The organism is Streptomyces sp. NPDC038280 (assembly GCF_055600045.1).
This window is the reverse complement of sequence record NZ_JBVJYZ010000002.1, coordinates 485,341-543,011: the sequence shown is the minus strand read 5'-3', so window position 1 is coordinate 543,011 and position 57,671 is coordinate 485,341. Positions and strand designations below refer to the sequence as shown.

Sequence of the window (57,671 nt, the reverse complement as noted above, 5' to 3'; positions counted from 1 at the left end):
GGCGCCGAGGCCGCCGTGGTGGTCGTCACCCATTCGGCCCCGGAGGCCGAGACGGTGTCCGAGGACGAGGCGGCTCCGGCGAAGAAGACGGCCCGCAAGGCCGCCACGAAGGCCACGGCGAAGAAGGCCGCCGCCAAGAAGACGGCGGCCAAGAAGACCGCGGCGAAGAAGACGACCGCCAAGAAGGCGGCCAAGACGACCGCCAAGAAGACGGTCGCGGCCGACCAGCCGTGACCGCCTTCGGTGACAGTGGTCACGGAAAGCTGAACAATCGGTGAGGATCGGTTGAATGATCCGTGTTCCGTCCCGGAGCCCCCGGGGCGGAACACGGATTCGTTTCTCAATCGATGCCGTGGCCCGTTAACGGCCCAGAAATCGACTACGAAATTCCTGATAATGTGACGCCGGTCGCTGCCGTGGGCGGGCCCCGCCCGGAGACTACGGTCGGTGACCGACCCGGATCCGGGACAGACCGGTCCCAGCATTCCTCGGTAGGGCGTCGGCATCGCGCCGGAGGGGTACGCGCGGCCTCGTAAGACGTCCGCAGCACCCCTGACCTCTGCCACATAGAGCTCTTGCGGTGTTCAAGGAGGACGTCCATGCCGAGCATCAACGAGCAGCCCATCCCCGCTGCCCGCCCGGTCATCGGTGAAGAAGAGATCGAAGCGGCCGTACGCGTACTGCGCACGGGCCGCGTCGTACAGGGCCCCGAGGTGGCCGCGTTCGAGGAGGGATTCTCGGAGCTGGTCGACGGCCGTCACTGCGTCGCCGTCAACTCCGGTACCTCCGCGCTGCATCTCCTTCTGATGGCTCTGAACATCGGCCCGGGCGACGAGGTGATCGTCCCGTCGTTCTCGTTCGCCGCCTCGGCCAACGCCGTGCGACTGGTCGGCGCCGACGCCGTCTTCGTCGACATCGAGGCCGACAGCTTCAACATCGACCCGGCCGCGGTCGAGGCCGCGATCACGCCGCGGACCGCCGCGATCATGCCGGTCCACATCTACGGCAACCCGGCCGCGATGGACAAGATCATGGCCATCGCCGACAAGCACAAGCTGGCGGTCGTCGAGGACGCCTGCCAGGCGCACGCGGCGGCGCTGAACGGAACCCCGGTCGGTGCCTTCGGCTCCGGCGGCACGTTCAGCTTCTACCCGACGAAGAACATGCACTCCCTCGAGGGCGGCATGATCTCCACGGCCGACGCCGAGATCGCTCGTACCCTGCGCCTGCTGCGCAACCAGGGCATGGAGCAGCGCTACGCCAACGAGATCGTCGGCGCCAACATGCGGATGACGGACGTCAACGCCGCCATCGGCCGTGTCCAGCTGGGCAAGCTCGGCGGCTGGACCGAGCAGCGCATCGCGAACGCCGCGTACCTCACGGCGAACATCACCGCTCCCAATGTGGTGACCCCGATCGTCGCCGAGGGCGCGCGTCACATCTACCACCAGTACACGATCCGTGTGCGGGGCGACCGTGACGCCGCGATGGCGAAGCTGACCGAGGCCGGCATCGGCAACGCGGTGTACTACCCGACGCCGATCCACCGTCTGAAGCCGTACTGGGAGCCGGACCAGAAGGCCGGTCGCGTCTGGGACCTGCCCGAGACCGAGCGCGCGGCCGCCGAGGTCGTCTCGCTCCCGGTCCACCCCTCCCTGACCGAGAACGACCTTGAGCGCATCGTCACCGCGGTGAACGCGCTGGGAGAGAACCTGTGACTGCCGCTGTACTGCGAGCCGGCCTGATCGGCCTCGGCTCCATGGGACGCCACCACGCCCGTGTCCTCGCCGGACTCGAGGGCGTACAGCTGGTCGGCGTCGTCGACCCGATGGGTGACAAGAACGGCTGGGCCCAGGGTGCCCCCGTGCTGTCGACCGTCGAGGAGCTCATCTCCCTCGGCATCGACTACGCCGTGGTGGCCTGCCCGACCGCGCTGCACGAGGAAGTCGGCCTGAAGCTGGCCGAGGCCGGCGTCGGCGCCCTCATCGAGAAGCCCGTCGCGGACACCGTCCCCGGCGCCCGCCGTCTCGTCGAGGCGTTCGAGAGCCGCGGCCTGGTGGCCGGCGTCGGCCACATCGAGCGCTGCAACCCGGCGCTGCGCTCGCTGCGCAGCCGTCTGGAGGCCGGCGAGCTGGGCGAGGTCTTCCAGGTCGTCACCCGCCGCCAGGGTCCCTTCCCGCACCGCATCGCCGATGTCGGCGTGGTCAAGGACCTCGCGACGCACGACATCGACCTCACCGCCTGGGTGACCGGCCAGGAGTACACCTCCATCGCCGCCCACACGGTGTCGAAGTCGGGCCGTCCCCACGAGGACATGGTCTCCGCGGTCGGCAAGCTGACCGACGGCACCATGGTCAACCACCTGGTGAACTGGCTGAGCCCGCTGAAGGAGCGATTCACCTCGGTCACCGGTGAGAAGGGCTGCTTCATCGCGGACACCCTCACCGCCGACCTCACCTTCTACTCGAACGCCGCGCAGGCGACCGAGTGGGAGGCGCTCCAGGCGTTCCGCGGGGTCTCCGAGGGCGACATGATCCGCTACGCCATCCCGAAGCGCGAGCCGCTCCTCGTGGAACACGAGCTCTTCCGGGACGCGGTGCTCGGCAAGTCGGACGACATCTGCACGCTGCGTCAGGGTCTCCGTACGGTGGAGGTGGCCGCAGCGGTGCTGGAGTCGGCCGCCCAGGGCAGTACTGTCCGTTTCGACCACATCAGCGGCGGGACTGCCTGACCCACCTCGGCGCGGACCCGCCGCTTGTCCCCGGTTCCCTTGTCCACAAGGGGGCCGGGGACGCCGAACTCCTGTCCCACCCGGAGGAAGTACGTAATGGAATCCCCTGCCCGCAGGCCGAGGCTCGCGGTGATCGTCGCCAACGGCATCACGGGCGACTCTCGCGTTCAGAAGACCGCTGTCGCTGCGGCGCGAGACGGCTGGGACGTCACCTTGGTGGGCAGGAGCGACACCAAGCGCGTTCAGCACTCGAAAATGGGCCCGATCGACGTGATCCGGGTTCCCGTGGGCACGGAATACCTCCGGGCGGTGAACGCCCGCAAGGCCCATCCGCTGCGCGCCGCCGCCACCCAGTTCCATCTGCAGGACCAGGCCGCGCTGAACCGCTACACCGCGGCGTACCGCGCCTGGGTCCGGGAGAAGTCCTCCGAGAGCATCTGGGCGGGCACCCCGCGCCGCGCGTCGCTCAAGGCGATCCTGCGGGCGCGCCGGGCCGTGCACCGCTTCCGCGTTCGTGCGTTCAAGTGGGAGCAGCGCCGTCGGCCCAAGGATCCGGCTCCGGTGCGCGACTGGCGCCGCGACTGGCCGCAGGTGACCGATCTCGACCTGGCCTTCGGCCCGGTGCTCGAGAAGATCAAGCCGGACGTCATCCACGCCAACGACGCGACGATGATCGTCACGGCCGCGCGCAGCGCCGCCCGCCTCGCCGCCGCGGGGCACCGCTGTGCCTGGCTGTACGACGCCCACGAGTACATCAAGGGCGTCGAATGGCCCAACGCCCGTCAGGCCTACGCGCTGCCCGCGATGGAGGCCGAGTTCATCGGCCGTGCCGACGCGGTGGTCACCGTCTCCACGCAGATGGCGGAGCTGCTCAAGGACGACCACAAGCTGCGCAAGCTTCCCCTGGTCGTGGGCAACTCACCGGTACGTGAGGTGATCGGTGGCGGGAAGGCCAAGTCCTCCGTCCGTGAGGCGTGCGGCCTCGGTCCCGACGTGCCCCTCATGGTCTACTCCGGCTGGATCGGCCGTGAGCGCGGTGTGGACGCCGTCATCGACGGCCTGCCCGAGCTTCCCGGCTTCCACCTGGCGCTGGTGGTGGGCCGGACGACGCCGCTGCTCGAGGAGCTCCTCGCGCACGCCGAGACCCTCGGGGTACGCGACCGCATCCACCTGGTGCCGTACGTGCCGCAGCACGAGGTCGCCGACTACCTTTCGTCCGCGGACCTGGGCCTCACGCCCTTCAAGCGCGTCCCCAATTGCGAGGTCTCGCTGCCGACGAAGGTCTCGGAGTACCTCCAGGCCCGGCTCCCGCTGGTCACCAGCGATGTGAAGGTCATCAAGGCGTACGTCGAGGAGCACGGCCTGGGTGAGGTCTTCACCTGGGACGACCCGAAGACGTTCGCCGGCGCCGCCGCCCGCGCGATGGAGAACCGCGAGCAGCTCGCCGAGCGCATCACGGAGGAGATCCTCACCGAGCTGTCCTGGGAGGAGCAGAGCGGCCGTCTCATGCAGCTGTACCGCGAGCTGTCGAAGAAGACGCCGCCCGGCCCGCGCCCCGACGTGTCGTGGACCGTCCAGGAGACCCCGGGAGCCGTCCGTACGGTGGAGATCACCACCCCGGACGGTCAGCCGGTCTGGAAGAAGCTCGGTGCCACCCGGGTCAAGCTGGGCCTCGGCCCGGCCAACTACGCGGGCCAGGCGGCCGCGTACGCGCAGGCGATCACGCGCCTCAACCCCGACGTGTCCGTCGAGGTCGTGATGAACAAGCGCCCGGACTCCTTCGACTACCCGGCCGACGTCTATGTCGACGCCACCCGGCTGCGCGAGCTGGAGGTGCAGTTCCAGCAGGTCGAGCGGGTCGTCGGCCGTTACACGCACCTCCTCGTCGACGCCTTCATGCCGGTGTTCGGCTACCTCAACGGCTCCTCGGTGGCCGGTGACCTCGCCGCGCTCAAGCAGGCCAAGGTGAAGGTCGGCCTGCTGGCCCACGGCAGTGACATCCGCCATCCCGGCAACCACATGCGGCGCCACGCGTTCTCGCTGTTCCACGACGCCCCAGAGGGCATCGCCGAGAAGCTCCAGGCCAAGGCCGAGCTGAACAAGCGGATCGCCGACGAGAGCGGCCTGCCGCTGTTCGTCACCACCCCCGACCTGCTCGACGACCTGCCGACGGCCACCTGGGCGCCGCTCGTCGTCGACGTGCTGTCCTGGGCCAGTGAGCACCCGGTCATGGAGCGCGAGCGCCCCGTGGTGCTGCACGCCCCGTCCAAGCGCTGGACCAAGGGCACGGACCGGATCATGCCCCTGCTCACCGAGCTCCACGACAAGGGCGTCATCGAGTTCAAGCTCGCCGAGGGCATCCCGTGGGCCGAGATGCGGGAGCTGGTCCAGAGCTGCGACGTGGTGCTCGACCAGTTCACCACCGGCAGCTACGGCACCTTCGCCGTCGAGGCGATGGCGGCCGGCCGGCCGGTCGTCGGTTACATCAGCGACGAGGTGAAGGCGGTCACGCAGGGCGCCCTGCCCATCGTCAACGCCACCCCGGAGAACCTCCGCGAGGTCCTGGAGTCCCTGCTCGCGGACCGCGAGGACGCGGCCCGGATCGGCCGTGACTCGGTGGAGTTCGCCCGTACCTACCACGACGGAACCTGGACCGCGCAGGTTCTGAGCGGTTTCCTCAAGTGACCGGTCCAGAAAGGCTGTTCATGGAAGCGCAGAGTGCCGACGCGCCCCGCCCCACCAAGGGCCGCGTCGTCATGCTGGTCGACAACAAGGTCGAGGGCGACTCCCGGGTGCAGAAGGCCGCCGAGTCCGCCGCGGCCGCCGGCTGGGACGTGGTCCTCCTCGGTCTCGTCCGCTCCGGCAACGGACGCAGCTGGAAGCTCGGCGACGCCGAGGTCCGGCTGCTGCCGCTGAAGACCCCGCTGGCCAAGCGGCACGCGGAGCGCCACCGCTCGCTGCTGCGCCGCCCGCTCGCCTACCCGCCCGGCCCCCTCGCCGCCTACCGGCGCCAGTGGGCGCGGGCCTGGCGCGCCGATGTCGCGACGCGTCGCGCCGCCCTTCGGGTGGTGCCCGACGCCGTCGGCTCGCCGCTGTTCCGCAAGACGGAGAAGGCCCGCCTCGCGGTGGCCGGTCCCGCGTCCAAGTTCATGCAGAAGTGGGTCGGTTTCCGCTCCCGCCAGACCAGCCAGGCCCAGAAGGCCGGCCGCGCCCTGCGCGGCCCGCTGGACCGCGCGTTCACCGCGACCTGGACGGCCACCAAGGGCAACCGCGCCTGGCGACGGCTCGAGCCGGTCCTGTGGGACTACGAGCTGACGTACGGCAAGGAGATCGACGCGCTCGAGCCCGACCTGATCCACGCCAACGACTTCCGGATGCTCGGTGTCGGAGCGCGCGCCGCCGTACGGGCCCGGGCCGCCGGCCGCCAGGTGAAGCTGGTCTGGGACGCCCACGAGTACCTGCCCGGGGTGCGCCCCTGGGAGGACAACGCCCACTGGATCCCCGGCAACACCGCGCACGAGAGCGAGTTCGCTCCGTACGCCGACGCCGTCGTCACCGTCTCCGAGGGCCTCGGCGACCTGCTGCGCGAGCGCCACGGCCTCAAGGAGCAGCCGACGGTGGTCCTCAACGCGCCGGACAGGCCCGTCGAGGCGGACCCGGCGCTGGAGGACAGCGAGCCGGTTCCGGACCTGCGCGCCCTGTGCGGCATCGGCCCGGACGTCCCGCTGGTCGTCTACAGCGGCTCGCCGGGGCCCCAGCGCGGCCTCGGCGACATGGTGGAGGCCCTGCCGAAGCTGGACGGCGTCCACATGGCCTTCGTCGTGCCCGCCCCCGCGGCCGGGTACATCCAGGGGCTGCTGCGCCGTGCCGAGGAGCTCGGAGTCGGTGACCGTCTGCACGCCGTGCCGTACGTCCCGCACTGGCAGGTGGTGCGCTTCCTGTCCGCCGCCAACGTCGGCTGCATCCCGATCCACCACTGGCCGAACCACGAGATCGCGCTGATCACGAAGTTCTTCGAGTACTCGCACGCCCGGCTGCCGCTGGTGGTCAGCGATGTGAAGACCATGTCCGAGGTGACCCGTTCCACGGGCCAGGGCGAGGTCTGCAAGGCCGAGGACATCGACGATCTCGTACGCGCGATCAAGGCGGTCCTCGCGGACCCCGAGCGCTACAAGGCCGCCTACGACAAGCCGGGTCTGCTCGACACCTGGACGTGGGAGGCGCAGGCCGAGGTGCTGGACGCGCTCTACACGCGCCTGGTCCCCGGCGGCTCCTCCAAGGCGGGATCGTGACGACCACCCCCGACGTCACCGTCGTCGTCGCCGTCTACAACACGATGCCCTATCTGACGGAGTGCCTGAACTCACTCATCGGGCAGAGCATCGGCCGGCGCCGGCTGGAGATCGTCGCGGTCGACGACGGCTCCACGGACGACAGCGGTGCCGAACTGGACCGCTTCGCCGAGCGTTACCCCGAGACGGTCAAGGTGATCCACCAGGCCAACTCGGGCGGTCCGGCGGCGCCGAGCAACCGCGCGCTGGACGTGGCCACGGGGCGCTACGTCTACTTCATAGGCTCGGACGACTACCTGGGCAAGGAAGCCCTGGAGCGCCTGGTCGGCTACGCCGACACCCACGACTCGGATGTCGTGGTCGGCAAGATGGTGGGCACCAACGGCCGTTACGTCCACCAGGCGCTGTACAAGAAGAACGACCCGGACGTCAGCCTGTACGACTCGGCGCTGCCCTTCACCCTCGCCAACACCAAGCTGTTCCGGCGCGAGCTGGTGGAGAAGTACCGTCTGCGCTTCCCCGAGGACCTGCCGGTCGGCAGCGACCAGCCGTTCACCATCGAGGCCTGCGTCCGCGCCCGGAAGATCTCCGTCCTGTCGGACTACACGTTCTACTACGCCGTCAAGCGGGGCGACGCGAGCAACATCACCTACCGCGCGAACCATCTCTCCCGGCTGCGCTGCACCGCGGAGATCATGAAGCACGCGGCGGGGCTCGTCGAGGCGGGACCGCAGCGCGACGCCCTCTTCAAGCGCCATTTCACCTGGGAGCTCGCCAAGCTCGTCCAGGACGACTTCCCGGCCCTGGACCGGGAGACCCGGAACGAGCTGTGCGCCGGTATCGCGGCGCTGGCGGACGAGTACTTCACCGAGCCGCTGCGCGACTCGATGGACGTCCAGCGGCGGGTGCGGATCGCCCTCGCCCAGCGCGGCGCCGTGGACGAACTGGTCGAGGCGATCGAGCTCGACACGCTGCACGGAGGCGCCGGCTTCCTGCTGGAACACGACCGCGCGTTCGTCCGCTACCCCGGCTTCCGGGACGGCCTCGGCCTGCCCGACCGTTACTTCGAGGTCATCGGTGAGAGCGTGGCGGCCAGACTCGCCGGCGTCACGCGGCTGGTGTCGGCCGAGTGGGAGCAGAACAACGGCGACCTGGCCCTGTCCCTCGCGGTGCGCCTCGGCGTGACGGGTGACACCTCCTCGGCGGCCGTGCGGCTGATCTCGGGCGCGATGCCCAAGAGCGCCGACAAGCCCGGTGGCCGAAGACTCCCCGCAGGGCATGAACTCCCTCCCGTCGTGGGCGAGTCGACCCAGGAGGCGGACCCCGAGGGCCGGAGTACCACCCTGCGCGCCACCGTGCCCCTGCCGCCCCGTAAAGCCACCCTCGGCGCGCGGGTCCATCTGGATCTGGCAGGCTCGACGTACGAGATTCCGATCCAGACCCGCGGTCTGCCGCTGCCGCTCGCCCGCCGCTGGCGGGAGACCATCCCCTACCGCGCCTCGGCGAATTCGAACCCCAAGGGCCGACTGGTGATCACCACAGCCCCGCTGTGGGAGCCGTCACCCTCGCTGCGCATGCGGCTGCGCCCCCTGCTGTCCCGGTTGAAGAGGAAAGTAATCCGATGAATATCTGTGTAGTCGCGCTCGGCAAGATCGGCCTGCCGCTCGCCGTGCAGTTCGCCGCCAAGGGCCACAAGGTCATCGGCGCCGACGTGAACGAGAAGGTCGTCGAGCTGGTCAACGCCGGCGTCGAGCCCTTCCCCGGCGAGTTCGACCTCGACCGTCTGCTCAAGGAGACGGTCGGCGCCGGGCTGCTCTCCGCGACCACCGACACCACCGCCGCCGTCGCCCAGTCCGACGCCGTCGTCGTCGTGGTCCCGCTCTTCGTCGACGCCGAGGGCACGCCGGACTTCGGCTGGATGGACTCCGCGACCAAGGCGATCGCCAAGGGCCTCAAGCCCGGCACGCTGGTCTCGTACGAGACCACCCTGCCGGTCGGCACGACCCGTACCCGCTGGGCGCCGATGCTGGAGGAGGGCTCCGGCCTGACCGCCGGCGAGGACTTCCACCTGGTCTTCTCCCCGGAGCGGGTGCTCACCGGCCGTGTCTTCGCCGACCTGCGCCGCTACCCCAAGCTCGTCGGCGGCATCGACGAGGCGTCCACGGCCCGCGGTGTCGAGTTCTACGAGCAGGTGCTGGACTTCGACGACCGCGCGGACCTGCCGCAGCCGAACGGCGTGTGGGACCTGGGCACCGCCGAGGCGTCCGAGCTCGCCAAGCTCGCCGAGACCACCTACCGCGACGTCAACATCGGCCTGGCGAACCAGTTCGCCCGCTTCGCCGACAAGAACGGCATCGACGTCAAGAAGGTCATCGAGGCCTGCAACTCGCAGCCGTACAGCCACATCCACCAGCCGGGTATCGCCGTCGGTGGCCACTGCATCCCGATCTACCCGCGGATGTACCTGTGGAACGACCCGGAGGCCACCGTCGTGCGCTCGGCCCGTGAGGCCAACGCCGCGATGCCCGAGTACGCCGTGGACCTGCTGGCCGCCGCGTACGGCGACCTCAAGGACGTCCACGTGCTCGTCCTGGGCGCCGCCTACCGCGGTGGCGTCAAGGAGACGGCCTTCTCCGGCGTCTTCGGCACGGTCGAGGCGCTGAAGGCGCGCGGCGCGGTGCCGTTCGTCTCCGACCCGATGTACACCGCCGAGGAGCTCGCCGCGCACGGCCTCACCCCGCACCAGGGCGAGACGGTCACCGCCGCGATCCTGCAGGCCGACCACGCCGAGTACCGGGAGCTGGCCGCCTCCGACCTGCCGGACGTCACCGTCCTGGTCGACGGCCGCCGCACGACGGACCCGGCCAACTGGGAGGGCGTGCGCCGCGTCGTCATCGGCGGCTGACGCTCCCCGGTCCCCGTACACCACAGGGTGACGAGAAGGGGCCCCGCCCGGCAGCAGCCGGGCGGGGCCCCTTCGTCGTCTTCCCTACACGCGCTTCTGCAGCATCCTGTTGATCAGGTTGTCGGTCGCCTTGCGCATCGCGTCGCGGGGCGCCCGCTGCTTGACCCTGGTGTTCATGTACAGGTCGTCGTCGACCAGCGCGAGCGGCCAGTGGAAGGTCCCGGCGGCGAACACCATCGCGCCGTTCGGGTACTCCGTCAGGGCGGTGTGCTGGATCGTCGGCCAGGTGACGCCCGGGCGGCGGTCGGTGTACGGGGACACCGCGAGCAGGGTGCGCCGGGCGCCCTGCGGGCTCGGGGACTTCGGGTCGTAGGCGTCCGCCTCGATACCGACCATCCCAGGGAGCTTGTCGCCCTCGCGCAGTCCGGTGCCCGCCCACAGCCAGTGGGTGGCCTCCTTGATGATCATCGGTGCCGGTCGGTCGATCTGCACGATGCCGTTGAACTGGATGCCGAGCAGGCCCTGTTCGGCGAACCGCCGGTCCTTGTGGATCTCCCGCCAGCGGGAGGTGGGCCCCGCCGCGTCGGGCGTGGGATCGGGCGCCGACTTGTAGCAGGCCATGAGCCGGTCGCTGACACCCGTGGAGGACGGCTCCATCCGGATGTGGAAGTAGACGTTGTTGGCGCCGAGGAACGCGAGGTGCTTGCCCGCGTCGACGGCCTTCCTGGCCGAGTCGAACATCGGCCGGGACCAGTACTCGTCGTGGCCGGGGAAGAAGACCGCGCCGTACTGGGACGGGTCGATGGTTCCGTCGTGCAGGTCGAGGCTGCTCGCGTAGGTGACGTCACGGCCGCTCGCCTCGAGCCAGCGGGCGAAGCTGGTGTCCATGTTGAACCAGCTCGGGGTGCCGGCGCCGCTGTAGGGACGGTCGAAGGAGACCTTGAACGCCCGCTGTTCGGCGCCGCCGAGCTTCCCGTCGGGCAGATAGCCGCGGTAAAGGTTCTTGCCGATGCGCTTGTCCTTCGGCCACATGTTGTAGGCCTGGTAGGTGGCGAAGGGAATGACGCACAGAATGTCGGAGGTGCGCCGGGGCTCGCGGACGACGAAGGGCGTGCTGCTGCGGTAGCCGTCGTCGGCGGTGAAGACGGCCTGGTAGAGGCCGGACATCCAGCTGTCGGGGATGCGCAGCTGCCACGAGACGGGCCACTTGCACTCGATGGCGCCGGTCCGCGGGTCGGACTCGGGGATGAGACGGCGCAGGCCCCGCAGCGTGTCGCTCGTCGTCATCAGGCGGGCGCCCGCGCCGCCGTAGTCGCCTATTCGGTAAACGGCGATCCGGTAGGTCGGGGCGCTGCGTACGGAGACATGGAAGGAGACGACCTCGCCCTGACCCACCGACGTGGTCGAGGCGTACCCCATGATGTCGCCGCCGCGGTCGCCCGAGGCCATGGGGATCTTGTCGTTGGGAATCCAGTCCTTGGACCCCGCCAGCCGGTTCTCCTCGGCGATGGTGCGCGGGGGCTCGACGTCGGCCGCGGGCTCGACGGGCTGGGGGGACGGCTCAGCGGCCTCCGCTTCCCGCTGACCCGGGATCAGGTTGCCGCGGAAAGCGTAGGCCGCCACCCCGGCTGTCCCGACTCCGAACAGCCCCAGCACTGTACGGCGCGGCGGTTTCGACATGAGCTACCTCCTGAATGAACTCCGGGAGATAGGACGGGCAAACGCGCGGAGTGGGTTTACTCCGGGTCCGAACTTTCTTCAGGAAACGGACACGGATTGGTCACAGGAAACGGAATAAGATCTAAGACTTGTCGGCCCGGTCGAGGGCCTCACGGTCCAGGGCCTTCCGCAGCCAGGTCTGGGCCGGCTTCTCCACCAGCTTGTGTGTGAGCCAGGCCAGCACGATCAACGCGGTCGTCGTGATGCCCAGCGTCGGCCAGGCGCCCATGTGCCCGTACAGCTCGCGGATCATCGCCCAGCCCAGCTCCTCGTGCAGGAGGTAGAGCGGATAGACCAGCGCGCCCGCCGTCGTCAGCCACTTCCAGTTGAGCCGGTCGAACTTGTGCAGGGCCACGCCCAGCACCAGGAGATAGAAGACGGTCACCAGGGCCAGCGCGATGTACGGGTCGCGGTCGTAGCCCTTGTCGCGAAGTCCGTCGGCGTGCTCGACCAGGTCGCTCTGCATCACCAGCCAGCTCGCGCCGAGCAGGCCCCAGAGCTTGAGGTCCGGGCCGAACCGGTACATCAGGTACATCGCGATACCCGCCACGAACAGCGCGGTGTTCAGCGGCTGCGCGAAGATGCCCAGCAGCGGCACGTCCTTGTCCTGCTGCACCAGCACGCTGGCCAGCAGCCACACCCAGCTGAAGACCGTGACGCGCTGGTAGTCGAGGCCCTTCCACAGCACCACGAGGAAGATCAGATAGAAGGTGAGCTCGACCCACAGGGTCCAGTACGCGCCGACCAGATGCTGCGCCGACAGCGGCACCTGGAACATCGTCAGGTTGGTCAGCGAGTCACTGATGCTCGGCGACTTGCGCTGGCCGTCCGGCAGGGCGCGCCAGACCGCGAAGGCCACGAGCACCGAGAACCAGTAGGCCGGGAACAGCCGCAGGAAGCGGGCACGGACGAACTGCCCCGGCGTCCGGTTCCAGGCGGACAGGCAGATGACGAAGCCGCTGATGATGAAGAACAGCTGGACGCCGTAGGACCCGTACGAGGTCACCGGGAAGAGCCAGGGGAAGAGCTCTTTGGGGTTCACACCCCAGTTGGCCTTCGTGGCCGCGTCGACGCCCGTGAAGTGGAATATCAGCACCGACATCGCCGCGACCACCCGCAGTGCGTCGAGCGCGTACAGCCGAGGGCGGGGCGCCCGGGGAGTCTGCTGAGTGCTGCCCGAGGGCTTCGGAGCCGTGGTGACTGCCGTGTCCAGGGGGCCGGGAGCCTGGACGTCGGTCTGTGACATGTGTCGGCCTCGCTTGTATCGGGGCGCCGGAACCCGGCCATCCTATGCGTACATAAAAAAGGGGGCCTCAAGAGAGGCCCCCTCGGGGTCGCGTCCCGCCGGGCCGGCTACGCCTCGGTGAGCACGCCGTCCTTCTCCGCGTACAGGCGCCCCGACTTGGGGCACTCCCAGACGCCGGGCTCCCCCTCGCGCTCGACCAGGCGCACACCCTCGTGGCCCACCCAGCCGATCCGGCGCGCCGGGACACCGACGACCAGGCCGAAGTCCGGTACGTCCTTGGTGACGACCGCGCCGGCCGCGATCATCGCCCAGCGGCCGATCGTGATCGGGGCCACGCAGACGGACCGCGCACCGATGGAGGCGCCGTCGAGGATCTTGACGCCCACGGCCTCCCAGTCGCCGCCGCGCTTCTGCTTGCCCTCGGGGTCGACCGAGCGCGGGTTGTGGTCATTGGTCAGGACCACGGCGGGGCCGATGAAGACGCCGTCGCCGAGCTCGGCCGGCTCGTACACCAGCGCGTAGTTCTGCAGCTTGCAGTTGTCGCCGATCCGCACGCCCGTACCGACGTAGGCGCCGCGGCCGACCACGCAGCCTTCGCCCAGCCGGGCCTTCTCACGGATCTGGGCGAGCTCCCAGACGCTGCTGCCGGCCCCGATCTCGGCGCTCTCGTCGACCTGGGCGGTGGGCTGGACCCTGTAGTTCACTCTGCTGCCTTTCCGAGGGCGTCTTCGCCGGTCGAGCATACGTCGCGGTCCGCGCCCAGGATCAGCTGGTCGAAGTGGCTCTTCACATTCGCCCAGTCCCAGGCGACCAGGGCGTGCTCGGACGCCTCGTGGCCGCTCTTCAGCCAGTGGTCCTCGTCCGCCGTGACCCGCACGATCCGCGCCGCCGCCTCGGCAGGCGTGCCCACCACCCACGGGGAGGGGAACAGGGCGCGGGCGCCGTGCGGTCTGTCGGCGAAGAACGGCCAGTCGCGCACCACCGGCACGGCGCCGCTGGCCGCGCCCTCCACCAGGCCCAGGTGCCAGCTCTCCCGCACCGAACTGCTGAGAATGACACCGACCTCGGTGAGCGCGCCGGCCACGTCGTCGGTCTGGCCCACCTGCCGCACCGCGCCGGCCGCCTCCAGCCGCGACAGTTCGCGCTGGTACGCCCGGTGGTAGCGGGCGGCCGCCGGACCGGCGTCGGGCTGCATCGGACTTCCCACCAGATGGAGCCGGTAGCGCTCGTCCCTCTGCCGCAGCAGGGTGAGGACCTCCAGCGCCCAGCGCGGATCCTTCGCCACCTGGCTGACGCCCACCATGCCGAGCGTGAAGCGCGCCTCGGGCGTCTTGGACCTGACGAAGGGGCCGAGCCGCACCGCGTTGTCGACGACATGCAGCCGGGGCGCCCCCTTCTCCTTCAAACGGGGGACCGCCGCGACGCAGAAGTCGCGCAGATGCTCGCTGACGAAGACGAGGTCGTCGACGCGGGAGAAGTCGATGATGTGCGGCCAGTGGCTGAAGGCCTCGTAGCTGTGCAGGCGTACGACGATCCGGGTCGGCCCGGGATCGACGAGGGTGAAGAACGCCGCCGCGACCGCGCACCAGTCGATGAAGACGACATCCGCCCAGTCGAGGTGCGGACGCAGCGCCTCCTCGACCTGGCGGCCGTAGTCGGGCTGGCTGCCGAGCGCCCGCTGGATCATCCGCCCCACGCCCTTGGCCAGCGGCGCGAGCACCGGGTCGGCCGCGGTGTCGAGGGTCCGCAGCTCCACCCCGGCGTGCTCGGCGTAGTGCTCGAGGACAGGGCGGAGGAAGTTGTCGTTGCCGTGGTGGGCCACGAGCAGACGCAGCGGTCGGTCGGCCGGCGGGGTGGCAGCGGGCTCCTTGCGGCCCCTGGGCTTGCGCAGGGCGCGCGCGGTACGGCTCTGGCGCAGCGGCGCGGTGAACCGGCCCGGGTTCTCGGCCAGCGGTGAGGTGAGCCCGTCGACGTGCGGGACCCGGTGGAAGGCGAGCAGCAGTGCCTTCGCGGCGGAGCTCGACGCGGCGGCCCAGCGGCCGGCCTCGTGGTCCTCGTCCGCGAGCTCCAGCTGGGCGGCGTACGCCTTGAAGAGGTGCCGGGGCACATGGCCCTTGGCCAGCCGCGCCTCCGCGCCCTCCACCAGCAGCTCGGTTCTCACCCGGGGGTCCTGGATCCGCTGACCCGCGTAACCGAGCAGCCGCTCCGCGATGACCGTGCGCTCCGACCGGGACATCCGGGAGATGGCCCAGCGGGCGATGGTCGTGAACCGTTCATCGCGCATGTCAGGTGTCGGCAAGATGCAGCTCCACGATCGAGGCAGGGACACGGACCGTACGGTTAATCGGACCCGAGTGGAACCCCTCCCCGAGGGTATCGCCGACAGGTCGCTTCCCGGTACGGCCCCTTATACGGGCAGGACGTCCGAGCATGGTCCAGACCGGTCGGCGGGCGCTGAACCGGTGGATCCGGGGCGCTTCCGGACGGCCTCCCGGGAGTGCTCCGCGCCCACCACCCGTTCGGACGCCCACCGACCCGGTTTGACCCCCCGCAGCCCGGCCCGTAACCTTGACCGTCGGCGTGTTTCCATGCGCGCCAGCTCCTGAGCACCTCCCTCCGGCTTCCGGCCTGGAGAGGCCGCTCACCCCCATCCGGAGAGCCGCGGGCCCTTGGCCTGCGTGAGCGGCTGGCATCAGGAGTTCCCGTTCGAGCGAGAGAGAGATCCGCGTGTACGCCATCGTGCGCAGCGGTGGTCGCCAGCACAAGGTTGCTGTCGGCGACATCGTTGAGGTTGACAAGATTTCCACTGCCAAGGTTGGCGACACGGTCGAGCTCTCGACCCTGCTCGTTGTCGACGGCGACGCCGTGACCAGCGACCCGTGGGTCCTGGCCGGTATCAAGGTCACGGCCGAGGTCGTGGACCACCACAAGGGCGCCAAGATCGACATCCTGCGCTACAAGAACAAGACCGGCTACCGCCGTCGCCAGGGCCACCGCCAGCAGTACACGGCGATCAAGGTCACCGGCATCCCCGCGGCTGCGAAGTAAGGGACTGAGGAGACATGGCACACAAGAAGGGCGCATCGTCCACTCGGAACGGTCGCGACTCCAACGCTCAGCGGCTCGGCGTGAAGCGCTTCGGCGGTCAGGTCGTCAACGCCGGTGAGATCCTGGTCCGCCAGCGTGGCACCCACTTCCACCCGGGTTCGGGCGTCGGCCGTGGCGGCGACGACACGCTGTTCGCGCTGAACGCCGGTGCTGTGCAGTTCGGCACCTTCCGCGGCCGCAAGGTCGTGAACATCGTTCCCGTCGCCTGATCCAGGCCCGGTAGACGGTTTTCTTCGCGAGGGCGGACCTTCTTTCCGTACGACGTACGGGAAGCAGGTCCGCCCTTTGTTTGTTGTTATGGAGACGCAGTACGTCTCACGACATTTCGCACGTATGTAAGTAACTGGAGGCACTGAACATGACCACCTTCGTGGACCGCGTCGAGCTGCATGTCGCCGCGGGTAACGGAGGCCACGGCTGTGCCTCCGTTCACCGGGAGAAGTTCAAGCCGCTCGGCGGCCCCGACGGCGGCAACGGCGGCCGTGGCGGCGATGTGATCCTGGTCGTCGACCAGTCCGTCACCACGCTCCTCGAGTACCACCACTCCCCGCACCGCAAGGCGACCAACGGGCAGCCCGGTGCCGGCGACAACCGCTCCGGCAAGGACGGCCAGGACCTCGTCCTGACCGTGCCCGACGGCACCGTCGTCCTCGACAAGCAGGGCAATGTGCTCGCCGACCTGGTCGGCGAGGGCACCACCTTCGTCGCGGGACAGGGCGGCCGCGGCGGCCTCGGCAACGCCGCGCTGGCCTCCGCCCGTCGCAAGGCCCCCGGCTTCGCGCTGCTCGGCGAGCCCGGCGAGACCCGGGACATCGTCCTGGAGCTCAAGACCGTCGCCGACGTGGCGCTGGTCGGCTACCCGAGCGCCGGCAAGTCCTCGCTGATCTCCGTGCTGAGCGCCGCCAAGCCGAAGATCGCGGACTACCCCTTCACCACCCTCGTGCCGAACCTCGGCGTGGTCACGGCCGGCTCGACCGTCTACACCATCGCGGACGTCCCCGGCCTCATCCCGGGCGCCAGCCAGGGCCGCGGCCTCGGCCTGGAGTTCCTGCGCCACGTCGAGCGCTGCTCGGTCCTGGTGCACGTCCTGGACACGGCGACCCTGGAGTCCGAGCGCGACCCGGTCTCCGACCTCGATGTCATCGAGGAGGAGCTGAAGCAGTACGGCGGCCTCGACGACCGCCCGCGTCTCGTCGTCCTCAACAAGATCGACATCCCGGACGGCCAGGACCTGGCGGACATGATCCGCCCGGAGCTGGAAGAGCGCGGCTACCAGGTCTTCGAGGTGTCGGCCGTCGCCCGTACGGGTCTGAAGGAGCTCTCCTTCGCACTGGCCGGCATCGTCGCCCAGGCGCGCGCGGCCAAGCCGAAGGAGGAGGCGACCCGGATCGTCATCCGCCCGAAGGCGGTCGACGACGCGGGCTTCACGGTCACCTTCGAGGAGGACGAGGGCATCTACCGCGTGCGCGGCGAGAAGCCCGAACGCTGGGTCCGCCAGACCGACTTCAGCAACGACGAGGCCGTGGGCTACCTCGCCGACCGCCTCAACCGGCTCGGTGTCGAGGACCAGCTGCTGAAGGCCGGCGCCCGGGCGGGCGACGGCGTGGCGATCGGCGCCGAGGACAACGCGGTCGTCTTCGACTGGGAGCCGAGCATGATGGCGGGCGCCGAGATGCTCGGCCGCCGTGGCGAGGACCACCGCCTGGAGGCCCCGCGCCCCGCTGCCCAGCGCCGCCGGGACCGGGACGCCGAGCGCGACGACGCCCAGCGCGAGTACGACGAGTTCGACCCCTTCTAGAGCGCACCCGCTCACGCCCGCGGCGCCGGACCGATCTCCACGGTCCGGCGCCGCGGCGCGTTTCCGGTGACCGGCGCACGCCTCCCGCGGGCGCGCGATCGGACGACAACGGAAAATGTCAAGGGGTGGCGCGCAACCTACGGCACCCGGCGCCCGTCTAGTAACGCGGGGTGAGGCGAGGCGCCCGCCCATTGAACGGAGCGTTGATGAAGATCTCCTTCCTCATCCACACGATTTACGGCATCGGTGGGACCATTCGCACCACGCTGAATCTCGCGGAGGAACTCGCCGACCACCATGAGGTGGAGATCGTCTCGGTCTTCCGGCACCGGGACATCCCTCTGTTCACCATCGACCCGCGCATCACCGTCGTCCCGCTGATCGACACCCGCCCCTCCTCGCCGACCTGCGAGAAGGAGCACCCGGACCACCTGAAGCCCGCGGAGTTCTTCCCCCGCGCCGAAGCGCGCTTCAAGGAGTACAGCGGACTCACCGACGAGCGGGTCCGCGCCCACTACGCCGCCTCCGACGCCGACGTGGTCATCGGCACCCGGCCGGGTCTGGTCGCCTACGTGGCGCAGTTCTCGCCCGAGGGTGCCGTGCTCATCGGCCAGGAACACATGACGCACAACCACCACAAGCCGGTGCTCCGTGAGCAGATGCGCCCCCATCTCGCCGCGCTCGACGCCTTCGTGACGGTCTCCGAGGGCGACGCCGCCGTGTGGCGCGAGCGGATGTCCCTGCCCGACACCCGCGTGCTGTCCATACCGAACAGCATCCCCGAGCCCACCGTCGCCCCCTCCGACCTGGAGGGCACCACCATCGTCGCCGCCGGCCGGCTGGACCGCGGCAAGCAGTACGACGTCCTCATCGACGCCTTCGCCGAGGTCGTCGCCGTCCGCCCCGAGTGGACCCTGCGCATCTGCGGCTGGGGCACCGACAAGGACCGGCTGCGCGCCCGGATCGACAAGCTCGGCCTGAACAACAGCGTCCTCCTGATGGGCCCGCGCTCGCCGATCGAGCCGGAGTGGGTCAAGGGCGCCATCGCGGCCTCCACCTCCCGCCACGAGTCCTTCGGGATGACGCTGGTCGAGGCGATGCGCTGCGGTCTGCCGGTGGTCAGCACCGACTGCGACTACGGCCCCCGCGAGATCATCAAGGACGGCGAGGACGGTCTGCTCGTCCCCGTCGGTGACGCCGGCGCGGTCGCCCGGGCGCTGCTGAAGCTGATCGACGACAAGGAGCTGCGCCACCGGATGGGCGCCGCGGCGATCGTCAACTCCCGCCGTTACGACCCCGGTTCGGTGACCAAGCAGTACGAGGACCTCTTCGCCGAGCTCGGAGCCGGGTCCGCCCAGCGCACCGCCCCCGTCAAGGCGTCCGGCGCCGCGGAGGGGCCGGCCGCCGGCGCCTTCGCGCCGATGGCGGACTGTGTCGCCGAGGACGACGGCTCCCTGACCGTCACGATGGTCGCCCCGGAGGCCGCCGTCGCGAAGTACGAGGGCCTGCGGCTCGTGTGCACGCCGATGCAGGGCGACGCCGACGAGCGGGCCTTTCCGTTCGGCGCGGACGGTACGGCCACGATCCCGGCCGGCGCGGACCTCGCCGAGGGCCACTGGATGTGCCACGCCGACCACCCCGCCTCCGGCCGACGGGTCGGCATCCTCGCCCGCGCCGTCGACCAGCGCGGTTCGCTCGCGGTCCGGGACCGGCTGACCCCGGGCGCGGGCTTCCGCCACCTCGTGCCCTACCGACGCGCCCCCAAGAACCACCTGGTCCTGCGCTCCTGGACACGCGAGCTGCACGCCGAGGCCGGTGACATCGACGTCAGCCTCCGTGACGGGCGGCTGACCGTCTCCGGTCGGCTCGTCGGTCCGGCGACGCCCGGCGAACGGCCCGAGCTGGTGCTCCGCCGCCGCGGGGAGGACTCCGGCGAGGAGCTCGTCCTCCCCGGGACCCGGGTCGGCGAGAGCGGTTTCCGGGCCACGGTCCCCGCGGAGGCCGTGGTCGACCGCCGGCGCGGCGAGAAGGACGCCTGGGACATCTGGCTGCGCCATGCCCCCGGCCAGGAGCCGCTGAGGGTCGGCAGGGTCCTCGACGACGTCGTCCTCAAGGGCACCGTCTTCGTCTATCCGGAGCCCCTCCTGCACCGGCGGCGCCCGCTGCTGACCGTCCGCCGGGCGCTGCGCAGGATCCTGCGCAAGCCCCAGCTCCTGCTGCGCGTCAAGCTCGCGTACGACGCCGACAACGCCCTGGTCCTCCATGTCCTCGACGCGTGAGCACCCCGTGCGCAGGACGAGGGCGGACCGCGCTCGTCACGGCCCGCGCTACTGTCGTGCGGGTGTGGCATCGGTCACCCGGCCGCCTCAGGGCGACCCCCGAACGTCCCTGGCCACAAGGTGAACACTCCGTGTCCGGGCGGTGTGGCGCGGCCGGTGCCCGCCTTGCGAGACGGTCACGGAGAGTGCGACCATCACATCGTCCCCCAGCCAAACCGAGGTAGGTCGTTCTGTGTCTGTGCCGCATGAAGGCAAGCCCCGCACCACCGCAGTCGTGCTCGCCGGGGGTACCGGCCAGCGTGTGGGACTCGCGATCCCGAAGCAGCTGCTGAAGATCGCGGGCAAGGCTGTCATCGAGCACACGCTGGCGATCTTCCAGCAGGCGGACTCCGTCGACGACGTGATCGTGCTGATGGCCCCGGGGTACGTGCCCGAGGTCGAGAAGATCGTCGCGAAGGCCGGGCTCACCAAGGTCACCCGGATCATCGAGGGCGGCGCCACCCGCAATGAGACCACCGAGCGCGCCATCGCCGCCCTCGGCGAAGGGCTCGCGGAGGGCGAGGACCGCAACGTCCTCTTCCATGACGCTGTCCGTCCGCTTCTGTCACAGCGTGTAATCAAGGACTGCGTCGACGCCCTCGAGCGCTACCAGGCCGTCGATGTCGCCATCCCGTCCGCGGACACGATCATCGTGACCCGCACCCACGGCGAGGACGGCGAGTTCATCACCGACGTCCCGGACCGCTCCCGGCTGCGCCGCGGCCAGACGCCGCAGGCCTTCAAGCTCTCCACCATCCGCAGGGCGTACGAAGTCGCCGCCGGGGACCCCAACTTCCAGGCCACCGACGACTGCAGCGTCGTACTGAAGTACCTGCCCGACGTGCCGATCTGCGTCGTCGCGGGTGACGAGTACAACATGAAGGTGACGCAGCCGGTCGACGTCTTCATCGCCGACAAGCTCTTCCAGCTCGCCTCCACCGCCGCGCCCAGCCCGGCGGACGAGGCCGGCTACCGCGAGCTGCTGTCCGGCAAGACCCTGGTGGTCTTCGGCGGTTCGTACGGCATCGGCGCCGACATCGCCGAGCTGGCCGAGGAGTATGGCGCCAAGGTCTACGCCCTGGGCCGCTCCACCACCGGCACCCATGTGGAGAACCCCGAGCACGTCGACGACGCCCTGTCGAAGGCGTACGCGGAGAGCGGCCGGATCGACTACGTGATCAACACGGCCGGTGTGCTGCGCATCGGCAAGCTCGCCGAGACGGACAACGCGACGATTCAGGAAGCGCTGAACGTCAATTACCTGGCACCCGTCCACATCGCCCGCGCCTCGTACAAGTATCTGGCGGAGACCAAGGGACAGCTTCTGCTGTACACCTCCTCCAGCTACACTCGCGGCCGCGCGGAGTACAGCCTTTACTCGTCCACCAAGGCGGCCATGGTGAATCTCACCCAGGCACTCGCCGACGAATGGGCGGGTGACGGAATCCGGGTGAATTGCGTCAATCCTGAGCGCACCGCAACCCCTATGCGTACGAAGGCATTCGGTCAGGAGCCCTCGGGTTCGCTGCTGTCTTCCGAGGCCGTGGCCCGGACCTCGCTGGACGTGCTGCTCTCCGAAATGACCGGTCATGTCATCGACGTACGGCAGCAGGACCCGACCCGTGAAGCCTCCGAAGCGTCCGGATTCGAGCAGGCCCTGGCCTCCGTCCTGGATCGCCAGGAAGATGTGTAATACTCAATAGATGTGCTTTATCGGGCCTCTGCAGTCGCCAATATGCGAATGCAGAGGCCCGAGTTCGTGAAGCTCAGTCTTCACGAGACCTCCCCTCGATGTGAATAAACCGGCACCCCCCTCTGGAGCAGGTTCTTCGTGATTTCGACCGCCATCCGCCTGGCACGCGTGGGCAGCGGGACCGAGTTGGCCGCCGCAGTCCTGATGGGACTCGGCTATCCATGCGTCATGCTCGCCGCGCTCATCCCGAACCTCTGGTTCTTCGCGGTGGCCGGTGCTGTGACCTATGTCGCCGACTGGTATCTGCATCAGAAGGACAGCTATCTCATCAACCGGCTCGGCAAGGTCCGCGCAGGCCTCCCGATCCGGTTCCTCGTCCGCCAGTTGCTGCTGATCCTGCTTCTCGCCCGGGAGAACCTCGCCGAGCAGCCGATCTTCTACGCCGCGGTCGCCGGCTTCCTGATCTTCTACGGCCTCCAGGCCCCGCAGGGCGCGCTCGCCACCCTCATCCGCCTGCGCCGCACCATGCCGGTCGTCACCCGCAACGTCGACCTGCACGGGGTACGCATCCCGGACGCCCCGCCGAAGGCGCTGCTGAACCGCTCCGCCGAGAAGATGCTCCATCTCGACGTCCCGGCCATGGCCGGCGTGATCTACGCGGCCTCCACCGGCGAGGACATCGCCGCCTACGCCGGCGTCGCGCTCACCCTCGGCCTCGGCCTGCTCTACACCCTCGTGCTCATCCCGTACCTGCGCCGCGGCCGCCGCGTCCCGTCACCGTCCGCGGTGATGAAGACCGTGCAGAACTGGCTCCGCGAGTACCAGCCCACCGTCGTCCTGTACTTCTCCGGCTCCGACGAGTCCGCGTACCAGGTCAACATGTGGCTGGAGACCATGGAGCAGACCGAGGGCCGCCCGCTGATCATCATGCGGGAGCGGACCCTCGTGCCCAAGCTCGCCGCCACCTGCGTCCCGATCATCTGTGTGCCGGGCGGCACCCATCTGATGCAGCTCGATCTGTCGACCGTCCGGGTCGGGCTCTACGCCGCCAACGTCGGCAAGAACATCCACATCCTGCGTGTGCCGACCATGAAGCACGCGTTCATCGGGCACGGCGACAGCGACAAGCTCGCCAGCGTCAACCCCTTCTCCAAGGTCTACGACGAGGTCTGGACGGCCGGCCGGGCCGGCCGCGACCGTTACGCGCTGGCCGACGTCGGCGTCCGCGACGAGGACATCGTCGAGGTCGGCCGCCCGCAGCTGGCGCCGATCAAGACCTGGACCGGGACGCCCAAGAACCCGATCCCGACGATCCTGTACGCCCCCACCTGGGAGGGCTGGGACGACAACCCCGGCAACACCTCGCTCCTCCTCGCCGGCGAGAACATCGTCCGGCGGCTGCTGAACGCCGAGAAGCCGGTCCGGGTGCTCTACAAGCCGCACCCCTTCACCGGTCTGGTCAACCGCAAGGCCAAGGCCGTCGACGCGCGCATCCGCACGATGATCGCGACCGCCGCCGCCGAGCGGGCCACCGAACCCCGCTGGGCCAAGGAGGCCGCGGCCGCCCGCGCCGAACAGGAGGCGGCCCGCGCCGAGCTGGCCCGTGTAGAGACGCGGCTCACGACACTCGCCGCCTCCGTACGCAAGAACGGCGACGAGTCGGAGGAGTCCCGGGTCTCCCTCGCCGACCCCCAGCGGCTCGCCGAGAGCAAGCGGCTCCGGGCCGAGTGGAACGACGCGTACTGGCGCGCCTTCGGCTGGTGGGAGCACAGAGCCATCACCGGCTCCGAGCCCAAGCTCTACGACTGCTTCAACGAGGCCGACGGCATGGTCTCGGACATCTCCAGTGTCGTCTCGGACTTCATCGCGAGCGGCAAGCCGTACGCGGTGACCGACTCGGCCGAGCTGGGCGCCGACGAGTTCCGCCGGCAGAACACCGCCGTGCGGGCGGCCGTCCTCCTCACCAACAGCGCCGCGGAGATCGGGGAACTCCTCGACGCGGTCGCCGACCCGGCCGCCGACCGTCTCGCCGCCGACAGGCGCGAGCTCAAGGAGTACCTCCTCGGCCCCGACGAGCCGTCCTCCGTGGAGCGGTTCAACGCGGCACTGCGGGCGCTGGCGGCCAAGGCGGAGGCGCGCAACGCCGGCGTGGACCAGCGCCTGAGCGCGGCGCCGCCCGTCGAGCCCGAGCCGCCCCTGCAGGCAGAGGCCCCGGTGGCCGGCTGAACACGGCGGCCGGCGGCCCGCCGTCCGAGAGGTGAAGCCGGCCACGCGCCGACGGTGAAAGCCCGCGCACATGACCCGTACGCACCTTCGAAAGAGGGTCGCCTACGGGTCTTTGTGTTTGGCGATACGCGCATGTCACACTCCAGGGTCACGAACGAGCGTCCTTTTCCCCACCGGCCGTGGTAGCTAGGTACCGATGACTGAGATCTCCCCGCGCGATGTCAGCACCCCCGATGTCAGCGTGATCGTGGGGGCGTACGAAGCGATGCCCTATCTGGTGAAGTGCCTGGAGTCCGTGGAGACTCAGACACTCGGCGCCGAACGCATCGAGATCGTCGCCGTCGACGACGGCTCGACGGACGGCACGGGGGAGTACCTCGAGGAGTTCGCCGCGCGCAGCGCCGTACCCACCCGGGTGGTGCGGCAGGCCAACTCCGGTGGCCCCGGCGGCCCGCGCAACAAGGGCCTGGAGATGGCCCGCGGCCGCTATGTCTACTTCCTCGACGCCGACGACTACTTCGGCGAGGAAGCGCTGCGGCGCATGGTCGAGATGGGCGACCGGGCCGGCACCGATGTCGTCCTCGGCAAGGTCGTGGGCGTCAACCGCGATGCCGCCAAGTCGATGTGGAAGCGGACCGTCGAGCGCGCCGACATCTACACCTCCAACGTCAAGTACACGCTCAGCGCACAGAAGTTGTTCCGGCGCTCGCTCCTCGTCCGGCACGGCATGCGGTTCGACGAGTCGATGCGGACCGGCGAGGACGCGCTGTTCACCATGGAGGCGTATCTGCGCGGCTCCGGCGTCTCGGTGGTCGCCGACTACACCTGTTACTACCTGGTCGGCCGCGACGACGGCAAACACGTGACCAGGAGCGTCGGTTACGAGTCGCGCTTCCACTCGGCGAAGGCGCTGATGGAGCTCATCGCGGCGCATGTGCCACCGGGGGAGCGCCGCGACCTGTTGATGGTCCGTCCGTTCCTCACCACCGTCCTGCCGCAGTTCGGTCTCGGCGTGCTGACGTATCCCGACGACGTCATGAGCCACAAGCTGGAGCTGGCCGCCCCGCTGATGAAGGCGTACTGGACGCCGGGCCTGGCCCGGCGGGTGAAGCCGGCCGAACGGCTGCGGCTCACCTGCGTCGCCGAGGGCCGGGTGGCGGAGCTCAAGGACGTGACCGCGTTCCTGAAGAAGGGCGAGGCCCCCGAGCGAGTGCGCTCGCTGGGCCGTGTCTTCCTGGCGTATCCGCACTTCCGCGACAAGGCCTCGGGGCTGCCGGACGAGGCGTACGAAGTCTTCGACGCCCCCGCCCACGGCCCCGTCGGCCGGGCCCGCCGCCTCGCCGGGCGGGTGCTGCGCCGCGTGCGCCGCGAGACCCGGGGACGCCTCGGGCGCCTTCTCCCGGACCGCCGACGGGGCACCGCGTAGCGAGTACACGAGGGGGCGGGGAGCGCCGCGTTTCGGCGCTCCCCGCCCCCTCGGATTACTTGCTTCAGCCCACGCGCGGGCTGGGCGTCTGCGCCGCCGGCCTCGGCGACGGGACCGGTGTGCGGTTGCGGTGCGCCGCCTTGGCCCGCAGGTTCTCCACGGCCGCCGCGAACCGCACCGGCGACGGCGGGTCCGCCGGGCCGAGGAGCTGCTCCTTCAGTTCCGCCCGGACGTCCCGCAGGGCGTCCTTGGCCGGGTCGCGGACCGTCTCCAGAAGCGCCGGCACGCCCTGTCCGTCCGGCGTGAGGACCGTCGCCGCCCGGACGGTCGGGAAGACCGCCCGGAACTCGTCCTCCGGCAGTCCGCCCGTGTTGGCCACCGCGTACGGCTTCCCGCTCGCCAGAAAGTCGCAGACGACCGACGACACATCGCTGATCAGCAGGTCGGCCTGGTTGAAGCAGGAGTACAGGCCGGGCCGGGCCTCGCTCACCACCCGGTGCTCGCCCGGCGCCAGCGACGCCCAGTACGCGTCCTCCCAGGCCGCGGTCGCGCGCGCCACCTCGGCCGCCCTGCCCGGCGCCGGGGCGCCCTGCCGGAGCATCCGCTCCACCCCGTCGGCCCGGGACGGGAAGACCTCGTCGGTGGTGCGCGCCAGCTCCGCCGCGGACGGCTCCGGCGGCGTGGTGCCCCCGGCGCCCGGCCCCTGCTGCCGCCGCTGCGCCGCCATCCGCACCAACTGCTTGATCCGCGCGTTCGCCGCAGCGGCCCGCGGATCCACCGACCCCGTCATGGGATGCGGCTTGTACAGCAGCCGCACGCCCGGATCGGCGAGCAGCGCCCGCACCAGGTTCTCGCCGGCAAGGATCACCGAGGTGTTGCCCGGGTCGTCCGTCCACCCCTCCCACGTGGGGGCGTACAGCACCGTCAGGAACCGGCCCACCGGAGGCCCCGCGTAGGGCAGCACCGGAGCCAGCTGCGGACGGCCGATCTCCACCACGTCCCGGTCGTCGACACCGACCTCCGCCAGCGCGTACCGCTCGCGCGCGGCGGGCCCGGCCACCCACACCTCGTCGTAGGCCTTGGCGTACGGGTTGCAGCTGGAGAGCTTGTCGCTCTCGCCGTGGTTGACGAAGGCGTGCTTGATGCTGGGAATCCGCAGCACCTGCGAGGTCTTGCCGGAGTTCGCCGGGTGGATCAGCACTCCGAGCGTGGACTGTTCGAGCCGCATCAGATGCGCGACCTTGGGGACGCAGATCACGGGGATGTCGGTCGCGCCGATCTTCTGCATCATGAACCGCTCACGCAACACGATCACCGGCCGCCCGCCGAGCTCGGCGAGCGGTTCCAGCCACATGTTCGCCTGGTAGGCGGAGCTGGTGCCGCCGGAGAAGTACATCCCGACCGTCGGGCGGTACTCCGCCAGCCAGCGGTCGAACCAGGCCAGGACCTCCGCCTCGCCCGCCGGACGCCTCCCCGGCAGCAGCCGGACCACCAGCACCGCGAATCCCGTTCCTGCCAGCAGCACCGAGACCACGACACCCGCCCCGGCCCACACTCCGGCGCCGGTCAGCGCAGCCGCCACCAGACCGGCCGTCGCGGGCAGCCCGCAGGCCAGCAGCCGGGCGCCGGGATGGCGGTTCAGCAGCGCGGGCGGCGCGGTGGACAGCCGCAGGGCCGAGGCGTCGATGTTCCGGGTCAGGACCGGGAGCGTCCGGGTGCGGCGCACCTTGGCGGACGCCCCCTGGCAGGCGAAGTGCAGGGCGTAGCAGAGCAATACTCCGTAGCAGAGCGGGAGATAGAGCAGCCCTGGACCGTACCGTTCCAGATTCATCAGCCCCGCCACCAGCAGCAGGTCCCGCAGCAGATGCCGGACGGGCACATCCGCCCGCGCCTTCGACAGGACCCGGCTCAGCCCCCGGTGGCGGCGGTGGATCAGTACTTCCAGGGCGAGCCCGGCCGCGGTGGACACGGCGAGCAGTACGGCGTCCGGCCCTACGGCACCGGCGACCTGCCCCGCGAAGGCGGCGCCCAGTGCCGCCAGCGGACCCAGTCGGCGCGCGGCCGCGCGGGCATGCCGGACAGAACGTCGGACAGTTGACACGGGTGCTCCACGGGGACGAGGGCGGGACCGGACAAGGAGCCAAACGAGCCATCGTGGCCGACTCCCCGCCGCCGTCGTGAAGTTCACCTGAATCGACCCGATTCGAGAGGAAGGTTTACGACTTTCGTCGCTCTGTGTTGACCTCGCCGGATCGGTCGCGGTCCTGTCCAGCGACTGAAATGGACGAGCGCCGTCCGTCGGCCCTTGGATAGATTCGCCCATGTGACAGTGGCAAGGCAGTACGTGACGGAAGCCCGCAGGATCGTCGTCAAGGTTGGTTCGTCCTCCCTGACCACCGCGTCGGGCGGCCTCGACGCCGATCGTGTCGACGCCCTCGTGGACGTACTCGCCAAGGTCCGCAGCGGCGGCGAGAAGGAGATCGTGCTGGTCTCCTCCGGCGCCATCGCCGCCGGTCTCGCACCGCTCGGGCTCGCGCGCCGCCCCAAGGACCTGGCCCGCCAGCAGGCCGCGGCCAGCGTCGGCCAGGGCCTGCTCGTCGCCCGCTACACCGCCTCCTTCGCGCGCTACGGCGTCAGGGTCGGCCAGGTGCTGCTCACCACCGACGACACCAGCCGCCGCGCGCACTACCGCAACGCCTACCGGACCCTCGACCAGCTGATCGAGATGGGCGCCGTCCCGGTCGTCAACGAGAACGACACCGTGGCGACCGACGAGATCCGCTTCGGCGACAACGACCGCCTCGCTGCCCTGGTCGCCCATCTCGTCCGCGCCGACCTGCTGGTCCTCCTCTCCGACGTCGACGGCCTGTACGACGGCGACCCGGCCAAGCCCGGCACCGCCCGCATCGCGGAGGTGACCGGACCCGAGGACATCTCACATGTCGAGATCGGCAGCGCGGGCAAGGCGGGCGTCGGGACCGGCGGAATGGTCACCAAGGTCGAGGCGGCGCGCATCGCCGCCGCCGCCGGAATCCCGGTCGTCCTCACCTCGGCCAGCCGCGCCGCCGACGCCCTGGCCGGCCGCGACACCGGGACGTACTTCCACCGCACCGGCCGCCGCTCGGCCGACCGGCTCCTGTGGCTCGCCCACGCCTCCACCCCGCAGGGCGCGCTGATCCTGGACGACGGGGCCGTGCGAGCCGTGGTCGAGGGGAAGAAGTCGCTGCTCGCGGCCGGTATCGCGGCGGTCGAGGGCGACTTCGTCGCCGGCGACCCGGTGGAGCTCAGGGACGCCCGTGGCCAGGCCGTCGCCCGCGGCCTGGTCAACTTCGACGCCAAGGAGATCCCCCAGCTCCTCGGCCGCTCCACCCGCGACCTCGCCAAGGAGCTCGGTCCGGCATATGAGAGAGAGGTCGTACACAGGGACGATCTCGTCGTCGTCCGGCCCTGAGCGCGGAGCTGAAACGGCTGAAAGTCCGGCCATCCGGTAGAGACCTTCCCCAAAACCGCCCCAAGTCCGGTCGCGGGCTGGTCAACTTTGTCTCGGGGGCAAGGCGGGGTACAGCCCTGGGTACAGCACCAACGCATCAAACAGGAGGCCGCCGGTGAGACGAGCGCGCCCGGGGGCTCTGCCCCGAGGGACGGCCGAACGTGCCCTGACCAGTGTCGAAGCCGGGGTCGACTTCGACGCCGTCGACGAGGACCGGGAGGCGGACCGCAGCAGCCATCCCAGTACGGGCCGGACGGCCCACACCCGCGGCGAGGAACGCCCGGCGTCGAAGCTCTGGCACATCACCCTCAGCGCCTCGGGCCCCGAAGCCCCGCTGAAGGACGTCAGACGCGGCCTCGAACAGCTCGCCCACGACCATCCCTTCCTGCTGACCAGCCGCTACGCCAATGATCACGCGGAGATCCGCTACTGGGAAGAGGCCCGCGACCTGCACGACGCCGCCGCCGTGGCCCTGCGGCTGTGGGGCGAGCACCGGCAGAGCGCGAAGCTGCCGCCCTGGGAGATCGTCGGCCTGGAAGTGATCGACCGCGAGACCTACCACCAGCGGATCGCCGAGGGCTACGGACCGCCACCGGCGGCCCCGGTGGGTGTCCATCCTTTCTGAGGCGCCTTGTGGCCCTTGGGGTGGGTTTCTGTCTCGGAGTGCGGGATGCGTACGGGATACGTGCGGGGTGGCCGCGCGGACGGCATTACCCTGCCAGCATGACCTCGCAGACGTCCTCCGACACTCTCTCCCCGGTCGCCCAGGCGGCGCACCGGGCCCGCGCCGCCGCCGCCGACATCGCGCCCCTGCCGCGCGCGGCCAAGGACGACGCGCTGCTGGCGATCGCCGACGCCCTCGAAGCCCGCACGGCCGAGATCGTCGAGGCCAACGCCGAGGACGTCACGCGCGCCCGAGAGGCCGGCACCAGCGAGTCCATCATCGACCGGCTCACGCTCACCCCCGAGCGGGTCCGGGCCATCGCCGCCGACGTCCGGGACGTGGCCGCCCTGCCCGACCCGGTCGGCGAGGTCGTGCGCGGCTCGACCCTGCCCAACGGGATCGACCTGCGGCAGATCCGGGTGCCCCTCGGCGTCGTCGGCATCATCTACGAAGCCCGCCCCAACGTGACCGTGGACGCCGCCGCCCTCTGTCTGAAGTCCGGCAACGCCGTCCTGCTGCGCGGCTCCTCCTCCGCGTACTCCTCGAACACCGCCCTCGTCGCCGTGCTGCGCGACGCGGTCGCCTCGACCGGTCTCCCCGCCGACGCCGTCCAGCTGGTGCCGGGCGAGTCCCGCGACTCCGTGAAGGAACTGATGCGGGCCCGCGGTCTCGTGGACGTCCTCATCCCGCGCGGCGGCGCCTCCCTGATCCGCACGGTCGTCGAGGAGTCCACCGTCCCCGTCATCGAGACCGGCACCGGCAACTGCCATGTCTACGTGGACGCGCGGACCGACCTCGACATGGCCGTCGACATCCTGATCAACTCCAAGGCGCAGCGGCCGTCCGTCTGCAACGCCGCGGAGACCCTCCTGGTCCACCAGGACATCGCCGCCGACTTCCTGCCGAAGGCCCTGGACGCGCTCGCCGCCGCGGGCGTGACCGTCCACGCCGACGAGCGGGTGCTGCCGTACGCCGACGGCTCCAAGGCGACCGTCGTGGCGGCTGTGGAGGAGGACTGGGAGACCGAGTACCTCTCGTACGACATCGCCGCGGCCGTCGTCGACTCGCTGGACGCCGCCGTGGCGCACATCCGGCGCTGGTCGTCCGGGCACACCGAGGCGATCGTCACCACCTCGCAGGCCGCCGCCCGCCGCTTCACCCAGTTGGTGGACTCGACCACGGTCGCCGTGAACGCGTCCACGCGCTTCACGGACGGTGGCCAGTTCGGCTTCGGCGCCGAGATCGGCATCTCCACGCAGAAGCTGCACGCCCGCGGCCCCATGGGCCTGCCCGAGCTGACGTCGACGAAGTACATCGTCACCGGCGACGGCCACACCCGGTGAGGAACGAGGGCGGGGAGTAGCGCGCGGTAGCGCCACGGAGCCGGAAGCGGGCGGTGAGCCTCGTCCTCTTGCCCGTTCTCCCTGCCCAAAACGCTCGCCCAGGGCTACCCTGAATCCGTGCCGGACGACGTGGGGGGCAGGCCGTTCCCGGACGGCTGGGAGCCCGACGACGACCGCGGTGGCGCCGACGAGTTCGCCTCCGTGGTGTTCGACGAGGACTTCGTCCGGGCCGCCGAGATCCATGAGCCGACCGCCGTCGAGCGGCTCCTCGCCGCCGCCCAGGCCCGCGCCGAGGCGGAGGCCGCCCGGGCCAGAGCCGGCGGCGGAGCGGCCGAGGACGAGCTCTTCGAAGACCTCTACGGCACCGACGGCTACGCCCGCCGGCGCGGCTACGACGAGGGTGTCCTGCCCGACGACTTCGACGAGTACGACGACTCCGGGCCCTACGGCCGTCACGGCGGCGCCCTGCGCCCCTACCGCGGCAGCGCCCGCTGGCACCGCCCGGTCGCCTGGGTCCTCGCCCTGGTGATGGGCGTCGGGATGGTCGCGCTCGCCTTCACCGCCGTCTACCGCGGCGCCTCCGGCAACAGTCAGGACCAGGTCCCGGCCCCGGCGACGACCGGAATCGACACCCCGAGCGCCACGCCGCCGAGGGCCGCCCGCCCCTCCGCCTCCGCCGAGTACTCCGCCCCGCCGGCCTCCGCCGCGCCCCGCCCGGGCCCCTGACACGGGCCCCGGGGACGGGCGCCGGCCGAAGTCCCGGAACTTGGCGTTCTCCCCAGCGTTTACCGAGGTCCCCGCAGACCTACCCTGAAGGTATGGCAGGGAGTGGCGACCCGCCTGAGGGGACCCCCGAAGGGCTCCCCGGCGGTGGTGAGGACGAGTACCGATCCGTCGTCTTCGACGAGTCGTTCGTCCGTGCTGCCCGGCTCCAGGAGTTCTCCGCCCAGGAGCGGATGGGCGAGCACGCCCGGGCCGTCCGCAGCCGCCCCGCGTGGCAGCCGAGAAGCGGAGCGAGACAGGGCGTCCTGCTGGTCCTCCTGATCATCCTGGCCTTCGGAACCGCCATCTATCTCGGCGTACGCAACCCCTATCTGCCCCCGCCGGACCAGCGCGCCGAGCCCCTGCGGGTCACGGTGGTCCCCCTCGAGCCCCAGGGAAAGGTGCCGGGAGGCACGCCCGAGGAGCTCTACGCGCACAGCCCCGCGGCCCAGTACCGCTCCGGCGCCGCCGGCATCAACCTCCCGGCCACCCAGCGCACCCCGCACTTCTCCGAGGGCCAGGTGACGACCGCGCTGACGATCGCCAAGGATTATCTGGCGAGGTCCTCCCTCGACCCCGACGTCCTGACCGGTGCCACGGACCGGGCCGTACGTCTCCTGCTCGACCCGGACCAGCTGGACCAGTTCGACCGGAGCGTCGCCTCCCCCTCGGACGACGGGCAGCACGCCACCAGCGGCTGGCTGGTGCGTTTCGACCCCGCCAAGGTGCGGCTGGCCGACGCCGCACCGAGGGTGCAGGGCGCCCTCCGGTTCGCCGAGACGGAGCCGGACGTCCTCGACGTGACCTCGGACCACACCTTCACCTACGCGGTACGCCCGGCCGGCGAAGGCCCTCCCACCGAGGCCTCGCTGTTCACCGTCCGCCGCGAGCTGCACTTCCGCTTCGACCGCGAAGACCTGCGGATGCACAGGGTCGAGCTGGTGACCAGCGTCGTCCAGGCCGGGCCGCAGGACTGCTCGGCGGCCGACACCTCAGGCGCCCTGCGTCCGCTGCTCGCCGGCCGTCAGGCGAGCGGAGGCGGCCCCGCGGGCACCGACCCGTACGCCACGGGCCGGGACGCCGCCTCCCTCTGCGGAGTCCTGGCTCCGAGCTCTCAGCCCTCGCCCTGACCGCCGGGCTCACCGCCCTGCCCGCGGGCTCTCAGCCCTCGCCCTGACCGCTGTCCTTGGCGCCGCCCGAGCCGCCGCCGGTGAACTTGTCGCGCAGCTTCCCGCCCAGGTCCCCCGCGCCGCCCGCTATGTCGCCCACGAGCTTCATCAGCGGATCCTTGCTGCCCCGCACCGAGTCGGCGTAGTGCGCCGCCGACTCGCGGAAGGAGTCGCTCACCGAGGTGTCCTTGTCGTCCTCGCGCCGCGGGTAGTGGCCGTCCATGATCCGCTGGTGGTCGCGGGTCTCGGACCACTTCTTCAGCTCGGCCGCGCGCACGGTCGTGAAGGGGTGCGAGCGGGGCAGTACGTTCAGAATCTTGAGCACCGAATCGCGCAGGTCACCGCCGGACTCGTACTCCTCGGCCTGGGCAAGGAACGCGTCCACGTTCATCTCGTGCAGATGGTTGCCGCCGGCGATCTTCATCAGGCCGCGCATCGAGGCCTGTAGATCCTGGCCCACCAGCAGCCCGGCCCGGTCGGCAGACAGCTCCGACTTGCGGAACCACTCCCGCAGCGCGGTCACGATCGCCATGATCGCGACATTGCCGAGCGGGATCCAGGCGATCTTCAGGGCAAGGCTGGTGAGGAAGAGCAACACCGTGCGGTAGACCGAGTGTCCCGAGAGGGCATGGCCCACCTCGTGACCGACGACCGCCCGCATCTCCTCCTCGTCGAGCAGCTCCACGAGACCGGTGGTGACGACGATGATCGGCTCGTCGAGACCGATGCACATGGCGTTGGGCTGCGGGTCCTGCGTGACGTACATCGGGGGGACCTTCTCCAGGTCCAGGATGTAACAGGCGTCCCGCAGCATCGTGTTGAGATGCGCGAACTGCGCGTCGCTCACCCGCACCGAGTCGGAGAGGAAGAGCAGACGCAGGCTGCGCTCGGGAAGCAGCCCGCTGAGCGCCTTGAAGACGGTGTCGAAGCCGCTGAGCCGGCGCAGGGCGACCAGCGCGGAGCGGTCCGCAGGATGCTCGTACGCACGGGAGGAGATACCCGGGAAGCGCTTGCGCTGCCTGCTCGGCACCTTCTCGTGGCTGCTGTCGGTCATGGATGCCCCCTGCTTTCTACGAGACCTCGGCCCGTCCCCCTGACGGCTCCCAGCCTAGGCGCTGGTGCCATGACGCGCCGGGGCCTGTGGACAACACGGACCCTGTGGACAAGTCGGGACTCGGCCGGTTCCTGCCGCACGCGGATACCGCGACTGAGAACCCCAACGACTGAGTCGGCGTGAGCGTGCCCGGACCGCCCGCATACGATGTGCGCGAAGTCTCCGCCCCACCCCCGATCGATAGGTACTGCTGAAGATGAGTCTCCCCAGCACCGCCGCCAGCCTGGTCACGCTCGCCGAGGGCGCCGAGCACGGCGGCAACCACGCCAGCCTCAGCCCGTACCTCACCGGTGGCGGCGCCCTCTTCGCACTGCTTCTGCTGCTGTGGATCACCACCCGCTTCAACCGGGACCGCTGATCCGGCGACCGCCGGGACAGGGTGCTGCCGCCGTGCCAGTAGGCTCTGCACGCATGGGAGAGCAGGAAGTGCCTACTGGTCCCGGCAAACGCCGACTCGGTGTGATGGGCGGGACGTTCGACCCGATCCACCACGGACACCTGGTGGCCGCCAGCGAGGTGGCCGCCCTGTTCCACCTCGACGAGGTGGTGTTCGTGCCGACCGGGCAGCCGTGGCAGAAGACCCACAAGGTGGTGTCTCCGGCGGAGGACCGCTATCTGATGACGGTCATCGCCACGGCGTCCAACCCCCAGTTCTCGGTCAGTCGTATCGACATCGACCGCCAAGGACCGACGTACACCATCGACACGCTGCGGGAGCTGCGCTCGCTCAACAGCGACGCGGATCTCTTCTTCATCACGGGCGCCGACGCGCTCGCGCAGATCCTCACCTGGCGGGACGCCGAGGAACTGTTCGCGCTGTCGCACTTCATCGGGGTCACCCGGCCCGGTCACGACCTGACGGACGACGGTCTGCCCGAGGGCGGCGTCTCCCTGGTCGAGGTGCCCGCGCTGGCGATCTCCTCCACCGACTGCCGGGCGAGGGTCGCGCAGGGCGACCCGGTCTGGTACCTGGTGCCGGACGGTGTGGTGCGCTACATCGACAAGCGCCAGTTGTACCGCGGCGAGTGAGCCACGGAGAGGGGCACCGGTGAACGACCAGCAGCACCCGTACGACCCGTACCAGCCGCAGCCGCGGATCATCGGCTACGACGCGTACGGGCAGCCGGTGTACGAGCAGCCCGAGCAGCCGGCGCAGTACGACCCGTACGCGCAGCAGGGGTACCCCTCGCCGGGGCAGCAGCCCCAGCAGCAGGGCTACGGCTACGATCCGGCCTACGACCCCTACGGGCAGGGCGCGCAGGGCGGCCGGCCCCAGCAGCCGTCGTACGACCCGTACGGCGGCGCTCAGCAGGGCTACGGCTACGGCCAGAGTTCCGGTTACGACACCGGGCAGCAGCAGGCGGCCGTCGACACGCCTCAGCAGTGGAACGTTCCGCCGCAGCACCACCCCGATCACCCCGGCCGTCCCGACCAGCGCGAGCCGCAGCAGTCGCCCGAGGCCCCGCCGTCCGCCGTGCCCGGACAGCGGCGCCCGGCGCCCGACGAGGACGGCGCCTACCGGACCGAGCAGTTCTCGTTCATAGAGGAGCCCGACGAGGACTCCGAGGACGTCATCGACTGGCTCAAGTTCACCGAGAGCCGCTCGGAGCGGCGCGAAGAGGCCAAGCGGCGCGGCCGCAACCGGGTCGTCGCGCTGATCGTCGTGCTGGCGCTCGCCGTCGTCGGTGGCGTCGGCTACCTCTGGTCCGCCGGCAAGCTGCCGGGTCTCTCCGGACCCCAGGAGAAGCGCGACACGGCGTCCGGCCCCCAGAAGCGCGATGTCATCGTCATCCATCTGCACAACACCAAGATGGGCGGCACCTCCACCGCGCTGCTGGTCGACAACACCACCACCAAGCAGGGCACGACCGTGCTGCTGCCCAACTCGCTCGCCGTCGCCAACGACGACGGCACCACGACCACGCTGGGCAAGTCCGTCGAGGACGACGGCTCCTCCGGCACCCGTGAGGCGGTCGGCTCCCTCCTCGGGACGAAGATCACCGGCACCTGGCGGCTGGACACGCCGTTCCTGGAGAACCTGGTCGAGCTCGTCGGCACCATCGACCTCACCACCGACACCGACGTGCCCGGTGCCAAGGCCGGTGCCGAGCCCCTGGTGAAGAAGGGTGAGAACCAGACACTCAACGGGCCCGCCGCCGTCGCCTACGCCACCTACCGCGGGCCGGGAGAGGCCGAGGCCAAGCAGCTCCAGCGGTTCGGCCAGGTCATGTACGGCGTCCTGCGGAAGATGTCCGACGACCCGAAGAGCGCGACGGTCACGGTCGAGACCCTGGCGCAGATCCTCGACCCCTCCCTGCCCGAGAAGGACCTCGGCGCCTCGCTCGCGAAGCTCGCCCAGCACGCCAAGGGCGGCGACTACACGACGGCGCTGCTCCCGGTCCAGCAGGACGGCACGCTCTCCGACGAGGCGAGCGAGAGTGTGGTCAAGGACATCCTCGGCGGCAAGGTCAGCGCGCCCGAGCAGGGCGCGGCCGTCCGGGTCGGCGTCAGGAACGGCACCGGAAACGCGGATGCCACAGAAGCGGCCCGGATCGTCCTGGTCAACGGTGGCTATGCCTTCATCGACGGCGGCAAGGCCGACACGGAGTCGTCCTCGCAGGTCATCTACGGTGCGCCGGCCCAGAAGGCACAGGCCGACGAGGTGGCCAAGACGCTCGGGCTCCCGGCCGGTGCGGTGAAGCAGGGCAAGGCGGCCGCGAACGCCGACGTCACCGTCGTCCTGGGCAAGAACTTCAAGATCAAGGGGAAGGCCGGAGCGCAGGACGACTAAAGGTTTGCCGTGCGGTCGGTGGTCCGTGAGACCCTTGAAGTCTCTGACCACCGACGAAAGCCTGCTTGTGACCGCCACGGATCGCTCCATCGAGCTCGTCAACGCCGCCGCTCAGGCGGCCGCAGACCGGCTCGCGCACGACATCATCGCGTACGACGTCAGTGATGTGCTGTCGATCACCGACGCCTTCCTGCTCGCCTCCGCGCCCAACGACCGCCAGGTCAAGTCGATCGTCGACGAGATCGAGGAGCGGCTCAACAAGGAGCTCGGCGCCAAGCCCGTGCGCCGCGAGGGCGACCGCGACGCCCGCTGGATTCTCCTGGACTACGTCGACATCGTCGTCCACGTCCAGCACAGCGAGGAGCGAGTCTTCTACGCCCTGGAGCGGCTCTGGAAGGACTGCCCCGAGCTTCCGCTCCCCGAGGACGCCCTGAAGACCCGGGGCAAGGCCGAGGAGCACGCCCAGCTCACCGGCGCCGCGGACGGTGAGCTGAGCTGAACGGCACCAAGGGCGGCACGGGCCGCCGGATCGTCCTCTGGAGGCACGGCCAGACCTCATGGAACCTGGAGCGCCGCTTCCAGGGCTCCACGGACATCGAGCTGACCGAGACCGGCGTCGCCCAGGCGCGCCGGTCCGCCCGGCTGCTCGCCGCGATGAAGCCGGACGGCATCATCGCCTCCGACCTCAAGCGGGCCGCGTCGACGGCGGGCGAGCTGGCCGCCATCACCGGGCACTCGGTCACCCACGACGCCGCGCTGCGCGAGACCTATGCCGGCGCCTGGCAGGGGCTGACCCACAACGAGATCGTGGAGCGGTACGGCGAGCAGTACGCCGCCTGGAAGCGCGGGGAGCCCGTGCGCCGGGGTGGCGGAGAACTGGAGACCGAGGTCGCCGACCGGGCCGCACCCGTCGTGCTGCGGCACGCCGAGAAGCTCCCCGAGAACGGCACCCTCGTCGTGGTCAGCCACGGCGGCACCATCCGCACCACCATCGGCCGGCTCCTCGGCCTGGATTCGCGCAGCTGGGAGAGCCTGGGCGGGCTCTCCAACTGCTGCTGGTCGGTGCTCGGCGAGGGCGCCCGCGGCTGGCGTCTCCTCGAGCACAACGCCGGCACGCTGCCCGAACCGGTCCTCGGCGACGACGACTGACCCGGATTTCACTTTCCGGCAGGTCACAGGCTAAAGTTCTTCTTGTTCGCAGCGCGGAGCGCAAAGAACACGAGGGGCTATAGCTCAGTTGGTAGAGCGCCTGCATGGCATGCAGGAGGTCAGGAGTTCAATTCTCCTTAGCTCCACAATCCCGAATCCCGTCCCCATCAGGGGGCGGGATTCGTGCGTTCCCCCGACGCACCGTCCGTCCGTGGCGTCGCGCGCAGCGTCGCGAGCGACTGCCGGCTCTCCTCGTCGTTCGGCGTGTACGCCACGATCCGGCACTCCGGCATCCCGTTGATCGACAGCGATACGGACGTCATCCGTATCTCGCCCACGTCCTTGTGCCGGAAGGTCTTCACCCGGGGCCCCTGTGGCGCCACGTCGCCGCTGCGCCAGAGCCGGGCGAAGTAGGGGCTGGCCTCGGAGAGCCGCTGGACGAAGGACTCCCAGGCCGGCTCGCCCACATGCCGGCCGTACGAGCCGCGCAGCTGCGCGACCATCAGCGGCAGCTCCAACTCCCGGTGCGCCAGCGGACAGTCGGGTTCGGGCGAGGTGAACAGCGTCCACAGCACGTTGCGTACGCCGAACCGTGCACGCCCCGGCAGCTCGAACAGGGCACGGTAGGCGGGGTTGGTCGCCAGGATGTCGTACCGCGCGTTGTAGACCACGCCCGGATGCGGATCCAGGGCGTCGATGATGCCCTGGATCTCCGGGCTGACGGTCTGCACATCGGCCGCACGGTCGGGGGCACAGGCCACCCCCGCCAGGTGGTAGAGGTGCTCCCGCTCCGGCCGGTCGAGGCGGAGCGTCCGCGCCACCGCGTCCAGCACCTGCGCCGAGGCGTTGATCGGACGGCCCTGCTCCAGCCAGGTGTACCAGGTCACGCCGACCCCGGAGAGCTGGGCGACCTCCTCGCGGCGCAACCCGGGCGTGCGGCGGCGCAGGCCGGGAGCCATGCCGACGTCCTCGGGTGTCACCCGGGCACGGCGATTGCGCAGAAAGGCGGCCAGTTCCGGCCGTCGTCGCTGCTGTGTCGGTACTGCCACTGTGGTCATACCCCCCATGGTCGAGGCCCTGTCCCGCCGTTGCCAGGTGCTGCCAGTACCAGCATCAGCGGGCTCTCGTTACCCGTATCGGATCGGCGTCAGGCTCAACGCCATGACGACGACCACCACACGACCCGTACTCAGTAAAGACCCCGGCACTGACAACCGGCCCCGGCTCCTTCTCGCGGTCGTGCTGGCCGCGCAGTTCATGGCGCTGCTCGACGTCTTCATCGTCAACGTCGCGGCCCCCACGATCCGTACCGAGCTCAACGCCTCCGGCGCGGGGCTCCAGTTGGTCATCGCCGGATACACCATCGCGTACGCCGTGCTGCTGATCACCGGAGCACGCCTCGGCGATCTGCTCGGCCACCGCAGGATGTACCTCGGCGGACTCGCCGTCTTCACCGCCGCGTCGCTCGCCTGTGGACTGGCCGCGGGAACCGGCCAGTTGATCGCCTTCCGGCTCGTCCAGGGCGCCGGCGCGGCGCTGATGATCCCGCAGGTCCTCAGTCTGATCCAGCGGAACTTCACCGGCGAGGGCCGGGTGCGGGCGCTCGGCGCGTACTCCGCCGTCCTCGCGACCGGGGCCGCGGCCGGACAGGTCGCGGGAGGCGTCCTGGTCAGCGCCGATCTGTTCGGCATGAGTTGGCGGCCGGTCTTCCTGGTGAACGTGCCCATCGGTGTGGCGCTGCTCGTCCTCGGCACGCGGGTCCTGCCCCGCGACCGCCGCGGCGAACCGGAGCGCGCCCGCCCCCTCGACCTGCCCGGCCTCGTCCTGCTGGCCGGAGCCGTGTCCCTCTTCACCGTGCCGCTGGTCCTCGGACAGGAGCAGGAGTGGCCGGCCTGGTCCTGGCTGTCACTGGGGGCCTCCGCCGTCCTCTTCGCGGCCTTCTGCGTCTACGAGTCCCGGCTCGCGCGGGGCGGCGGCGCCCCCCTCATCGCGCCCCGGGTGCTGCGCATCCCCGGCATGGGCCGGGCGGTCGTCAGGATCGCCGTATCCATGGCCGTCAACGCGGGCTTCCTCTTCACCCTCACCCTTCACGTCCAGGGCGGACTCGGCCACAGCGCGCTGCGGGCAGGGCTCACCTTCGCGCCCACCGCCGTGATCTTCGGTGCGGTGGGGCTGACCTGGCGGCGCTGGCCGGCGGCCTGGCAGCCCGCCATGATCCCCGGCGGATTCCTGCTCACCGCGGTCTCGGCCGCCGCCGTCGGCCGGCTCCTGCGGGACGGCGGGGACGGCGGTCCCTGGCTCTACGCGGCCTTCGCGGGGATGGGGTGCGGACTCGCGCTCGCCTTCAGCCCCGTTCTGACGGGCGCGCTCGCGACCGTACGGCAGGAGGACGCGGCCGACGCGAGTGGTCTGCTCGCCAGCGTGACCCAGCTCGGACAGCTCATCGGCGTGGCGACGTTCGGCACACTCTTCCTGAACCGCCTCCATGCGCCCGGGGCGCTCGCGTCCGCCGACGCGCTGTGGGCGTGCGCCCTGGCACTGTCCGCCGCGTCGATCTTGGGCGCGGTGGCCGGTATGGTGCGCCGACTCCGCTGACCCCCTTGCGTGGCCATGGCAGAATCGGACGGCCGGAGGGGGACGACGGTCCGGACGGGAGGGAGTGTGCGATGGCCGCTGGCAGTTTCGAGGGGGCCGATGCCCTGCTCGCCGCGGCGGAGGTCCTTGCTCGCCTCAGCTGCCCCTCGTGCGGTTCGGCCCATGTCGCCCAAGTGCTGGGCGACAACGGCGGAGTGTCCTATGTGTGCACGGCCTGCGGCCACAGCTGGAGCTGAGTGATGGGTGCACACAGGAGGAAATGCGACTGGTGCGGCAGTGGTACGCCGATCGTCCGCGACATGGATCCGGTCAATCCCGAGTACCAGTACTGGTGCGAGGAGTGCGCGCGGGCGCTGATCATAAAAGGCGACCCCATCGAGACCTACCGTGAACTCGAAGGGGAGCCGATCTACGGACGGCTGCTCGACGAGCACTGCACGCTCAAGCGCTTCTACTCCTTCGCCACGGCCTGAGCGCCCTGCCCGGGACCGTCGCGCCACAGTGCGTGACCCAGCGCCGCCATCAGTGCCGTCGCCGCCAGCGGATAGATGCCGGAGAGCAGCATCTGTCCGGCGTTCTGGCCCAGTTCGGGCCGGCCCGGGTCGTGCGGCACCCACCACAGCGCGAAGGAACAGAAGGCCAGCGCCACGGCCCCCGTCCACACCGGCCGGACCCGGTGAGCGAGCAGCACCAGCACCGGCACGCACCACACCCAGTGGTGCGACCAGGAGATCGGGCTGATCATCAGGGCCGTCGTCGCGACCGCCACCACGGCCACCGCCCGGTCCTCCCGCAGCGCGGCCACCACGGCCACCGCGAGCCCGGCGAGGGCGAAGACCGCGGCGACGACCGCCCACCACATGCCCGGATCGTCGGTGTGCAGGAGCCGGGCGAGCACGCCGCGCAGCGACTGGTTGGCGGTCTCCTCCGCGAAGCCCACCCGGCCGGTCTCGAACAGCGTCTCGGTCCAGAAGCGGCGCGAGTCGTGCGGCAACAGGACCGCGCTCGCCGCCGTCGCGCCGACGAAGGTCGCCGACGCCACGGCGAACCGCCGCAGCGAGGCGTTCCAGCCGGAGCCGCGCCGCAGCTGTATCAGCCCGACGATCAGCAGATACAGCGCGAACAGTCCCGGTGTGAGCTTCACCGCAGTGGCGAGGCCGATGCCGACGCCGGCCCAGCGGTTCGAATCGCGGCGGGTGAGGTCCCACAGCACGGCGACCGCGATCAGCAGATTGATCTGCCCGTACCGCAGCGTCGTCCACACCGGCTCGCACCAGACGACGAGCGCCGCCACCCACAGCGTCGCCCCGGGCCGGTCTCGGCCGACCAGACGCAGCGAGAGGTGGACCAGCGCGACCACCAGAAGCAGGTTTCCCGCCGTGGCGAGGACGCGCATCTCGGGGACGCCGACCAGGGTGAGCGGCGTGAACAGCAGCGCGGCGAACGGCGGGTAGGTCATGGCGAGGTTCGCCGATGTGGCGCGCATCGCATAGAGGTCTCCGCCGGCCCGCACGGTCATGCCCTCGGCCCGGTAGACCATCAGGTCGAGGTTGGTGACATGCGCGGCACGCTGCGCCAGCCAGAAGGCGGCGAACGAGAACAGGCAGGCCGCGGCAGCCGAGGCGAGGGGCCACTGGCGGACGCGGGACTTGACGATCACGGACACGGTCACGGAGACGGACCCTACCGGCCGGGTCCGACAGAGCCCCCGGGGCCGCCGGTAATCGATTTGGTGAAGCACCGGGGGGACCGTGTAATGTTCTCTCTGTCGCCGCGGGGGAAACCCGAAACGGGGCGGCGGAACGCAAGGGGCTATAGCTCAGTTGGTAGAGCGCCTGCATGGCATGCAGGAGGTCAGGAGTTCAATTCTCCTTAGCTCCACAAGATCCCAAGAAGCGGGCCATCCGAATCGGATGGCCCGCTTTTCGTTGGTCAACTCCGGCCGCTGCCCAGGGCCTTGCGGGACGGGCTCGGCAGCGCGGGCCGCTCCTGGGGCGCCTGCTCAATACGGAGCGCCAGCGCGGGACAGCGGCGCACCGCGCGCTGCGCACGCCCGCGCAGATGCATGGGGACAGAGGCGTCGGCGAGCGCCGGATAGCCGTCGGGGCCCAGCCGGATCAGCTCCGGCACGATGTCGGCGCACAGTCCGTGGCCCTGGCACAGCGTCCAGTCCACGGCCAGCTTCTCGCCGCTCGGGATCGACTCCTCGGCGTCCTGGTAGCCGGGGGCGGGCAGCGGCAGCACTCCGGTCGTCTCCCGCCCGCAGCCCCCGTCCAGCACATGCGCGGCCAGATCGTCCGTGAACGCCGACAGCGTCGACGCGAAGAAGCGGGCGGAGCCGTCGGGGTGCTTGCAGGCGCCCCGGCCCTTCACGGCCTGGGTGACCGCCCGCAGCGCCTCCAGTGCGGCCGGGCCGCCCCCGTTCAGGACGTCGGACAGGCCGCCGGCCGCCGCGGGCAGGCCGAGTCTGCAGGGGCCGCACTGGCCGGCCGTCTCGGCCGCCAGCCAGTTCGCGACCCGCAGCGCCTCGCCCAGCGGGCAGGTCTCGGGGCCGATCGGGAGGATCGCGCCCGCGCCCAGGGAGCCGCCCACGGCGGCCAGGGACTCGCGGGACACCACGGCGTTGTGGACGGCCACCGCGTCGATCCAGTTGCCGTGGTAGCCGCCGGTGAGGACGCCCTGCGGCAGCGGCGGGGCGCCGGCCAGCTGGAGCACGTACCGAAGGGGCACCCCGGTGGGAACCTCCACCACCATCGGGCGCGCGACCGCCCCGGAGATCGTCAGCATGACCGTGCCGGGCTCGCTGTCCAGGCCGGTGTTGCCGTAGCGGCGAGGCCCGATCCGGGCCGCGATCGCGAGCTGGGCGAACGTCTCCGCGTTGGACAGCAGCGTCGGCGCGCCGCCGACACCGGACTCCGAGGCGCGCTCGCGGCGCCCGGCCGGCAGGGCGGGACCGCCGACCGCGGCGCGGATCACCGAGGACGCCTCGCCGGACACCATCCGTTCGGGCGTGCGGACCACCCGCGCGCGGAGCTGCTGTCCGCGACGGTCGCTCAGGCCGCGCTCGGCCAGTGCGGCGCGGATGGAGATCTCGGTGGAGTTCCGGGTCACGGCCACGATCAGGGTGCGGGCGCCCAGCGCCTCGGCGGCCAGCAGGGCGCCGTCCAGGATCAGATGCGGCGCCCGGGCCAGCAGCACGGTGTCCTTGCGGCAGGCGGGCTCGCCCTCACTGCCGTTGATCACCACGACCGGCCGCACCCCGCGGCGGATCGCGGCCTGCCCGACCGCGCGGAGCTTGCGGCCGAAGGGGAACCCCGCGCCGCCGCGGCCACGCAGGGATATGTCGTCGGCGAGCTGGGCGAGGTTCTCGCCGCTCATCGGCTCGAGAGGCCCGTGCACCTTCAGGTGCATGGACAGATCCAGGCGTTCCACCAGGTCGAAGCCCTGGGTGAGCTGGGGGAGGCCGACGACGCGGACCTCGGGGACATCGGGGAGCGGGGCGTTCAAGAGCGGTCTCCTGCGGGTGCGGACCAGGGTTCGCCGGCGGACGGACGGTTGAGCGGGCCGGGATCTGGGTCGGTCGGTGCGTAGGGAGGGGACGGACTCTCATACGCACGGGAGGGGCCATATGACTCGTACGACGGGGACGGCGCGTACGAGGGGGACGGCGCGGGCGGGGAGGGGGTCGGCCAGTAGCCCGGCCTCGGCGCCGGGTCCTGGACGACCGGGATCTCCTCGGTCATCGGGATGCGTTCGGCGAGCGGTATGTCCTCGGTCTCGTCCGTACGGTCCCTACGGTCAGCGCGCGAGATGCGGACGGTGGGGGAGCCGCCCACGTTCCCCAGGGACGACACCGTGCGGTATCCGGCCGATATCCCGGCACCGGGGGACGTGCCCCGCGCGGAGACCGGAGGGGCGGCTTCGTACAGCTGGGGTGAGGGCGGGGCGAGCGGGCGCGGGGGTGTGCGCGTCGGTCCGAAGGAGCGGTCCAGGGGCTCCGCCAGTACGGTCGGGCGGGCCGCGTACTCCTCCTCGTACCGGCCCTGGGAGGGGAGGCCGGTGGCACCGGGCAGAGGAGCGGCCGACGGGTCGCGGCGGGGCTCCTCGGCGGCGGGCTGTGCAGCCCCGCCGGGCCCGATCAGCGCCAGGAGGCGGGCCGCCAGACGGTTGCGGACCGGACGCGGCAGCAGACGCAGTGAGACGGCCCCGGCGACGCCGCTGAGCGCCAGGCAGTACATGACGACGACCCACGTGGCGGCGGGCCGGCCCGTGTAGAGGCCGTGGACCAGCGCGGAACACCACGCCGGGTAGGCCAGCATGTGCAGCGGCCGCCAGCGGGCGGCGACGCTGCCGCGGCCCGCCAGGGTGGAGCGCAGGGCACCGGTCGAGGCGGCGATCACCATCAGCAGTCCGGCGAGCGAGCCGAAACCGATGAGTCCGGAGGTGCCGCTGACGCCCAGACCGAACGGGATCAGGGCGCCGAGCAGCTCCACGTGTCCGAGCGACACCTTGACCGTGCCGTGCAGCAGCAGGAATCCGAGCGACGCCACCGCGGTGGCCCGGTGGATGCCCTGGGCGAGCAGCCGGTGGCGGGTGGAGAGCAGCAGCCGGTCGGTGGCGATCAGGCCCCAGGCGACCGACGCCGTCAGCGACACCAGGGACAGCACGCCGGTCGTGAAGTCGAGCGCGGCACGGAAGCTGTCACTGCCGCCGATGGCGAGCACGGGGATGAGAACGAGTGCGGCCACGGAAAGCCCGCCCTGGACCGGCCTGCTCAGACCGGCGTTCACGGCGGGTATGGAACGGATCTTGCGATGAGGGTTCATGGGGGCGACTCCGAATGGTGCGGATAAGCGGTCCCGTTGCCGCACTCTAAGTCGCCCCATACCGGCTGGTACGAAGTTTGCGGGTTTAGGGAGGGGGTGACTCCGCAACTGACTCTGGGGTTGCCCCGGATAGGGTCGGTACGCGGGGTAACCCTGCCCGTCCCGGCGCTCCCGGGGTCTTCCCGCCCCTCCACGCGCGCGCGTGCCCGCACTGCGGATGCTCGATGCGGCCCGTGCGGCGCCTGCGGTACCCTGACGCCATGCGTGCCGTACGCCTTCTGCTTAGCGGGCCGCGCTGATCAGTCCCGACGGATGAGAGATCCGGTCGGAATCGGCGCGGCGTCCCCTCCTGTGCGAGGGGATTTTTCATTTCGTCAACCGCGTGAATGACCGGGCAGCAGGCAGAGACGATCGATGGAGCTTCAAGGATCATGAGCGAGATGAATTCGGCTGCTGAGGCAGTGGCCCCGCATCGTTATACGGCGGTCATGGCCGCCGACATCGAGGCACGCTGGCAGGACTTCTGGGACGCCGAGGGGACCTACGAGGCGCCCAACCCCACGGGTGATCTGGCGGGCGACGCCGATGTGGCCGCGCGCCCCAAGAAGTTCATCATGGACATGTTCCCGTATCCCTCGGGCGCGGGCCTGCACGTCGGCCACCCGCTGGGCTACATCGCCACCGATGTGTACGCCCGCCACCAGCGGATGACCGGCCACAACGTGCTGCACACCCTGGGCTTTGACGCCTTCGGACTGCCGGCCGAGCAGTACGCCGTGCAGACGGGCACGCACCCGCGCGTGTCCACCGAGGCGAACATGGAGAACATGAAGGTCCAGCTGCGCCGGCTGGGTCTGGGCCACGACAAGCGCCGGTCGTTCGCCACGATCGACGCGGACTACTACAAGTGGACCCAGTGGATCTTCCTGCAGATCTTCAACTCCTGGTACGACGACGAGGCCGGAAGGGCCCGGCCGATCAGCGAGCTGATCGCCCTGTTCGAGAGCGGTGAGCGCCCGGTGCCGGGCCACGGCGCGCGCGCGTGGAGCGAGCTGACCGCGAACGAACGCGCCGACGTCCTGGGCGGCTTCCGCCTGGCGTACGCCTCCGACGCGCCCGTCAACTGGTGCCCGGGCCTGGGCACCGTCCTGGCCAATGAAGAGGTCACCGCCGACGGCCGCTCCGAGCGCGGCAACTTCCCCGTCTTCAAGGCCAAGCTGCGCCAGTGGAACATGCGCATCACCGCCTACGCGGACCGCCTGCTGGACGATCTGGACGCGCTGGACTGGCCCGAGGCCATCAAGCTGCAGCAGCGCAACTGGATCGGCCGCTCCGAGGGCGCCCGTGTCGACTTCGCCGTCGGGGACGACGCGATCACCGTCTTCACCACCCGCCAGGACACGCTGTTCGGCGCGACCTACATGGTGCTGGCCCCCGAGCACGACCTGGTCGAGAAGATCGTCCCGGCGGCGTGGCCCGAGGGCACCCACGAGGTGTGGACCGGCGGGCACGCGACCCCCGGGGACGCCGTCGCCGCCTACCGCAAGCAGGCCGCCTCCAAGTCCGACGTCGAGCGGCAGGCCGAGGCCAAGGACAAGACCGGTGTGTTCACCGGCGCGTACGCGATCAACCCGGTCAGCGGCGAGCAGGTACCGGTCTTCATCGCCGACTACGTGCTGATGGGCTACGGCACCGGCGCGATCATGGCCGTTCCCGCGCACGACTCCCGTGACTTCGCCTTCGCGCGCGCCTTCGAGCTGCCGATGCGCTGCGTCGTCCAGCCGTCCGACGACCGCGGCACGGACCCCTCGACCTGGGACGACGCCTTCTCCTCGTACGAAGCGAAGCTGGTCAACTCGGCGAACGACGAGATCTCGCTGGACGACCTGGGCGTCGTCGAGGCCAAGGCGAGGATCACCGAGTGGCTGTCCGCGCGGGGCATCGGCGAGGGCACCGTCAACTTCCGGCTGCGCGACTGGCTGTTCAGCCGGCAGCGCTACTGGGGCGAGCCCTTCCCGATCGTCTACGACGAGGACGGTGTCGCGCACGCGCTGCCCGAGTCGATGCTGCCGCTGGAGCTGCCGGAGGTCGAGGACTACTCGCCGCGCACCTTCGACCCGGACGACGCGGACACCCAGCCGGAGACCCCGCTGTCGCGCAACGAGGACTGGGTCAACGTCGAGCTGGACCTGGGCGACGGCCCCAAGCGCTACCGGCGCGAGACCAACACCATGCCGAACTGGGCCGGTTCCTGCTGGTACGAGCTGCGTTACCTGGACCCGCACAACAGCGACAAGCTGGTAGACCCGGAGATCGAGCAGTACTGGATGGGTCCCCGCGAGGGGCAGCCGCTGGGCGGTGTGGACCTGTACGTCGGTGGCGCCGAGCACGCCGTACTGCACCTGCTGTACGCCCGGTTCTGGTCCAAGGTGCTGTTCGACCTGGGGCACGTCTCCTCGGCCGAGCCGTTCCACAAGCTGTACAACCAGGGCATGATCCAGGCCTTCGTCTACCGGGACGCGCGCGGGATCGCCGTACCGGCCGCCGAGGTCGAGGAGCGGGACGGCGGCTTCTGGTACCAGGGCGAGAAGGTCAGCCGGGTCCTGGGCAAGATGGGCAAGTCCCTGAAGAACGCCGTGACTCCGGACGAGATCTGCGCCGAGTACGGCGCGGACACCCTGCGCCTGTACGAGATGGCGATGGGCCCGCTGGACGTGTCGCGGCCGTGGGACACGCGCGCGGTGGTCGGCCAGTACCGGCTGCTGCAGCGGCTGTGGCGCAACATCGTCGACGAGTCGACCGGGGAGGCCACCGTCGTCGACGGCGAGCCGGACGAGGACACCCTGCGAGCTCTGCACAAGGCGATCGACGGCGTGGGCCAGGACATGGAGGCGATGCGTTTCAACACCGCCATCGCCAAGGTCACCGAGCTGAACAACCACCTGACCAAGACGGGCGGCCCGGTGGCGAAGTCGGTCGCCGAGCGGCTGGTGCTGCTGGTCGCGCCGCTGGCCCCGCACATCGCCGAGGAGCTGTGGCGCAAGCTGGGGCACACGGAGTCGGTCGTCCACGAGGACTTCCCGGTCGCCGACCCGGCGTACGTCGTGGACGAGACAGTGACCTGTGTCGTGCAGATCAAGGGCAAGGTCAAGGCGCGTCTGGAGGTCTCCCCGTCGATCACGGACGCGGAGCTGGAGGCGCTGGCGCTGGGTGACGCGGGCGTGGTGGCCGCGCTGGACGGCGCCGGGATCCGCAAGGTGATCGTGCGCGCGCCGAAGCTGGTGAACATCGTGCCCGCGTAACGGGCGCGGACCGGGCACCGGGGGTTTCCCCTACGGGCAGGTTGGGGGTTCCGATGGAACCCTCGGCCTGCCCGTTCCGTTTACGGTGGAAGGACCACACCCGATGCCGGAGGGGCGTTCATGGAAGCCGCGATTGTGATCATGGCGCTGCTCTTCGTCGCGTTCGTGGCGCTGGGGGTGTACGCGACGGTCAAGGCCGTCAAGGCCGCCAAGCGCGGCGTCGACCGGACCATCACCCACGCGCGGCGCACCGTCGAGGACACGACGCTGCGCGCCAAGAGCTTCGGTCAGGGTGGTGTGGCGGGTGAGCTGGCGCAGTTGCGGCTCTCCCTGCGCACGTCGATGCGGGCGACTCAGGAGGCGCTGCACGCCGGTGTGGCGGAGGACGCCTCGCTGCAGGAGTCGCTGGATCTGTTCCGGCGGCTGAGCGCACACGGTCTCGAGCTGGACGAGGAGCTCAAGCGTCTGGAGCGGGAGCCGGACCGGGCGGGGGTGGCCGCGGTGCTCGCCGACGTACGGGAGCGCACGGAGCGGATCACCCACTCCGCGGACGCGCTGCGTTGGGCCGCGCGGGACCGGGCGCGGAAGTTCGCCGACGACGACCTGGCGTCCCTGAGCGCCCAGATCGACGTCGAGGCGGGGGCGCTGCGGCACTGGGACCGGCGTGAGGAGGGGCATCTCGCGGAGACGCCGGGGTTCTCGGCGGCTGCGGGCTCGGCGGGGGCTTCGGGTGCCGGGGGCGCGTCGCGGACTTCGGGTGCCGCGGGTGCGTTCGCCGGCGGCACAGGAGGCTCCGATTCCTCGGATTCTTCCGCGTCCCCGGCTTCTGGCGGCTTCTCATGGCCGGAGGCCGGAGGGGCGGCGCCGGGAGCGGAACAGGCGTGGCCGGCGGAACCGGAGCACGCGCCGGGAGCCGCCGGGGCGGGTGCGGACGTCGGGCGGGAGTCCGGCGCCGGGAAGGCGGAGCGGCCCCAGGCGATCACCGCCCGCGACCCCCGTCAGCAGCCGGTCTACCCATGGCAGAAGTCGGCCCGTCCCGAGACGACGAACTGACCCCGCCACCGCTTGTGGTGGGGCCGGGCTGCCGTCCGGCCGCCGTGGCGGGTAACCTCCCGCTCATGTCCCGCCATGTCGCGATCGTCACCGATTCCACGGCCTACCTGCCGCCGCAGACGATGGCCCGGCACGGCATCACCTCGGTGCCCCTGACGGTCGTCATCGGCGACCAGGCCCTGGAGGAGGGCACCGAGATCTCGGCCCGCTCTCTGGAGCAGGCGCTGCGGAAGCGACGGTCCGTGACCACCTCACGGCCGAGCCCCGAGGTGTTCGCGGAGGCCTACCGGGCGGCCGCCGAGGCCGGCGCGACCGGCATCGTCTCACTGCACCTGTCGTCCGAGCTCTCCGGAACCTACGACGCGGCGGTGCTCGCGGCCAAGGGCGCCCCCGTACCCGTGCGGGTCGTGGACACCGGAATGATCGCGATGGCGCTGGGATTCTGCGCCCTCGCGGCCGTCGAGGTGGCCGACGCGGGCGGGACGCTCGACGAGGCGGTGAGCGCGGCCGAGAAGCGGGCCGCCGGAACGTCCGCGTACTTCTACGTCGACACCCTGGACTATCTGCGCAAGGGCGGCCGCATCGGAGCCGCCCAGGCGCTGCTCGGCTCGGCGCTCGCCGTGAAACCGCTGCTCGAACTGGACGGCGGCCGCATCGAGCTGCGCGAGAAGGTGCGCACGGCGTCGAAGGCGATCGCCCGGCTGGAGGAGATCGCCGCCGAGCAGGCGGGCGCGAGCCAGGTGGACATCGCCGTCCACCATCTCGCCGCGCCGGACCGGGCGGCCGCGCTGGCCGACCGGCTGCGGGGGCGGGTGCCGGGGATCGAAGAACTGCATGTGAGCGAGGTGGGCGCGGTGATCGGAGCGCACACCGGGCCAGGACTCCTGGCCGTTGTGGTCTCGCCTCGGTGAGGTGCTCATTCACTCGCGCGAGTGACGGACTTATCCACAATCGGGCGGTTGTCCACGGAAATTGAGCCTGCTCAGCGGGTTCTCGTGGAGATCTCTACCGTCCTCGGCATGGCTCTTCGCACACATTTCGCAACCAGTGGTCCCGGTCGCGCACAGGGCTCCGACGTCCGTACGCACACCGGCGCCCACGCGCGACGCGGGGCCCGGAGGAGGCACCTCGCCGGGGCGGCCGCGGGCGAGTCGCGCAGGCGGGCCGAGGCCCTGTTCGCGGGGGCGATGGCGCCCCCGCGGGACGAAGCACCCGGGTTACCCGCTGATACGGCCGGAACCGCACCGCCGCCGGGCGGGCGGGGTCTTCGCGCGGCCGCGCCACGGGACGTACCGGAGCCGACGCCGGACACCGAGCCCGGGGGAGCGCCGGAGGTGGCCCAGCCCAGGGGAGTGCCGGAGGTCGCGGAGCCGGGGTGGCGGGAGCGGGCCCGGTTCGCGCTGCGGGAGCGGCTGCCGCTGTGGGTGCGGCTCAGGTGCGGGATGGAACCGAAGACCCTGGCCGCGTTGGCGGTGGTGCTCGTCGTGGCCGCGGGCTTGGCCGGGAGGTACTTCTGGGCCGGGCGCCCGGAGCCCGTCCGGGCCCCCGACGTCGTACGCATGGCGCCGTCGGCGGCCGCCGCCCCGGGCGCTCCGACCTCCACCACCGCTGCGCCCGGGCCGCCGCCCGTCGTGGTCGATGTGAGCGGGAAGGTGAGGCGGCCGGGGGTCCTCAGGCTGCCGGGCGGGGCCCGGGTCGCCGATGCCCTGCGCGCGGCGGGCGGCGCCCGGCCGGGAACGGACCTCACCGGACTCAACCGGGCCAGGGTCCTCATGGACGGGGAGCAGGTCGTCGTCGGCCTTCCTATGGCGGCCGGGGGCACCGGCCCGGGCGGCAATACCCACGCCGCCGGCGCGGCAGGACCGGCTGGGCCGGTGAGCCTCAACTCGGCCACGGTGGAACAGCTGGACACCCTGCCCGGGGTGGGGCCCGTACTGGCCCAGCACATCGTGGACTTCAGGACCGAGCACGGCGGATTCCGGTCGGTCGACCAGTTGCGCGAGGTCAACGGGATCGGCGACCGCCGGTTCGCGGACCTCCAGACCCGAGTACGGCCATGACGGCCGTGGCTGATCGCCCCGCGACCCGCAATCCGCTCGGTGTCGCCGATCCGCGTCAGGAAGGCCCGGCCGATCTGCGCCTGGTGCCGCCCGCGCTGGCGGCCTGGGGAGCGGGCGCCCTGGCCCTGGGCGCGTCCGGGTGGCCGACCCTGATCGCAGTCCTGGCCTGTGCGGCGGCAGCGGTCCTGTTGCTGCTGCCGGTCGCGAGGGACGCGTTGCGGGGTCGTGGCCGGGGCGCGGGCGAGGGCGAAGGGGACGGGGACGGTCGGGATGAGGACGGCGGGGAGGTGGGCGGCCGGGGCGCGGCCGGCGGAGACATGACCGGTCGGGGCGGCGCGGCCGGTGGGGGCCTGGCCGAGGGGGACATGGCCGGCCGTGGCGCGGGCGGCCGGGGCGGGTTCCGGCGGCGGGTGCTTCCGGGCGTGGGGCGAGGGGAGACGCGGAGACGGGGGAGGGGGATCAACACCACGGCGTGCGCGGGGGTGTTGCTCTGCGCCGCCGCGGCGGCGGCCTCCGCCGGGCTGCACGCGGCCGACCTGCGCCGCGGACCGCTTCCGGGGCTGGCCCGCGCCTACGCGACCGTGACCGCCGAGGTGACGGTCACCTCCGACCCGCGCACGACCCGGCCGCGTGTCAGCGGGGACCGCCCGGTGCCGGAAACGATCGTCCTGGACGCCGAGGTGACCGGCGTCCAGACGCCCGACGGGGCGGTGACCCGGACGCGAGCACCCGTCCTGCTGCTCGCGCCGCCGGGCGCGCGCGAGGAGTGGCTGCGGCTGCTTCCCTCCACCGGCCTGCGCGTGAAGGCGCGGCTGGCACCCCCGCGGCGGGATGAGGATCCCTATGCGGCCGTCCTACGAGTGCGAGGCGCCGGGCCACCCGGCGTCACCGCGGCGCCGAGCCTGCTGCAGCGCACGGCCGGGGACCTCCGCGCCGGGCTCCACCGGGCGACCGAGGGGCTCGATCCGGACGCGCGCGCCCTGCTGCCCGGGCTGGTCGTGGGGGACACCTCGCGGATCCCGCCCGAGCTGCGCGACGCGTTCCAGTCGACCGACCTCACTCATCTCCTCGCGGTCTCCGGGTCCAACCTCACCGTGGTCCTTCTGTTGCTGATCGGGACTCCCTCCACCGCTCTGAGAGCCGAACGCGGCGGCCTCGCGCCCAGAATCGGCATCTCCCTGCGGGCAACCGCCCTGCTCGGCGGCGGACTCACACTCGCCTTCGTGATCGTCTGCCGGCCCGATCCGAGTGTGCTGCGGGCGGCCGCCTGCGGCCTGATCACCCTGCTCGCGATCGGCACGGGACGCCGCAGGTCGCTGATCCCGGCGCTGGCCGCCGCCGTCCTGCTGCTGGTGCTCCACGACCCCTGGCTGACGAGGAGTTACGGCTTCCTGCTCTCCGTACTGGCCACGGGCGCACTGCTCACGATCGCGCCCCGCTGGAGCGCGGCGCTGCGACGGCGCCGGGTGCCGACGCGGATCGCGGAGGCGCTGGCGGCGGCCGCCGCGGCGCAGGCCGTCTGCGCGCCGGTGGTCGCGGTGTTCGCCGCCCGTGTCAGCCTGGTCGCGATCCCCTGCAACCTCCTCGCGGAACTCGCCGTCGCCCCCGCGACGGTGCTCGGGTTCGCCGCGCTGGGCACCGCGCCGCTGGCCATGCCGGTGGCGGAATTGTTCGCGACGTGCGCGGGATGGCCGGCCGGGTGGATCGCGGCCGTCGCCCGGGCGGGAGCCGCCCTGCCCGGCGCGGAGGCGGACTGGCCGGGTGGTTGGCGGGGCGGCTTCCTGCTGGCCGCCGCCACCGGGCTCGTACTGCTCGTCGTCCGCCGGATACCGCACCGCCCCTGGATCGCGGCCGGGTGCGCCGTGATCCTGCTGCTCGCGGTGGCACGGCCCGCGCCGCTCACCAGGATCGTCACCGGCTGGCCGCCGCCGGACTGGGTGTTCGCGATGTGCGAGGTCGGCCAGGGAGACGCGACGGTGCTGGCGGCCGGCGGCGACACGGCCGTCGTCGTGGACGCCGGGCCCGAGCCGGAGCTCGTCGACTCCTGTCTGCGCGACCTGGGAGTGCGGCGCGTCGCACTGCTGCTGCTCACCCACTTCCACGCGGATCATGTCGCGGGTCTCCCCGGCGTGCTCAAGGGCCGGGCGGTCGGGGTCATCCAGACGTCGCCGCTCGAAGAGCCCCCGGGACAGGTGGCGTTCGTCCGCAGGACGGCCGCGAGGGCCGGCGTGCCGGTGATCCGCGCGGAGGCGGGGGAGAGGCGCCGGATCGGCGCGCTGGACTGGCAGGTCCTCTGGCCGCCCGCTGCCACGGAATCCGGGCGATCGGGCGCCGCGCCCGCCGCACCGGCGTCCGGGCTGACGGCCGACGCGCCCGCCGGTCCGAACGACGCCAGCGTCACGCTGCTGGTCCGAACCGCCGACGGCCTGGTCCTCCTGCTGCTCGGCGACTTGGAACCGCCTGCCCAGCAGGGGTTGTTACGGGCGCATCCGACGCTCCCACGGGTGGACGTGCTGAAGGTCGCCCACCATGGGTCCGCCCACCAGGACCCGGGACTGCTGCGGCGGGTTCGCCCCCGGCTGGCGCTCGTCTCCGCCGGACCGGAGAACCCGTACGGGCACCCGTCCCCCCGGACGGTCGGTGAGCTGGGCGACGCGGGAGCACTGGTGCTGCGTACGGACCGGGACGGGGCGATCGCGGTGAGCGGGGCGGGCCGGGAACTCGTGGCCGTACGGAAGGGAGAGACCCTGGCGGACAAGCCCCCGTGATCACCGGGGAGAGCGGCGCACGGCAGGCTCACTCGAGCCAGTCGCCGTCCCGCATCAACAGGCGGCCCCGCAGCTCGTTCTCCTCGCGCCAGGCCCTCACCGTGCGCGGGGTGGCGCGGATGTACACCCAGAGGTCCCGGTCGCGCGGGTCCCAGTCCAGCTTCGCCGCGAAGGCGTCCGCGGACTCCGGAGGCAGATCGGCGCCGGCCGTCAACTCGGCTGTGCCCTCGATGAGTACGACGTCCCGGGTGTGCCCGAGGCTCAGCCGCACCTCCGCGTTCGCCGCCAGGTTGAGCACCGTGGGGTTGACGCGCTTGGTGCACATCAGCAGCGTGCCCCGGTCCCAGACGAACGACAGCGGTACCAGACACGGCGAGCCGTCCGTCGAAGCCGTGGCCACCCAGACGTCCTCGTCCTGCTGGAGCCGGGCCAGTACGTCGCGCTTTCGTTGCTCCCGGCCGCGGGCCGGCTCGTGTTCCGTCATGACGATCAAGCTAGCCGGGCGCCCGGCTGCCGTCGTCGGCCAACCGTCCTAGGACTCAGGCCGCATGACGGGCGCCGTTCGCGCACGTCAGACTGCGCCCATGAGCACCTCCCCGGACACGAAGGCGTACCTCCGCCGCATCGGCGAGACGCGTCGTCCCCGTTCGCTCCGGCCCCACGCCGCCACGCTGCGCGAGCTGCATCTGCGGCATCTGCTCACCGTGCCGTTCGAGAACCTCGCGATCCACTGCGGCGAGGACATCGTGCTGGAGGAGAAGGAGCTGCTCGACAAGGTGGTCGGCGCCGCTCGGGGCGGCTTCTGCTACGAACTGGGCGGCGCCTTCGCCGTGTTGCTGAGGGGCCTCGGTTTTCGTGTCGCCCTCCTCCAGGCGCGCTGCTTCGACGACGAGGGACGGCTCGGCATTCCGTACGACCACCTCGCCCTGCGCGTCGAGACGGACGACGGCACCGGCCCCTGGCTCGCGGACGTCGGCTTCGGGGACCACAGCCACTTTCCGCTCGCCCTCGACGCGCGGGGGGAGCAGGAGGACCCGGGCGGTGTGTTCCGTATCGAGGAGACGCCCGAGGGCGATCTGGACGTGCTGCGCGACGGAAAGCCGCAGTACCGCCTCGAGCCTCGGCCCCGCGAACTGTCCGACTTCGAGGCCGGGGCCTGGTACCACCGGACCTCGCCCGCTTCGCACTTCACCAGGGCCCCGGTGTGCTCACGCCTCACCGAGGACGGGCGGATCACCCTCCGCGGACACAAGCTCGTCACCACGGTGGACGGCGAGCGGACGGAGCGGATGCTCGACGGCGACGAGCAGGTACTGGCGACCTATCGGGACCTCTTCGGGTTCGTACCGTCCCATGTACCGGCCGAGCCGGCCCCCGACGGGGACGGGGATGCGGATGCCGACGGCGACGGCGATGGAGACGGCGGGGAGGACTGACCCGCGTCCGGTCCCTCGTCCCGCCCGGCGCCCATCCCCGGTTGCGCTACGGGGCCTCCAGCCAGCCCTCGTACTCCGCCGCCAACGCGTCCAGCGCCGCAGAGTCGAGCCGGCCCTCCGGGTCCTCCACGACCACCAGCCACTGGGCGTCCTCGGCGTCGTCCTCACCGGCCAGGGCGTCCCGGACGAGCTGCGGCTCCTCGCCGACGGCGAAGCGCTCGCCCAGCTCCTGGGCCGCGTCCTCGGCGGCGTCGCGGTCGGGCAGCACCAGTACGTGTCGTTCACTCACCCGCCCATTCTCCGGTACGTCGGGGAGTGTCAGTGGCCCGTGGGATGCTGGAACGCGATGAGCCGCAAACAGAGCCCGCAGAATGCGACCGACGACCTCCTCGCCCCCGTGACGCTCGCCGTGGGCCAGGAGGACCTGCTCCTCGACCGTGCCGTGCAGCAGGTGGTGGCGGCAGCGCGCGCCGCCGACGCCGACACGGACGTCCGCGACCTCACCTCCGAGCAGCTGCAGCCCGGCACGCTGGCCGAGCTGACGAGCCCGTCGCTCTTCGCCGAGCGGAAGGTGCTGGTCGTGCGGAACGCGCACGACCTCTCCGCCGACACGATCAAGGACGTCAAGGCGTACCTCGACGATCCCATCGAGGAGATCACGCTCGTGCTGCTGCACGCGGGCGGTGCCAAGGGGAAGGGTCTACTGGACGCGGCACGGAAGGCGGGGGCGCGGGAGGTCGCCTGCCCGAAGACGACGAAGCCCGCGGAACGGCTGACGTTCGTGCGGGGTGAGTTCCGGGCGCTCGGGCGCTCGGCGACGCCCGAGGCGTGCCAGGCACTCGTCGACTCCATCGGCAGCGACCTGCGGGAGCTGGCGTCGGCGGTCTCGCAGCTCGTGGCGGATGTCGAGGGCACGATCGACGAGGCGGTCGTCGGCCGGTACTACACCGGCCGCGCCGAGGCCTCCAGCTTCAACGTCGCCGACCGCGCGGTGGAGGGGCGGGGGGCGGAGGCCCTGGAGGCCCTGCGCTGGTCCCTCTCGACGGGCGTCGCGCCGGTCCTGATCACCAGCGCGCTGGCGCAGGGCGTGCGGGCCATCGGCAAGCTGTCCTCCGCGCGAGGGGGCCGCCCCGCGGATCTCGCGCGGGAGCTGGGGATGCCTCCGTGGAAGATCGACCGGGTGCGGCAGCAGATGCGCGGCTGGACCCCGGAGGGGGTGGCGATGGCACTGAGGGCGATCGCGGAGGCGGACGCGGGGGTGAAGGGGGGCGGGGACGATCCGGAGTACGCCCTTGAGAAGGCGGTCGTGACGGTCGTGAGGGCGGCGCGCCTCCGCCGCTAGCGCGACGGGTTCGCCTCATCGGCGCCACGCCCCGGACCCGATGGGCGCCACGCCCCGACCGGCACCGGCCCGCCGACCAGTCCCGGTCAGCGCCCCCTGGCCGCCGACCAGTACGGCCTTCGCGCCGGCGTCTACCCACCCGCGCGGCCTGCCCCCGGGGCCCGGGTCGGCGCCGACTTCGCGACTGCCCCCGCTCGGTCTGCCCGGGCCCTGATCGGCCCCTGGCCCCGACCCGGCTCCGCCTTCGCGTCGCCCCCCCGACCCGGCTCCGTCGTCGAGTCCGCCCCCCGCCAGCCGCCCAGCCGGCTGCGCCGGGTCGCCCCCCCCGACCCGGCTCCACCCTCG

General features: G+C 71.2%; 46 protein-coding genes and 2 tRNA genes (1 of these 48 running past the window's edge). 36 read left to right on the top strand and 12 right to left on the bottom strand.

Features of this window, described 5'->3' with window-relative positions; translation table 11 throughout:
• The 7 genes from ACZ7J0_RS07560 to ACZ7J0_RS07530 all read left to right on the top strand — a co-directional run.
• Nucleotides 1–234: the 3' end of an Rne/Rng family ribonuclease gene (locus ACZ7J0_RS07560; RefSeq protein ID WP_470884914.1), read on the top strand. The gene continues 3,660 nt to the left of window position 1, outside the view; the window shows 234 of its 3,894 coding nt (coding positions 3,661–3,894); its start codon lies off the left edge, out of view; the stop codon is at nt 232–234.
• A gap of 365 nt (nt 235–599) precedes the next feature.
• Nucleotides 600–1,718 carry a DegT/DnrJ/EryC1/StrS family aminotransferase gene (locus ACZ7J0_RS07555; RefSeq protein ID WP_468705897.1) on the top strand — a complete coding sequence of 373 codons (1,119 nt, stop codon included), beginning with the start codon at nt 600–602 and terminating at the stop codon, nt 1,716–1,718.
• Nucleotides 1,715–2,731 carry a Gfo/Idh/MocA family protein gene (locus ACZ7J0_RS07550; RefSeq protein WP_470884912.1) on the top strand — a complete coding sequence of 339 codons (1,017 nt, stop codon included), beginning with the start codon at nt 1,715–1,717 and terminating at the stop codon, nt 2,729–2,731. The genes ACZ7J0_RS07555 and ACZ7J0_RS07550 overlap by 4 nt, the downstream gene beginning before the upstream one ends.
• Nucleotides 2,732–2,827: 96 nt before the next feature.
• Nucleotides 2,828–5,416, top strand: coding sequence for a glycosyltransferase family 4 protein (locus ACZ7J0_RS07545; RefSeq protein WP_470884910.1), 2,589 nt, complete (start codon nt 2,828–2,830; stop codon nt 5,414–5,416).
• A 20-nt stretch (nt 5,417–5,436) separates the two neighbouring features.
• Nucleotides 5,437–7,023 carry a glycosyltransferase family 4 protein gene (locus tag ACZ7J0_RS07540; protein ID WP_470884909.1) on the top strand — a complete coding sequence of 529 codons (1,587 nt, stop codon included), beginning with the start codon at nt 5,437–5,439 and terminating at the stop codon, nt 7,021–7,023.
• A 44-nt stretch (nt 7,024–7,067) separates the two neighbouring features.
• The gene (locus tag ACZ7J0_RS07535) at nt 7,068–8,648 is read left to right on the top strand and encodes a glycosyltransferase family 2 protein (protein ID WP_470885171.1); all 1,581 of its coding nucleotides are present in this window, start codon (nt 7,068–7,070) and stop codon (nt 8,646–8,648) included.
• The gene (locus tag ACZ7J0_RS07530; protein ID WP_470884907.1) at nt 8,645–9,928 is read left to right on the top strand and encodes a nucleotide sugar dehydrogenase; all 1,284 of its coding nucleotides are present in this window, start codon (nt 8,645–8,647) and stop codon (nt 9,926–9,928) included. The genes ACZ7J0_RS07535 and ACZ7J0_RS07530 overlap by 4 nt, the downstream gene beginning before the upstream one ends.
• Before the next feature lie 84 nt (nt 9,929–10,012).
• Here ACZ7J0_RS07530 and ACZ7J0_RS07525 read toward each other — a convergent pair whose 3' ends face one another.
• The 4 genes from ACZ7J0_RS07525 to ACZ7J0_RS07510 form a co-directional block, all read right to left on the bottom strand.
• A complete protein-coding gene (locus ACZ7J0_RS07525; protein ID WP_470884905.1) occupies nt 10,013–11,608 on the bottom strand; it encodes a N,N-dimethylformamidase beta subunit family domain-containing protein in 1,596 nt (531 codons plus the stop codon).
• A gap of 121 nt (nt 11,609–11,729) precedes the next feature.
• The gene (locus ACZ7J0_RS07520; RefSeq protein WP_470884903.1) at nt 11,730–12,893 is read right to left on the bottom strand and encodes an acyltransferase family protein; all 1,164 of its coding nucleotides are present in this window, start codon (nt 12,891–12,893) and stop codon (nt 11,730–11,732) included.
• A gap of 107 nt (nt 12,894–13,000) precedes the next feature.
• Nucleotides 13,001–13,597 carry an acyltransferase gene (locus tag ACZ7J0_RS07515; RefSeq protein WP_468705885.1) on the bottom strand — a complete coding sequence of 199 codons (597 nt, stop codon included), beginning with the start codon at nt 13,595–13,597 and terminating at the stop codon, nt 13,001–13,003.
• The gene (locus ACZ7J0_RS07510) at nt 13,594–15,192 is read right to left on the bottom strand and encodes a glycosyltransferase (RefSeq protein ID WP_470884901.1); all 1,599 of its coding nucleotides are present in this window, start codon (nt 15,190–15,192) and stop codon (nt 13,594–13,596) included. Before ACZ7J0_RS07510 ends, ACZ7J0_RS07515 begins: the two co-directional genes overlap by 4 nt.
• Nucleotides 15,193–15,620: 428 nt before the next feature.
• Here ACZ7J0_RS07510 and rplU point away from each other — a divergent pair, with 428 nt between their 5' ends.
• From rplU to ACZ7J0_RS07475, 7 genes are all read left to right on the top strand, one after another.
• On the top strand, nt 15,621–15,941 hold the full coding sequence (rplU, locus tag ACZ7J0_RS07505; protein WP_015033583.1) for a 50S ribosomal protein L21: 321 nt from the start codon (nt 15,621–15,623) through the stop codon (nt 15,939–15,941).
• Between the two features lie 14 nt (nt 15,942–15,955).
• Complete coding sequence (rpmA, locus tag ACZ7J0_RS07500) at nt 15,956–16,210, top strand: 50S ribosomal protein L27 (protein ID WP_468705879.1); 255 nt, start codon at nt 15,956–15,958, stop codon at nt 16,208–16,210.
• A 149-nt stretch (nt 16,211–16,359) separates the two neighbouring features.
• The gene (obgE, locus tag ACZ7J0_RS07495; RefSeq protein WP_470884899.1) at nt 16,360–17,799 is read left to right on the top strand and encodes a GTPase ObgE; all 1,440 of its coding nucleotides are present in this window, start codon (nt 16,360–16,362) and stop codon (nt 17,797–17,799) included.
• 206 nt (nt 17,800–18,005) lie between these two features.
• Nucleotides 18,006–20,078, top strand: a complete 2,073-nt coding sequence (locus ACZ7J0_RS07490; protein WP_470884897.1) for a glycosyltransferase family 4 protein — start codon at nt 18,006–18,008, stop codon at nt 20,076–20,078.
• Nucleotides 20,079–20,310: 232 nt separating this feature from the next.
• On the top strand, nt 20,311–21,810 hold the full coding sequence (locus tag ACZ7J0_RS07485; RefSeq protein WP_470884895.1) for an SDR family NAD(P)-dependent oxidoreductase: 1,500 nt from the start codon (nt 20,311–20,313) through the stop codon (nt 21,808–21,810).
• 138 nt (nt 21,811–21,948) lie between these two features.
• Nucleotides 21,949–24,036, top strand: a complete 2,088-nt coding sequence (locus tag ACZ7J0_RS07480) for a hypothetical protein (RefSeq protein WP_470884894.1) — start codon at nt 21,949–21,951, stop codon at nt 24,034–24,036.
• Nucleotides 24,037–24,232: 196 nt separating this feature from the next.
• A complete protein-coding gene (locus ACZ7J0_RS07475) occupies nt 24,233–25,462 on the top strand; it encodes a glycosyltransferase family 2 protein (protein ID WP_470884892.1) in 1,230 nt (409 codons plus the stop codon).
• 64 nt (nt 25,463–25,526) lie between these two features.
• Here the strand turns inward: ACZ7J0_RS07475 and ACZ7J0_RS07470 are convergent, their stop codons facing one another.
• Entirely contained in the window at nt 25,527–27,563 is a 2,037-nt protein-coding gene (locus tag ACZ7J0_RS07470; RefSeq protein WP_470884891.1) for a hypothetical protein, read from the bottom strand.
• Nucleotides 27,564–27,785: 222 nt separating this feature from the next.
• On the opposite strand from ACZ7J0_RS07470, the gene proB reads away from it, so the two are divergent.
• From proB to ACZ7J0_RS07445, 5 genes are all read left to right on the top strand, one after another.
• Complete coding sequence (gene proB / locus ACZ7J0_RS07465) at nt 27,786–28,913, top strand: glutamate 5-kinase (RefSeq protein ID WP_470884890.1); 1,128 nt, start codon at nt 27,786–27,788, stop codon at nt 28,911–28,913.
• 154 nt (nt 28,914–29,067) lie between these two features.
• On the top strand, nt 29,068–29,577 hold the full coding sequence (locus ACZ7J0_RS07460) for a hypothetical protein (protein ID WP_470884889.1): 510 nt from the start codon (nt 29,068–29,070) through the stop codon (nt 29,575–29,577).
• A 98-nt stretch (nt 29,578–29,675) separates the two neighbouring features.
• Nucleotides 29,676–30,959: a glutamate-5-semialdehyde dehydrogenase gene (locus ACZ7J0_RS07455; RefSeq protein ID WP_470884887.1), complete on the top strand. Its 1,284-nt coding sequence runs from the start codon at nt 29,676–29,678 to the stop codon at nt 30,957–30,959.
• Between the two features lie 117 nt (nt 30,960–31,076).
• Nucleotides 31,077–31,685: an SCO2584 family spore wall biosynthesis protein gene (locus ACZ7J0_RS07450; protein ID WP_470884885.1), complete on the top strand. Its 609-nt coding sequence runs from the start codon at nt 31,077–31,079 to the stop codon at nt 31,683–31,685.
• A gap of 92 nt (nt 31,686–31,777) precedes the next feature.
• Nucleotides 31,778–32,851 (top strand): SCO2583 family membrane protein, encoded by a 1,074-nt coding sequence (locus ACZ7J0_RS07445; protein WP_470884883.1) that lies wholly within the window; start codon nt 31,778–31,780, stop codon nt 32,849–32,851.
• 31 nt (nt 32,852–32,882) lie between these two features.
• Here ACZ7J0_RS07445 and ACZ7J0_RS07440 read toward each other — a convergent pair whose 3' ends face one another.
• Nucleotides 32,883–33,944 (bottom strand): M48 family metallopeptidase, encoded by a 1,062-nt coding sequence (locus ACZ7J0_RS07440; RefSeq protein WP_470884881.1) that lies wholly within the window; start codon nt 33,942–33,944, stop codon nt 32,883–32,885.
• Between the two features lie 256 nt (nt 33,945–34,200).
• On the opposite strand from ACZ7J0_RS07440, the gene ACZ7J0_RS07435 reads away from it, so the two are divergent.
• The 6 genes from ACZ7J0_RS07435 (at nt 34,201) to ACZ7J0_RS07410 (ending at nt 38,090) form a co-directional block, all read left to right on the top strand.
• Nucleotides 34,201–34,362: a hypothetical protein gene (locus tag ACZ7J0_RS07435; protein WP_470884880.1), complete on the top strand. Its 162-nt coding sequence runs from the start codon at nt 34,201–34,203 to the stop codon at nt 34,360–34,362.
• A gap of 53 nt (nt 34,363–34,415) precedes the next feature.
• Entirely contained in the window at nt 34,416–35,033 is a 618-nt protein-coding gene (gene nadD / locus ACZ7J0_RS07430) for a nicotinate-nucleotide adenylyltransferase (protein WP_469118502.1), read from the top strand.
• 19 nt (nt 35,034–35,052) lie between these two features.
• A complete protein-coding gene (locus ACZ7J0_RS07425; RefSeq protein WP_470884878.1) occupies nt 35,053–36,795 on the top strand; it encodes an LCP family protein in 1,743 nt (580 codons plus the stop codon).
• 67 nt (nt 36,796–36,862) lie between these two features.
• Nucleotides 36,863–37,294, top strand: coding sequence for a ribosome silencing factor (gene rsfS, locus ACZ7J0_RS07420; protein ID WP_468705843.1), 432 nt, complete (start codon nt 36,863–36,865; stop codon nt 37,292–37,294).
• Nucleotides 37,291–37,944, top strand: a complete 654-nt coding sequence (locus tag ACZ7J0_RS07415; protein ID WP_468706263.1) for a histidine phosphatase family protein — start codon at nt 37,291–37,293, stop codon at nt 37,942–37,944. The genes rsfS and ACZ7J0_RS07415 overlap by 4 nt, the downstream gene beginning before the upstream one ends.
• A gap of 73 nt (nt 37,945–38,017) precedes the next feature.
• A tRNA-Ala gene (locus ACZ7J0_RS07410) sits at nt 38,018–38,090 on the top strand.
• Between the two features lie 21 nt (nt 38,091–38,111).
• Here ACZ7J0_RS07410 and ACZ7J0_RS07405 read toward each other — a convergent pair.
• Nucleotides 38,112–39,002, bottom strand: a complete 891-nt coding sequence (locus ACZ7J0_RS07405) for a helix-turn-helix transcriptional regulator (RefSeq protein ID WP_470884876.1) — start codon at nt 39,000–39,002, stop codon at nt 38,112–38,114.
• A gap of 103 nt (nt 39,003–39,105) precedes the next feature.
• On the opposite strand from ACZ7J0_RS07405, the gene ACZ7J0_RS07400 reads away from it, so the two are divergent.
• The 3 genes from ACZ7J0_RS07400 to ACZ7J0_RS07390 all read left to right on the top strand — a co-directional run bounded on the left by ACZ7J0_RS07400 (nt 39,106) and on the right by ACZ7J0_RS07390 (nt 41,012).
• Nucleotides 39,106–40,539, top strand: a complete 1,434-nt coding sequence (locus tag ACZ7J0_RS07400) for an MFS transporter (RefSeq protein ID WP_470884874.1) — start codon at nt 39,106–39,108, stop codon at nt 40,537–40,539.
• 71 nt (nt 40,540–40,610) lie between these two features.
• Nucleotides 40,611–40,775 carry a hypothetical protein gene (locus tag ACZ7J0_RS07395; RefSeq protein ID WP_468705836.1) on the top strand — a complete coding sequence of 55 codons (165 nt, stop codon included), beginning with the start codon at nt 40,611–40,613 and terminating at the stop codon, nt 40,773–40,775.
• 3 nt (nt 40,776–40,778) lie between these two features.
• Complete coding sequence (locus tag ACZ7J0_RS07390) at nt 40,779–41,012, top strand: hypothetical protein (RefSeq protein ID WP_026277450.1); 234 nt, start codon at nt 40,779–40,781, stop codon at nt 41,010–41,012.
• Here the strand turns inward: ACZ7J0_RS07390 and ACZ7J0_RS07385 are convergent.
• Nucleotides 40,991–42,211 (bottom strand): glycosyltransferase 87 family protein, encoded by a 1,221-nt coding sequence (locus ACZ7J0_RS07385; RefSeq protein WP_470884873.1) that lies wholly within the window; start codon nt 42,209–42,211, stop codon nt 40,991–40,993. The genes ACZ7J0_RS07390 and ACZ7J0_RS07385 overlap by 22 nt on opposite strands.
• A 136-nt stretch (nt 42,212–42,347) precedes the next feature.
• Here ACZ7J0_RS07385 and ACZ7J0_RS07380 point away from each other — a divergent pair.
• Nucleotides 42,348–42,420 (top strand) — tRNA-Ala (locus ACZ7J0_RS07380).
• A 51-nt stretch (nt 42,421–42,471) separates the two neighbouring features.
• Here ACZ7J0_RS07380 and ACZ7J0_RS07375 read toward each other — a convergent pair.
• Both ACZ7J0_RS07375 and ACZ7J0_RS07370 read right to left on the bottom strand, forming a co-directional pair.
• Entirely contained in the window at nt 42,472–44,046 is a 1,575-nt protein-coding gene (locus tag ACZ7J0_RS07375; protein WP_470884872.1) for an NADH-ubiquinone oxidoreductase-F iron-sulfur binding region domain-containing protein, read from the bottom strand.
• Nucleotides 44,043–45,365: a hypothetical protein gene (locus ACZ7J0_RS07370; protein WP_470884870.1), complete on the bottom strand. Its 1,323-nt coding sequence runs from the start codon at nt 45,363–45,365 to the stop codon at nt 44,043–44,045. Before ACZ7J0_RS07370 ends, ACZ7J0_RS07375 begins: the two co-directional genes overlap by 4 nt.
• Nucleotides 45,366–45,796: 431 nt before the next feature.
• Here ACZ7J0_RS07370 and leuS point away from each other — a divergent pair, with 431 nt between their 5' ends.
• The 5 genes from leuS (at nt 45,797) to ACZ7J0_RS07345 (ending at nt 54,548) form a co-directional block, all read left to right on the top strand.
• The gene (gene leuS, locus ACZ7J0_RS07365; protein WP_470884868.1) at nt 45,797–48,667 is read left to right on the top strand and encodes a leucine--tRNA ligase; all 2,871 of its coding nucleotides are present in this window, start codon (nt 45,797–45,799) and stop codon (nt 48,665–48,667) included.
• A 120-nt stretch (nt 48,668–48,787) separates the two neighbouring features.
• A complete protein-coding gene (locus tag ACZ7J0_RS07360; RefSeq protein WP_470884866.1) occupies nt 48,788–49,720 on the top strand; it encodes a hypothetical protein in 933 nt (310 codons plus the stop codon).
• Nucleotides 49,721–49,785: 65 nt separating this feature from the next.
• Nucleotides 49,786–50,631 carry a DegV family protein gene (locus ACZ7J0_RS07355; protein ID WP_470884864.1) on the top strand — a complete coding sequence of 282 codons (846 nt, stop codon included), beginning with the start codon at nt 49,786–49,788 and terminating at the stop codon, nt 50,629–50,631.
• 423 nt (nt 50,632–51,054) lie between these two features.
• A complete protein-coding gene (locus tag ACZ7J0_RS07350; protein WP_470884862.1) occupies nt 51,055–51,780 on the top strand; it encodes a ComEA family DNA-binding protein in 726 nt (241 codons plus the stop codon).
• Nucleotides 51,777–54,548, top strand: coding sequence for a ComEC/Rec2 family competence protein (locus ACZ7J0_RS07345; protein ID WP_470884860.1), 2,772 nt, complete (start codon nt 51,777–51,779; stop codon nt 54,546–54,548). The genes ACZ7J0_RS07350 and ACZ7J0_RS07345 overlap by 4 nt, the downstream gene beginning before the upstream one ends.
• Nucleotides 54,549–54,576: 28 nt before the next feature.
• On the opposite strand, the gene ACZ7J0_RS07340 is transcribed toward ACZ7J0_RS07345, so the two are convergent.
• Nucleotides 54,577–55,032 carry a pyridoxamine 5'-phosphate oxidase family protein gene (locus tag ACZ7J0_RS07340; protein WP_470884858.1) on the bottom strand — a complete coding sequence of 152 codons (456 nt, stop codon included), beginning with the start codon at nt 55,030–55,032 and terminating at the stop codon, nt 54,577–54,579.
• 100 nt (nt 55,033–55,132) lie between these two features.
• On the opposite strand from ACZ7J0_RS07340, the gene ACZ7J0_RS07335 reads away from it, so the two are divergent.
• Nucleotides 55,133–55,984 carry an arylamine N-acetyltransferase family protein gene (locus ACZ7J0_RS07335; RefSeq protein WP_470884857.1) on the top strand — a complete coding sequence of 284 codons (852 nt, stop codon included), beginning with the start codon at nt 55,133–55,135 and terminating at the stop codon, nt 55,982–55,984.
• Between the two features lie 46 nt (nt 55,985–56,030).
• Here ACZ7J0_RS07335 and ACZ7J0_RS07330 read toward each other — a convergent pair whose 3' ends face one another.
• On the bottom strand, nt 56,031–56,273 hold the full coding sequence (locus ACZ7J0_RS07330; RefSeq protein ID WP_470884855.1) for a hypothetical protein: 243 nt from the start codon (nt 56,271–56,273) through the stop codon (nt 56,031–56,033).
• Nucleotides 56,274–56,330: 57 nt separating this feature from the next.
• On the opposite strand from ACZ7J0_RS07330, the gene holA reads away from it, so the two are divergent.
• On the top strand, nt 56,331–57,326 hold the full coding sequence (gene holA, locus ACZ7J0_RS07325) for a DNA polymerase III subunit delta (RefSeq protein WP_470884853.1): 996 nt from the start codon (nt 56,331–56,333) through the stop codon (nt 57,324–57,326).
• Nucleotides 57,327–57,671: the final 345 nt, after the last annotated feature.

Bases quoted from the DNA above. Each gene is read 5' to 3' on its own strand.
- ACZ7J0_RS07555 (WP_468705897.1), top strand. From the start codon at position 600: ATGCCGAGCATCAACGAGCAGCCCATCCCCGCTGCCCGCCCGGTCATC.
- ACZ7J0_RS07545 (WP_470884910.1), top strand. From the start codon at position 2,828: ATGGAATCCCCTGCCCGCAGGCCGAGGCTCGCGGTGATCGTCGCCAAC.
- ACZ7J0_RS07540 (WP_470884909.1), top strand. From the start codon at position 5,437: ATGGAAGCGCAGAGTGCCGACGCGCCCCGCCCCACCAAGGGCCGCGTC.
- ACZ7J0_RS07535 (WP_470885171.1), top strand. From the start codon at position 7,068: ATGCCCTATCTGACGGAGTGCCTGAACTCACTCATCGGGCAGAGCATC.
- ACZ7J0_RS07530 (WP_470884907.1), top strand. From the start codon at position 8,645: ATGAATATCTGTGTAGTCGCGCTCGGCAAGATCGGCCTGCCGCTCGCC.
- ACZ7J0_RS07525 (WP_470884905.1), bottom strand. From the start codon at position 11,608: ATGTCGAAACCGCCGCGCCGTACAGTGCTGGGGCTGTTCGGAGTCGGG.
- ACZ7J0_RS07520 (WP_470884903.1), bottom strand. From the start codon at position 12,893: ATGTCACAGACCGACGTCCAGGCTCCCGGCCCCCTGGACACGGCAGTC.
- rpmA (WP_468705879.1), top strand. From the start codon at position 15,956: ATGGCACACAAGAAGGGCGCATCGTCCACTCGGAACGGTCGCGACTCC.
- obgE (WP_470884899.1), top strand. From the start codon at position 16,360: ATGACCACCTTCGTGGACCGCGTCGAGCTGCATGTCGCCGCGGGTAAC.
- ACZ7J0_RS07490 (WP_470884897.1), top strand. From the start codon at position 18,006: ATGAAGATCTCCTTCCTCATCCACACGATTTACGGCATCGGTGGGACC.
- ACZ7J0_RS07475 (WP_470884892.1), top strand. From the start codon at position 24,233: ATGACTGAGATCTCCCCGCGCGATGTCAGCACCCCCGATGTCAGCGTG.
- ACZ7J0_RS07455 (WP_470884887.1), top strand. From the start codon at position 29,676: ATGACCTCGCAGACGTCCTCCGACACTCTCTCCCCGGTCGCCCAGGCG.
- ACZ7J0_RS07445 (WP_470884883.1), top strand. From the start codon at position 31,778: ATGGCAGGGAGTGGCGACCCGCCTGAGGGGACCCCCGAAGGGCTCCCC.
- ACZ7J0_RS07440 (WP_470884881.1), bottom strand. From the start codon at position 33,944: ATGACCGACAGCAGCCACGAGAAGGTGCCGAGCAGGCAGCGCAAGCGC.
- ACZ7J0_RS07435 (WP_470884880.1), top strand. From the start codon at position 34,201: ATGAGTCTCCCCAGCACCGCCGCCAGCCTGGTCACGCTCGCCGAGGGC.
- nadD (WP_469118502.1), top strand. From the start codon at position 34,416: ATGGGAGAGCAGGAAGTGCCTACTGGTCCCGGCAAACGCCGACTCGGT.
- ACZ7J0_RS07405 (WP_470884876.1), bottom strand. From the start codon at position 39,002: ATGACCACAGTGGCAGTACCGACACAGCAGCGACGACGGCCGGAACTG.
- ACZ7J0_RS07400 (WP_470884874.1), top strand. From the start codon at position 39,106: ATGACGACGACCACCACACGACCCGTACTCAGTAAAGACCCCGGCACT.
- ACZ7J0_RS07395 (WP_468705836.1), top strand. From the start codon at position 40,611: ATGGCCGCTGGCAGTTTCGAGGGGGCCGATGCCCTGCTCGCCGCGGCG.
- ACZ7J0_RS07390 (WP_026277450.1), top strand. From the start codon at position 40,779: ATGGGTGCACACAGGAGGAAATGCGACTGGTGCGGCAGTGGTACGCCG.
- ACZ7J0_RS07370 (WP_470884870.1), bottom strand. From the start codon at position 45,365: ATGAACCCTCATCGCAAGATCCGTTCCATACCCGCCGTGAACGCCGGT.
- leuS (WP_470884868.1), top strand. From the start codon at position 45,797: ATGAGCGAGATGAATTCGGCTGCTGAGGCAGTGGCCCCGCATCGTTAT.
- ACZ7J0_RS07360 (WP_470884866.1), top strand. From the start codon at position 48,788: ATGGAAGCCGCGATTGTGATCATGGCGCTGCTCTTCGTCGCGTTCGTG.
- ACZ7J0_RS07355 (WP_470884864.1), top strand. From the start codon at position 49,786: ATGTCCCGCCATGTCGCGATCGTCACCGATTCCACGGCCTACCTGCCG.
- ACZ7J0_RS07345 (WP_470884860.1), top strand. From the start codon at position 51,777: ATGACGGCCGTGGCTGATCGCCCCGCGACCCGCAATCCGCTCGGTGTC.
- ACZ7J0_RS07340 (WP_470884858.1), bottom strand. From the start codon at position 55,032: ATGACGGAACACGAGCCGGCCCGCGGCCGGGAGCAACGAAAGCGCGAC.
- ACZ7J0_RS07335 (WP_470884857.1), top strand. From the start codon at position 55,133: ATGAGCACCTCCCCGGACACGAAGGCGTACCTCCGCCGCATCGGCGAG.
- holA (WP_470884853.1), top strand. From the start codon at position 56,331: ATGAGCCGCAAACAGAGCCCGCAGAATGCGACCGACGACCTCCTCGCC.